Raw genomic sequence first — 54988 nt, 5'->3', positions numbered from 1 at the left:
GGGACGAGCGCGTGACCGGACCGGCGGACGTGCTCGACGAGGTCCGGCTCACGGCGCAACGAATGGTCGCGGTGGAACTCGAACGCCTCGCCAGGCGCAGCGACCTGTCGCAGGTCCAGATCGAGACGGTCGCCGCCGCCCTCGAACGCGTGTCGACCGTCCTCGTCTTCGATCGGGTGGCGTCGTGGCAGGGTGACCCCTGGGTCGTAGCGGAACTGTTCGGCCACCGAGTCCCGACCGTGAGTGAGGAGGACCGTCGATGCCCAAGCTGACGGGAGGTGCGACCCTTGCGGAGCACAAGGCGGCGACCCGTGAGGCGATGCTCGACGCCTTCGCGGTCGAACTGCACGAAAGACCGTGGCAGGACCTCAAACTCCAGACGATCGCCGAACGGGCGGGAGTCGCTCGCACCGCGGTGTACAACTATTTTCCCGACCGGACGACACTGCTGCTGGCATGGTCCGAACGGGAGATGACGCGATTCATGGCCTTGGCCGGGCGCGAACTCGCGGACCGCACCGACCCCGTCGATCGCTTGCAGGTCCTCGTCAAGCTCGTCCTGATCGAATTCTCGCTGCAGCGCGGTGTCGCCGCCTCCGTCGCCGCCATGCTCGCGCCGGAGGACCGCGACGCCTTCTTCACCCACCTGGAACCGCTCGCCGCACTGGTCGAAGACCTGCTGCGGGACGGCATCGAGCGGGGCGTGTTCACGGACACCGATCCCGCCGCGACGCGCCAGCTGATCATGGCGTGCCTGGAATCGCAGCGTCCCGAACTCGTCGCGGGTGGCCGTACGGACACGGCCGTCGCACGCACGGTGCCGTTCATTCTGCGGGCCCTCGGAGTACGAGAACCCCAGGTGCAGGGCTAGTAGGCCCGCGTCGACAGGGCGTTGCGGAGTGCGGCCCGATCGTCGAAGGCGATCGACACGCCGTTGTCGACGAGCGTCGGGTCGTGCCCGCGCCCCGCCAGGAGCACGGTGTCCCCCTCCCCGGCGAGATCCACGGCGACCGCGATCGCCTCGCCGCGATCGGGGATCACGATCACGTCCGCCGCCCCGGCCCGGCGCGCCCCCGCGGCGACGTCGTTGCGGAGATCGGCAGCGTCGTCGAAGAAGGCGCTCTCGTCGGTGACGACGACCACTTCCGCATACTGCGCGGCCGTGAACCCGAGCGGAGCACGCTTACCGGGGTCGCGTTCGCCGGTGGCCCCCAACACGACGACGATCCTCCCGGCCGTCACCGAACGCAGGAACGGGAACAGGCGATGCTGACCGGCGGTGTTGTGCACGTAGTCCACCAAGGCGAGGAACGGTTGCCCGACGTCGATGCGCTCGAGCCGCCCGGGGATCGCGTCCAGCGCCTCGATGCCCGCCACGGCCGCGGGGATGTCGATACCCCGAAGGCACAGCGCGGCGAGGGCGGCGACGGCGTTGTCCACCTGATGCCCACCCAGGAGCTGCAGCCGGACCGGAACCCGCTCGCCCCCGTGGTGGAGTGTGAAGGTGCTCCCCCACCGGCCCGCGCGCACCGCGGTGGCGTACACGTCGGCAGCAGGATCGTGCGCCGAGAACGTCAGATGCGGAACCGCGACATCGCCCGCGAGCCGACGGCCGTAGTCGTCGTCGATGCAGATCGCAGCGCGCTCGCAGAGATCGCGCGCGAACAGGCGGGCCTTCGCCGCGTAATAGCTCTCCAGGCTCGCGTGATAGTCCAGGTGATCACGGGCGAGGTTGGTGAACACCGCGACGTCGAAACGGGATCCGTCGATCCGGTGCTCGGCCAGCCCGTGACTCGATACCTCCATCGCGACGGCGTCGACCCGCTCCTCGACGAACTCGACGAAACTCTGCTGCAGCTCGCATGCTTCCGGCGTGGTCCGCGTGGCAGGCCGGACCGTGCCGGGCCCGCGCACGGTGATCCCCGTGAGGGCCCCCGTGCGCAGCCCCGCGGACACGAGGGCAGCCTCGAGCATGTACACGGTGCTGGTCTTACCGTTCGTGCCCGTGACCCCGTACAGGTCGAACGCGGTCGACGGATTGCCGTACGCCCACGCCGCGAGAGGTCCGAGCGCCGCGCGTGGGTCGTCGACGACGACCGTCGGCAACTCGTCCGACGGCCGATCGCTCAGCATCGCGACGGCACCGCGGCCGGCCGCTTCCGCGGCGAACGCGGCACCGTGATGCCGACGGCCCGGCAGTGCCGCATACAGGTCGCCCGGGCGGGCCCGCCGGGAGTCCTGACAGAGACCGGTGATCACGGGCCGGTCGCCCACGTCCGCCTCGGCGACCACGTGGCCCGCTCGGCGCAGGTGGACGACGATCTCGCACAGCGAGCGGGGAGAGACCGGCGACCACAGGTCCTCGACGTCCATGCAACAAGTTGACCACCCGCGGACCGGTCGCCGCTGGTGAACGGCACGCGGTGGGCGATTCCCGTCCCCGAGGCGCCTCACTCCCCCTGTTCCTCCGCGGCAGGCTCGCCGGTCTCGGCCGGATCGTCCGCGCCCTCCGCCTGGTTGGGTTGGGGTCGTAGACGATTCGGCTGGATCATCTCGGGGTCGGCGTCCGGGTCCTCCGCCGCGTCGTAGGCACCGCGCTCGTTGTCACCTTTGTCCACGTCCATCCGGGTGGTCCTCCTCCGGTATCGGGGCCGGTAGTGCTACTGACGATCGGGGGATTCCCGATCCGAGCGCATTCGACACCTCACCGGCGAAAAAGCCCCCGGCCACGATCACCCGCCGCCGTGGTCCCGAACGAACGCGATGAGGGCCGCTGTCAGCTCCGCGGGCGTGTCCTCCTGGACGAGGTGGCCCGCGCCGGGGATGGTCTCGAAGCGGGCCGCGGGTATCCGTGCCGCGAGCTCGCGCCCCTTGGCCGCAGGGATCCAGTCGTCGTCGCCGCCCCAGCACACCAACGTCGGGACCTGGATTTCGCCGTACCGGTCCTGCACCTGGTCGGTGTAGACCTGATCGGCCTGTGCGATCTGCCGGTAGAACGCCGCCTGGCCGACAGGGTCCTGCCATGGCTGCACCAGCCGATCGAGAACCGCCGGATGGAGCCCTGGGCTGCTCGCCGAACTCACGTACTCGCGCACCAGGGCGCGATGCAGCGCGGGCGGTAACCGCTCGAAGACCTCCGCGTGCTCGCCCACGAGCCGGAAGAACGGTGACCCCCACGGCGCCAGCGCCACCACGTCGACCAGAGCGAGCGCGCGATAGCGGGCTCCGTGGAGGAGGTGGGCGCGCAACGCGACGGCACCGCCGAAGTCGTGACAGATCACCGTCGGCTCCGCCAGTGCCCAGTGCGCGAGTAGTTCGGTGAAGACCCGGCTCTGCGCGGCCAGGGAGACGTCCTGGCCCGCGTGCTTCTCCGACAGCCCGTAGCCCGGCATGTCCCAGACGAACACCTGATGCCGCCGCGCGAGCGCACGCGCCACGCCGCGCCAGACGTACGACGAGAACGGGGTGCCGTGAAGGAGCACGACGGGGTCCCGGCCGGGTGGACCGAGACTGCCCCAACGAACTTCTCCGGAGGCGCTGCGAAACGTCTCGGCGAGCGGCCATTCACTCATACGCGGTTCCTTTCGGTTGCGGCTACGCTCCGTCGGCGGCGTGGGCCGGGCGGTCGCGGAGACGGACCATCCCCGACGGAATGGTTGTCGTGCTGACGAGATCGAGCATGACGGGGCCGATCTCGTCGAAGATACGGGGGCCGGTCGCCCACAGGTAGGGGCTGACGGTGAACCAGAACTTGTCGACGACGCCATCGGCGACGAGTGCGCGCGTCATCTCGCCGGCGCAGGGAACGACCAAGTGGCGGTGGCGCATCGACGCAGCAGGCGTACGTACGCGCCGAGCGGACGCAGATCGCGGCGCGCCGGAATTGTCGAGACCCCCTCGGCGCAGTCGAGCGCGTCCTCGATCAGGGCATCGTGGAGAGGCCGCCAGATCAGAGGCCAGGTGAGGCGGGCCCATCCCCGAGTTGCCATCTCCAGCCGGTGCGTCAGCCGCGTCCGACCCTCCCCCGCCTCCTCCACGACGAATCCGTGCGTACCCACGAACCCGTTGGGGCGACGGAAGCAGAAGGTCACCTCCCGGCCCGGGCTATAACTCTCGCAGGTATAGCGCACCGGCCCGTGCCCGCCCTCGGCGTCGACGCCGAGCGGTCGGTCGAAGCGGATCGCCGGCCATCTGTGGTGCGGCCACAGATGGTCGTGGTCACTCGCCAGGGTGTCGAGCACCCTGCCCACCCTGTGCACATCGGCCCCGATGACGCGCTGATGAACGTTGCGGACCATCTCTACTCCTCGTTTTAGAGAGTGCACTCTATTATGAAATTAGAGGCTACTCTCTAGAACATGCCGAGAAAAGCAGTTCACACCGCCGACTCACTGCTCGACGCAGCAGCGTCCATCGCGGCGATCGACGGTGCGGCAGCAGTGACCATGAGCGCCGTCGCCGCCGCGGTCGAGGCCCCCAGCGGCTCGGTCTACTACCGGTTCCCGGACCGCGCCGCGCTCCTGTCGGCGTTATGGCTCCGCACGATCGATCGCTTCCAGCACGGCTTCCTCGAGTCCCTGGCGGGCACTCCGGCCCGCGACGCTTCGGTACGGGCGGCCCGCTACGTTCTCGAATGGTCTCGTGACAACCCCGTCGATGCGTCGGTCCTCCTTGCGGGCCCGTCCTCGTTCGGAAGTGCGCAATGGTCCGGCGAGGCCCGGAAGGCATCCGCTGTGCGGCAGAGCCGCCTCGAGGAGGCGCTGGACGCGCTGGCCGAGCGCCTCGGCTTCCGGACCAGGATCGACCGCGAACGGCTGGCCCTGGCGCTCGTGGACTTGCCCTATGCGGCGGTTCGCCGACAGTCCCACGGTGCGGGCACTGTTTCCGATGCCACCATCGATGCAGTCGAGGACATCGTGCGTCGCGTGGTCACGTAGGAGCCGGACGGATCGATTCGTCCGATGCGGTGGGCTCCCCATTCGGTGAATTGAGCATCACCGTTGTCCGCGGCGCTGATGGGATGCGGCTGCGCTACCGGATCGGGGTGCAGCGCTCACCGGGAGACGATGCAGCTCCACCCCCTGCAGCGCCCCGCCCTCGACAGTCGCGGTCATGTAGGTGCAATGCGGTTGCCGGCGGCGATCGGTGGGCGAGCCCGGATTGAGCAGACGCAGACCGCCCGGGGTGGTCGTGTCCCACGGGATATGGGAGTGCCCGAACACGAGCACGTCGGTGTCGGGGTATGCCGCCGCCATCCGACTCTCCCTCCCGGTCGCCGCTCCGGTCTCGTGAACCACCGCGAGCCGCACTCCGTCGAGGGTCGCCCGCGCGATCTCCGGAAGCCGTTCCCGCAACGCCGGGCCGTCGTTGTTGCCCCAGCACGCGATCAGCCGTCGAGCCCGTTCCTCGAGAGCCTCGAGCAGTGCCACCTCGACCCAGTCACCCGCATGGACGACGATGTCGGCGCGATCCACCTCCTCCCACACGACCGCCGGCAGCGTGCGTGCCCGCGCGGGGACGTGGGTGTCGGCCAGCAGCAGCAACCTCATCCCTTCAGTGTGGCGCTCCCGCCCGTGGGGTACACGACGACCATGACCGCCACGACTCACGACCGGCTCGCCGTCGTCACAGGTGCGGACTCCGGCATAGGCAGAGCCACCGCCGAACTCCTTGCGTCCGAAGGCTACGACGTCGGCATCACGTTCCACACGGACGGGGAGGGCGCCGAGCACACCCGAGTCGCCGTCGAACAGCGCGGGCAACGCTGCCGCGTCGCCCACCAGGACTTGGCGAGACCGGACACCGCCGACACGATCGACCACCTGGCGCAGCAACTCGGCGGACTCGGGGTGCTGGTGAACAATGCGGGCACCGGACATCGGGACCGCGCACTCGACCTGACGTACGACCAGTGGCGCGAGGTACTCGCCACCGACCTCGACGGCCCCTTCCTGTGCGCACAACGAGCCGCCCGGCTGATGATCGACGCCGGCCGGGGCGGACGGATCGTCAATGTCACCAGCGTCCACGAGCACGTGCCGCGCCTGGGGGCGTCCGCGTACTGCTCGGCGAAGGCCGGGTTGGGAATGCTGACACAGTGCCTCGCACTCGAACTCGCTCGGTACGGCATCACCGTCAACGCCGTCGCACCCGGGGAGATCGCCACCCCGATGACCGGCATGAACGAGCCCGACGCCTTCCACGAGACCCGTCCGGGCAACCCGATCGGACGCCCCGGCCACGTCGACGAGATCGCGTCCGTCATTGCCTTCCTCGCCTCCCCGCGCGCGTCGTACCTGACCGGCCGTTCGATCCCCGTCGACGGTGGCCTGATGCTCATGGCCGCCCACGGACACGACATGGCCGACGAAGGCTGGCGCACGTTCTGACGGCGAATTCAGAACGTGCTGAACGCTTTTCCGCGATCGCGGGCGGCCGCGGCGAGGTGGAGCCCGGCATAGGTCCGCCACGGTCGCCAGCGCTCGGCGTCGACCGCGGCGACGCCGAGCCGGGACATTCCCGCTCGGATGGCGCCGTCCTCGGTCGACAGAACGTCGGGGTCGCCGAGACTCCGCATCCGAATGTAGGCAGCGGCGTGGGGCCCGAGTCCGGGAACAGCGCGCAGAGCCTTCTCCGCGGCGGCCCGGTCGACACCGGCGTCGAGCGCGAGGTCACCGTCGGCCAGTCGGCGGGCGAGCGCACGGAGCGTCCGCCGGACAGGAGGCGCCAGTTCGTCGAACGAGCCGTCGGCCAGGTCCTCGACACGGGGAAACAGGTGCGTCAGGCCACCACGCGCAGTCGCCAGCGGCTGCCCGTAGCGCCGCGCCACGAGGCCCGCGGCCCCGGCCGCGACCACTCGGACCGCGAACTCGTGCGGGTCGACGGTCCCCGGAGCACGCAGACCGGGCCGGGCCACCACGACCTGGGCCAGGGCGGGGTCCAGGCCCAACTGCTCGGCGATCGTGCACGGATCTGCGTCGAGGTCGAACAGCCGTCGTAGCCGTTGGGTAGCTGTCGTGAGGTCGCGCAGATCCTGCAAGCACAGGTGACAGACCAGCCAGCCGTCACCGCCGTCCTCACGGACCTCGGCGATCCCGACGCCGTGGGGAAGGCGCAACGTGCGCCGGTAGCGGCGGCCGGAACGGAGGCCGGTCATCTCCTCGACACCCGACACCAGGTCCGCGGCAAGGACGTCGAACGTCTCCTCCACCGCGTACGGGCCACGGAAAGGAAGCCGCAGCGGGATTCCGGCCGCGGCTCCGGCGGCACCGACGTCACCGAACCGGGTGGGTGTCCGAGGACGAGCGGCACGCAGCCCGGTCGGAGTGGCCGCGTAGATCTCGCGGACGGTGTCGTTGAACTGCCGCACACTGGCGAATCCCGCCGCGAACGCGACATCGGTCACCGGCATGGGCGTCGTCTGCAACAGGATTCGCGCCGTGTGTGCTCGCTGTGCCCGGGCCAGCGCCGTCGGCCCCGCCCCGACCTCGGCGTTGAGCTGGCGCTGGACCTGCCGTGCGCTGTATCCGAGCCGGGCGGCGAGCCCTGACACGCCTTCGCGGTCGACGACGCCGTCGGCGATCAGGCGCATCGCCCGACCGACCACGTCGGCCCGGGTGTCCCACGCCGCCGACCCGGGCACCGCGTCGGGCCGGCAACGTCGACAGGCGCGGAACCCGGACCCCTGGGCCGCGGCCGCGGTGGGAAAGAAGCGTACGTTCGCACGCTTCGGGGTGGTCGCCGGGCAGCTCGGCCGACAGTAGATACCGGTGGTCGCGACGGCGAAGAAGAATTCGCCGTCGAACCGCGCATCGCGACTGCACACCGCCTCGTACCTGCCGTCGTCGCCGATCATCTCACCAGCATCGGTCACCACGTCCGCTCGGGCCAGCGGAAATCGGACGTCGTCTTCTCGACGGTCGAAGTCCGAGGCGGTCCTCGGGGGCTATCGCAACAGTGAATCGGCCGGGTAGTAGCTGAGCGACGCGACGAACGCGATGGCACCCACTGCGAGCCCGACAAGTCCGCTCGCCGATCCCCCGAGTCCGATCGCGGCGAGCGCGGCGACACCGATCATCGCGACGGCGAGCGCCGTGGCCCCCGCGAAGGCGAATCGCCAGGTGAGAGGAGCCGACGCGGCCGCACTCCGCTTCGCCACCGCGAGAACACCGTTCCCCACCAGGACCGCGACCGTACCCAACAACGCTCCGGCAGGAAGAGAGCACAGTGAACCGAGGAGGACGGCCATCAGTGCCGAACCGGACGGTCCAGGATTCACCGAACCGAAGCGACAGGTAGCTACCGAAGGCAGCACCGATGAAGATGGGCCAGCCCATCGCCCGCGTTTGCCACGAAGTGCGTGAGCCCGCCATGCCCCGACAGTACGCACAGGAATGACCACAGCCGCGCCGGATGACGACATGTCCGCCGCGCAATCACCCTCCGCGCGTTGCTATTGCGCCCGGATGTCGAAGCCCGCGACGTCCGCGAAGGCCTCGAGCTGCTCCAGGTAGTGCGCGAGTGAATCGTGCCGCACCGTGAGGTTGATCTGAGTGGCGCCCGCCTTCTCCGCGGTGTCGATCACCTCGGCCACCTGTCCGGGCTCACCGACAGGGTCCAGGCGGTGGCCCGGCGAGAAGACGACGTCGAAATCGTCGGGCAACTCGTGCCGGTCGAGCATCTGCCGCATCAGCTCGGGGCTGGGACCGCGGAACGCCTGCGGCGCCGGTGCCCAGCCGTCGGCGAGGGTGACCGCCCGGCGCAGGGCACGCTCGCTGTGCCCACCGATCCACATCGGTACCCGAGCCTGCGCGGCGTGCGGGTCCACCACCATGTCCCGGAACGAGTAGTACGGCCCCTCGTACGACACCGTGCGACCGGACAGTGCCGAGCGGAGCGCCCGCAGGGCGTCGTCGGCGCGCGGCCCGCGGTCCTCGAAAGGAGCGCCCAGCATGTCGAACTCCTCCTTCAGGTTCCCCACACCGAACGCAAGGATCAGTCGTCCCCCGCTGAGATGGTCGAGTGTCCCGTACCGCTTGGCGATCTCCAGCGGGTGGTAGAAGGGCAGAACCAGCACGTACGGCAGGAACCGGAGCCGAGCGGTCTGTCCCGCCAGGAACGAGAAGGTCGCCAGCGGATCGTAGAAACGTTCTCCGCGTGGCAATCCCGGCGGGACGGCCACGTGGTCGCCGCACGTCATGAATTCGTACCCGAGACGGTCGGCTGTCCGAGCCACTCGCACGAGTTCGGCGGGGCCCGCCGCGGCCTCCCAGTCGGGACGCTTACCCGCCAGCGCGACGATCGGCGAACTGATCCCTACCTTCATGCCCCTGCCCCCGTTCCGTTCAGCTTCCGCTGCAGCCGGATCAGTGGGTCGTCGCCGTCCCTGCTGCCGGACGGTCCTGCGCCCTCCTTGGGCATCAGGCGTCCCGCGTCCGATCGGGTCCACTCGCGCGTGGCCCACCGCTCCGCGATCGCCCACCGGCCGTCCCGCCACTCCATGTGGTCGATGAACCGCACGCCGCTGGTGAAGTTCACCCGGGGGTCGTCGGCGGGTTCCCCCCAGTGGACCGACGTCCCGTACGTCTCGCTGATCGCGGTGTCGCCGAGCAGTTCGACCAGATGATTGCCGACGATGTGCATCGTCCCCCCACGCCGGGCACGCAACTTGGGTTCGACCCAGGCGATGTACTCGTCCAGGGTGCCCTCGAAACCGGTGTGATGGTCGACGCCGTCCGGGTGGTACGCCGACCGAACGAGATCGAAGTCCAGCCGGTCGATTCCGCGGCAGTACCGCAGGACGACGTCGTGGATCTGCTGGCGATCGGACCACTCGCTGCGTTGAACGTTCATACCGAGGGAACGTAGAGAATCCGGCACCGCCCGTCGGCCCGTATCCTGCTCTGCGAGAAATGTGCCGTCACCGAATCGGCTTCTCCAGCTTCGGGGCCACACGAACACGCGGTAACGCTTCCCTCACGTCTCGGGTGCCGACACGTCCCAGAACAGGTGCCCATCGGCCGCCTTGCGTGCCCCTGCCGACGGCAGGTGCGGCGACAGCCGGCCGTCAGAGAGCGCCGGGCCTCACGTCGGGCATTCCGCGTGGAGAGCCGAGAGCATGACCGCGGACACGGAAACCGGTGGGTGATCCGTGATGCGGGCGACCCCGGCGAGCCCGACGGCGAGCATGAGCAGTCGGCCCGCGGCCTCCCGCGCCCCCGCCACACCGTCGGCCCGGCGAACGAGGACGGACGCGAGCACGTCCGTCAGTCGGGCGAGCGACTCGATGTAGCTGTCCGCGACCGGCGTGCGCAGTTGCGCGTGGGCCGCGGCCTCGGCCCAACGGGCCATCGCGTGACCGTCCGTGTCACCGAGCAGATCTCGAAAGAACTCTGTCAACGCCTCGAGCGGTTCGAGATCGACGACCGCCGACTCGTAGGCGTCGATCTCCCTCGCCGCGTATCGGCGCCACGCCTCGGCGGCAAGTTCGTCCGTCGACGTGAAGTGGTGATGGATCTGGCCCGGTGATCCGCCGAGTTCGTCCGCGACGGTGCGCGCCGTCACGGCGCTGAGACCGTCCCGCGCCACGACCGTCGCCGCCGCCTCGACGATGGAGCGTCGGCGCTCAGCCCGTGCCAGATACGCCATCATTCACTCCGTCGCGCTGTTCGATCGAGCTCCGCCACCGACCGCAGGAACGTCACCGTCCGCTCCCGTAGCCCCTGCCGGCGCCGTTCGATCGTCTCCTCGGCCGGCGGGTCGAGCGGTCCGACGATCGGCTTGCTGTGGACATTCACGCTGCAGTCGAGGTCGGTGCAGACGTGCAGCCCAAGCGTACTCAGCCGCTGACGCTTGTCCCTGGACGGGCGCGGCGCGGCGAAGAGCGACACCTCGTTGAACCGCCGCGCGAATCGGCACAGGTCGCACATGACCGCGCGCGATCCGAGGGCGGCTCGATTCGGGTTCTGCCGGAGCACGACCCCGAAAGCCCTGTCGTCGACGTCCGCGACCAGATAGACCCGCATCGGCGCCCGCAGATCCCGCCAGCCGAGGTAGTCGATCCGATTCCAGCGAACCTCGTCGAATCTCGTGGGCAGATGAACCCGCTTGTGCGCCGGATCGAGATTCACGATCGAGGCACGTACTTCCGCCCGGGTCATGGGCCGCATGACAGCTCCTCACAGATTTGTACATTGATACAAGTTGTATCAGGATACAAGTTTGCGGGTCGGCGCCGGCGCGTGATCGGACCTCGTGCGGCTATCGTGCGCAAGTACCGGCGACGACGGGAGAGGCACGTGTGCGGACGCTATGCCAGCACCACGACCGACAAGGAGCTGCGATCGTTGTTCGACGCGATCGACTACGTGGGCGCAGAACCTCCGCCGTCGTACAACGTCGCGCCCACCCAGGATGTCCGCATCGTGCTCGAACGCTCCCCGCGCGACCGGCCGACGGCCGACCCCGAACGGCGACTGCGGACAGCGAAATGGGGCCTGGTCCCGGCGTGGGCGAAGGATCCGAAGATCGGCTCACGTCTGATCAACGCGCGGTCCGAGTCCGTCACCGAGAAACCCTCGTTCCGGTCGGCGGCGTCGAAGCGGCGCTGCATCCTGCCGGCGGACGGCTACTTCGAGTGGCAGAAGGACGACAACGGTCGCAAGATCCCCTACTTCCTGCACGGTGACGACAGGGTCCTCGCGATGGCGGGACTGTACGAACTGTGGCCGGATCCGTCGAAGGCGGCGGACGACCCGGGAAGGTGGCTGTGGACCGCCACCGTGCTCACCACCCGGGCCACCGACGCCGCCGGACACATCCACGACCGCTCCCCCGTGATCCTCCCCGAATCCTTCTGGGCACACTGGCTCGATCCGTCGATCACCGACGCCGACGACGTCCGGGCAATGGTCGCCTCGATCCCCGAACCCCACCTGCACCCGTACGAGGTCAGCACGGACGTCAACAACGTCGAGAACAACCGTCCCGACCTGATCGAGCCCGTACGCCCCGGGCGATGAACAATCAGCCGGCCGGCCGATCGTCGGCCTCGGTGAGCTTCCGCGCGATCTCGTACAGCGGCACGTTGCGCTCCTGCGACAGCTTCCGGAGCAGCCCGAAAGCGTGGTCGGCATTTACCGAGAACCTTTCCATCAGAATGCCTTTGGCCTGCCCGATGGTGTCGCGCGACTCCAGGGCCTCGCGGAACTGCTCCTCGCGTTGCGCGGCGATCACCGCGATCGCGGCGTGCGTCGCCAACGTGCCGCCGACACTCACCGACCTCGCGTCGAAAGCGTGAGCAGCGGAGCTCAGCAGGTTCAGTGCGCCGAGGTTCGATTCGGTGGTGTACAGCTGGAACGCCAGCATCGAACCGATGCCCGCGTCGGCCGCTCGAGGAGCGAATCGAGGCCACCGATCCTCGCTGCGCATGTCGTCCACGAGCACCGTCTCGTGCTCCCAGATCGCCTGTAGGCACGGTCCGTCCTCGACCTCCTGCTGCAGGTCGTCGATCCGACCGGGCAGCTCGGACGTTCCGGCACGCGACTCGAGGCGACCGCCCCGTACCGCGAGGGTGATGTCCGCGTGCTCGGCGCCGGGAACGAGGTCGACGGCGGCACGGGTGATCACCTCGAGCGTGCCGTTCAGACTGGCGTGCTCGTCGCGCATGTCGCGGGCCATCGCCTCGATTGCCGCCCGCACGTGCCGCTCCACTTTCGTCGACTTCGCCGCGGCCGGCGAAAGTTCGCCGCCCTCGCTGCCCTCGCTGTCGGCCATGCACCCATGCTTCCACCACCACGGCACCCGCGCAGGGACAATTCACTCGTCATCTCGGGCGAGTAGCGTGGCGGTCAGCCGGGCGGCTTCGCATGCCGTCGGTCAGGCGTTATCGGTTCAGCAGCGCAGCTGGTGGCGTCGTCCATCAACGGACGCCGACAACCTCCTGAGCGATCGCCGCGAGGCGCGTCTGCGCGGCCGAGACGACGCCGTTCCGAGCCTTGTTGGCCTCCTCGTACGCCACGATCGTGCGGACGTCGGCCGGATCCGTCAGCTCCTTGATTGCAGACACGGCGCGCGAGACGTTCATGTCGTCGTAGTCGGCGATGGGAAGCTCCGCGGGCTGCAGCGCTCCCGTGGACCCGCGAACTCCGTGCAGAGCGTCGGCGACCGCGGCGGCACCCTCCTCGCGCGTGATCACCTCCGCGCGTTCGAGGGCCGCGTCGCGGCTCGCCGCGATCGTTCGCGCCGCAACGTCACCGGCGTGCGCACCGCGGCTCAGAAGCTGGTTCATCCGGGGACCTGCGGAACGCACGGCGTCCATCACCTGATCGATACTCCTGGCGGACCAGGAGACCGGCGCGTTCATCCAGCGCACCGCCGCCCCGGTTGCTGCCTGCGCCGGGCTGCGCCGCAGCGCGGCGGGGCCGCCGAGGGCCTCCTCCGCCAGTACGGTCGTCAACCACTCCACTGTCGCCGAATGAGCGGTGACCAGACGATCCGCCAATTCCACGAGGTCCCGATGATGCTCCGCGGTGGCCAACGCCTTGAGGTACCGCGACCGGTCGAGAAGCTGGTGTTCGAGAACGAGGTCACCGAGGAGCGCCTCGTCGAACGGCTGCGCCTGCTCGGTCATCGTCTTCACCGCCGCCGCCGCCCGCCCGAGCCACGGCCCGACGAGCGCGGGCAGCCCGCCCAGTTCGCGTAGGGCCCGCTCGATCGCGTCGGCGCGTCCCCGCGCGTTCTCCGCATTGCGGGCAAGTTCGGTCGCCACAGCCTCGGTGCGCGCCTGCGCTCTGCGGGCGTCGGCCACCTGGATCTCGGTGTTCGTGAGCGCCAGCAGCGTACGCAGCTGCGCGATGAGAGTCGACGTGTCGGTCACAGCCTGCTCCGTTCCGGCAGAGAACTGCCTCGATGGGATTCGTCCGAGCAGGAGCTACCCACACGCGGCCACTCCTAACCATCGCCTCCGAGTACCTGGCGGGCGAACTCCCGCGCGCGCACGAGTCTTCGGTCGGACCCGTCGATGCCACGATGGGCGACCGCGCCCTCCAGGAGCAGGTAGATGTGCTCGGCCGCATCCTGCGGGTCGTCGACGAGGCGATCGTCTGAAATCAACTCGGTAAGCCGTTCGCGGACCCTGGCCTTGTGCTCGCGAATCACCCCGAATGCCGGATGCGTGCGGGGAAGTTCGGCGGCCGCGTTGATGAATGCACAGCCCCTCTCACCGTCGTCTACGTCGGCGAGGTAGGAGTCGAAGACGGCCAGGGCTCGCGGATGCTCCGCCGTCGCGAGCCGCTGCTCCAACCGCGCCCACCACTGCCGGTTCCGTTCCGCCAGGTACGCGACCACCAGTGCGTCCTTCGAGCCGAACCGGTCGTACAGGGTGCGTTTGGTGACGCCGGACTCCGCCGCGATTGCATCGACCCCCACCGCGTGGATACCACTGCGATAGAACAACTTCGACGCTGCGTCCAATATCTTCCGCGCCGCGCCGGTCAGCGGCTTGTCCCCTTCGACCACGACAGCACCTCCTTGACTTCACAGATCAGTGTACCTAGCGTGGCACCCACCTACTTCACAGATCGGTATACCCCCGCGGCGACGTGCCCCACAGACGATCGAAGGGAGTCCCGGAATGTCTCACACCGATCACGCGAGTGCGACCGGCGCGCGAGCGCAGCCGTTGTCCGCGCGCCGGACGATCGGATTGGCCGGTGCCGGGCTGTCGCTGATCGCCGTTTCCTACGGATTGGCGCGCTTCGCCTACGGACTGTTCATGCCCGCGTTCCGCGAGTCGTTCGACCTGACGGCCGGACAGGCGGGCACGATCGCCGCGACGAGCTACCTCGCGTACTGTCTCGGCACGGTCGCCGCCACCGTTGCCACACCACGATTCGGCGCGCGGGCCGTGGCAGTGTCCGCAGGCGCCCTGGCGACTACGGGGACTGCACTCATCGCCCTGTCGCCCACCAGTCTCGTGCTGACCGCGGGCGTGACGGTGGCCGGGTCCAGCACGGGGTTGGCCTCGCCGCCGCTCGCGCACGCGATCGCGGTCAGAGTCGCACCGGGATACCGCGACCGGGTGCAGACCATCGTCAACGCCGGCACCGGCCTCGGCGTCGCGGTCTCCGGCCCGGTCGCACTGCTTGCCGACGATCGTTGGCGGGCAGCATGGCTCACGTTCGCGGTCATCTCCGTGGCCGCGACGGTCTGGGTCCGGTTCCGCGTTCCCGGACCTGCCGCACCGTCTTCCACCTCACCGCGGCGGGCGAAAGACGACGACGCACCGCACGTCGCGTTTCCGTCGGACGCCCGCCGCCTGTTCGCGGCCGCCGCCGTCGTCGGCGCGGCCACGGCGGCGACCTGGACCTTCGGCCAGGAGCTACTCGAGACCGCCGGGGGCCACAGTCCTACGCTGGCAACCATCGCGTGGATCGTCCTGGGCGCGTGCGGCCTACTCGGGGCCGCCTCCGGCGAACTGGTCAGCCGAGCGGGACTACGGCGCGCGTGGACGGTATCGATGCTGGCGCTGTGCGGCGCCACCGCGGTACTCGCTGCGGTTCCCCAGCAGGCCACCGCCGCCGTCGGAGCGTCGGCAGTCTTCGGCGCGGTCTACATCGCCCTGACCGGCATCCTGCTGATCTGGAGCACGCGGGTCTATCCGGCGCGGCCCGCGACCGGCGTCGGTCTCACCTTCCTGATGATCGCCGTCGGGCAGTCCGCCGGCGCTCCCCTGCTCGGTGTCGTCGCCGACCGAGCGGGTCTGGCCACCTCGTTCTGGATCTCGGCAGGCCTGGCACTGGCTGCTGCAGCGCTGGCGCCGCCCGGGCGAATCCGGACCGCCTGATCACCTCGCCGGGAGCGCCGCGCGGTCAGGCCTCGGCGGAGAGCAACACGTCCGTGTCGAAGCACGTATGGGTACCCGTGTGGCACGCCGCGCCCTCCTGGTCGACGATGAGCAGCACGCTGTCGCCGTCGCAGTCCAGGCGCACCTCGTGCACGAACTGGGTGTGGCCGGACGTCTCGCCCTTGACCCAGTACTGCTGACGCGAGCGCGAGTAGTAGGTGCCCTTGCGCGTCTCGAGGGTGCGCGCGAGGGCCTCGTCGTCCATCCACGCGACCATGAGGACGTCGCCGGTCGCCTTCTCCTGCGCGACGGCACTGAACAGCCCGGCTTCGTTGCGCTTGAGGCGGGCGGCGATCGACGGATCGAGGCTCATCGGACGGTGATCCCTTCTGCACGCATGGACGCCTTGACGTCCCCGATCGTCATGTCCCCGAAGTGGAAGACACTGGCCGCGAGGACGGCGTCGGCACCGGCCTCGACGGCGGGCGCGAAGTGCTCGACGGCGCCCGCGCCGCCACTGGCGATGACCGGGACGTGGACCGCGGCGCGGACCGCCCGGATCATCTTCAGGTCGAAGCCGGCCTTGGTGCCGTCGGCGTCCATCGAGTTCAGCAGGATCTCCCCCACGCCCAGTTCGGCGCCGCGGATCGCCCACTCGACCGCGTCGATGCCGGTGCCGCGCTTGCCACCGTGCGTGGTGACCTCCCAGCCCGACGGCGTCGGCTCCTGACCCGCGGGGACGGTGCGGGCGTCGACCGACAGCACGATGCACTGCGAACCGAACCGCTCCGACATCTCGCGCAGCACCTCGGGACGGGCGATCGCGGCGGTGTTGACACTCACCTTGTCGGCACCGGCGCGCAGCAGACGGTCGACATCCTCGACGGTCCGCACGCCGCCGCCGACGGTGAGCGGGATGAAGACCTGCTCGGCGGTGCGGGTGACGACGTCGAGCATCGTGCCGCGGTCGCCGCTGGAGGCGGTGACGTCCAGGAAGGTCAGCTCGTCGGCGCCCTGCGCGTCGTAGGTGGCGGCGAGTTCGACGGGATCACCCGCATCCCGCAGGTTCTCGAAGTTGACGCCCTTGACGACGCGTCCCGCGTCGACGTCGAGGCACGGAATCACGCGAACAGCCAAAGTCATTGTGGTGGCCCTCCTTCAGGCCTGCCCTCCGGGTCGCCCAGAGAGTGGAGAATGTCGAGCAGTTCGCCGTGCACGCCGGGGGCGGCGGCGAGGACCGAGCGCGAGCCTACGTGCCAGTCGTCGCCGCGAAGATCCGTGACCACGCCGCCGGCCGCCCGAACCAGGGCGACACCGGCCGCGTTGTCCCACACATGGTGTCCGAACACCACGGCACCGCCGAGGATTCCGGCAGCGGCGTAGGCGAGATCGGCACCGGTCGATCCGTGCATCCTGATCCGGGACGAGACACGACTCAGCTGCCCGAGCAGTTCGAAACGGTAGGAGCCCGGGATGCGGCCGCGGCTGTCGATGTTGAACGCACCGAAGCCGATCATCGCCTCGGACAGCGAACTCGCCGCGAGCCTCGGCAGGGCGACGCCGTTACGGAGGAGCGGCCCACCCTGGGCGGCCGCGAACCGCTCCCCGGTCAGCGGCAGCCACGTCAAGCCGAGCACCGGGACACCGTCACGCAGCAGCGCGAGCAGCATGCCCGCGGTGGGCAGGCCCGCCGAATAGTTGAACGTGCCGTCGATCGGGTCGAGGATCCACACATCACCGCTCGCGAGTTCGGGACCGCCGAACTCCTCGCCGTGGACCTCGATGCCGGTGCGCCTTTCGAGTTCGGCCGACACCGACTTCTCGAGTTCGAGGTCGACGGCGGTCGCGAAATCCTTGGGGCCCTTGCGAACCGCGCTGGGCGCGCCGAGCCCCGCGACGAACCGGTCCCGGGCACCGTCGAGGACCTCGCTCGCGATCGCGAGCAGATCGAGCGGTTTCCGGGGCTGGCTCATCGCGGCGACCGTTCCTAGCGCGAGACCGCGGCCAGCGCCTCGGGAAGCGTGAATCGTCCTGCGTAGAGCGCCTTTCCGACGATCGATCCCTCGACACCTTCGCCCACGAGACCCGCGATGGCCTCGAGGTCGGCGATGGTCGAGACGCCGCCGGAGGCGACGACCGGCGCATCGGTGGCCGCGCACACGGCGCTGAGCAGTTCGAGGTTGGGGCCGGTGAGAGTGCCGTCCTTGCTGACGTCGGTGACGACGTAGCGCGAGCAGCCGTCGCGGTTGAGGCGCTCGAGGACCTCCCACAGGTCGCCGCCGTCGGAGACCCAGCCGCGGCCGCGCAGACGGTAGTCGCCGTCGATCAGCTTCACGTCGAGGCCGACGGCGATCCGCTCGCCGTGCTTGGCGATGGCGCGGGCGCACCAGTCCGGGTTCTCGACGGCAGCGGTACCGAGGTTGACGCGGGCGCAGCCGGTCGCGAGGGCGGCCTCGAGGGACTCGTCGTCGCGGATACCACCGGACAGCTCGACCTTGACATCGAGTTCGCCGACGACGGCGGCCAGCAGTTCACGGTTGGATCCGCGGCCGAACGCGGCGTCGAGATCGACCAGATGCACCCACTCTGCACCGTCGTTCTGCCACGCGAGGGCAGCGTCGCGGGGCGCACCGTAATTGGTCTCGCTTCCCGCCTCTCCCTGAACGAGGCGAACAGCTTCACCGTTGGCGACATCTACAGCAGGCAAAAGGACCAGGCTCACTGCGCCGATCCTAGTGGGTCACCGCCCGCGACCGGGCTTCGGGTCGTTCCCGGGCTCGTCGTGGCGGCGCCCCCGGCCGCCGTACGCGCGGCTGGTCATGCGTTTCGACACCGTACCCATCGCCGCAATGGCCGCGACAACCCCGACGAGGGCGATCACGAGCCCGACGACCGGACCGGGCTGCGCGAGCACGATGACGAGCGCGACCACCACCAGCACCGTGGCGGCCGTACCCATCGTCGCGAGCGCGAGCCGAGCGATCGACAGATCGCCCGTCCGATCGCCGCGGTCGCGGGTCACAGGCTGCGGACCCAGTTCTCCAGCAGGTGTGCACCGGCGTCGCCGGACTTCTCCGGGTGGAACTGGGTGGCCGAGAGTGCGCCGTTCTCGACGGCGGCGAGGAACCGGTCGCCGTGCTCGGCCCACGTGAGCTTCGGCGGCGCGATGATGTCCGACGGGGGCAGTTCCCACTTGCGCACACCGTACGAGTGCACGAAGTAGAAGCGGGTTTCATCGTCCATCCCGGCGAACAGGACGCTGTCCTCGGGGGCGTCGACGGTGTTCCAGCCCATGTGCGGCAGCACGTCGGCCTCGAGACGCTCGACGGTGCCCGGCCACTCGCCACAGCCGTCGGCTTCGACGCCGAACTCGACGCCGCGTTCGAAGAGGATCTGCATCCCGACGCAGATGCCCAGGACCGGTCGCCCGCCCGCGAGACGCTGCCCGATGATCCGCTCACCCCGGACCGCGAGCAGCCCCTCCATGCACGCCGCGAACGCGCCGACGCCGGGCACCACCAGGCCGTCGGCTGCGAGCGCCACCTGCGGGTCGGAGGTCACCTCGATCTGTGCACCGGTGCGGGCGAGGGCGCGCTGCGCCGAGTGGAGATTTCCGGAGCCGTAATCGAGCAGGGCAACCTTGCGTGCGGTCATGACGAAATTCTATCGGTGCGCCGGACCCGCCCCGCGCACCGCCAGGGCGACCGGGGCGACCACCAGCGCCACGACGGACGACAGCGCGAACACGGCCGGATAGCCGGCCGCGCCGGCCACGACACCGAGAACGAGCGCACCGATACCGGTGCCGCCGTCGTACGCGATGTTCCAGGCCGCGCTGGCCGCCCCGACCCGGTCGGGTCCGGCCGACGCGAGCAGCGTCAGCAGCGCCTCGTTCTGGACGGCACCGAATCCCGCACCGAACGCCATCGCCCCGACGACGAGCGCGGCGTCACCGCCGATCCCCGCCACCGACAGCGCCAGCAGTCCCATGCCCGCCGCCGCCAGGACCAGCGCGGGAACCAGTGTCCGCCCGGCGCCGATACGGTCCGCGATCACACCTGCCCCGTAGCGACCCACGAGCATCGCGCCCGCCGATGCGGACAGCGCGAACCCGGCGATCGCGGCCCGGCTCTCGGTGGCGATCGGAAGCAGCGACGACATGCCGCCGTACGCCGCGGAGACGACGAGCATCGCCAGGCACGGGATCAGCAGCACGCTGACCGGCAAGCCCTTGCGGCCGGCCGGGATCCCAGGATTGGGCACCACGGGCAGCCGGGAGATGGACAGGAGCGACAGCGTCGGGATCAGTGCGCCCAGCACGAACACCACCGAGGCGGAGCCGGATTCGTACAGGGCGAGACCCAGCGGCAGGACGATCATCTGGGCGGACGCGATGGCGACGCCGTTGGCACCGGTGACACGTCCCAACAGGTTTCGGGGCGCCAACTCGGCCAACAACCCGATGCCCGCGACGGTGACCATGCCGAAACCGACACCACGGACCGCCGAGATGGCGAGCGCGGGACCCGTTGCGGTGCTCCACAGGAAGGCGAGGGACGGCGGCCCCAGCAGCACACAGCCCACCGCCAGCACCGCCCGGTAGCCGTGGCTGCGCAGCAGCGCCGGCACCTTCAGCTGGGTCGCGACGGTGGTGGCCATGAAGACCGCCGTCGACGCGCCCGCCGCGGCGTCGGAGCCGCCGCCGTCCGCAATTGCGAGGGGAACGACAGGGAGCAGCAGCGACCAGCCACCGAACGTGGTGGCGCCCATGAGCAGTGCAACCAGGATCCCGCGCGTACGCAGGAGTTCACGCATCAGATCAGCCGCAGAATTCCCGACACCGCCGCGAGGACGGCCAGGGCCACGAGCACGCCCGAGGCCAGCTTGTTCACCTTCCACATCGCATACGCGCCGCCGATGGCGAAGCCCGCCGCGAGGAACAGGATGTAGATGAAGACCGTATCCATGGCTCTACAGCGCACCCTTGGTCGACGGGACACCCGAGACCCGCGGATCGGGCTCGACGGCCTCGCGCAGCGCGCGGGCGACGGCCTTGAACTCGGCCTCGGTGATGTGGTGCTGGTCGCGGCCGTACAGCACCCGCACGTGCAAGGCGATCCGCGCATTGAGCGCGATCGACTCGAACACGTGGCGGTTGATCACGGTCGAGTACGGCACGCCCGGGTAGCCGCCGATCACGCTGTGCAGCATGTGTTCCGGCTCACCGGTGTGGACGCAGTAGGGACGCCCGGAGACGTCGACCGACGCGTGCGCGAGGGTCTCGTCCATCGGGATGAACGCGTCCCCGAAGCGGCGGATGCCACGCTTGTCGCCGAGCGCCTGACCGAGCGCCTGGCCGAGCACGATCGCGGTGTCCTCGACAGTGTGGTGGGCGTCGATCTCGACGTCACCCTTCGCCTCGACGGTCAGGTCGAAGCTGGCGTGTGCGCCGAGGGCGGTCAGCATGTGGTCGAAGAACGGAACTCCTGTCGACACGGACACGTTCCCGGTGCCGTCGAGGTTGAGCTCGACGACGATGCTCGACTCCCTGGTGGTCCGCTCGACGCGTGCGATCCGATCGCTCATCGGGATCCCTTCGTTTCCGTGGCCGCCAGCTCCGTGGAGGCAAGTTTTCTGCTGACGCACAGCAGTTCGTCGTTCTCGGCAGCCAGACCGATCGTGGCCCGCAGGTGTCCGGGGATGCCGACGTCGCGGATCAGTACGCCCTCGTCGAGGTAGTGCTGCCACGTGCGGGCCGCGTCCTCGAAGCGTCCGAACAGGACGAAGTTGGCGTCACTGGGGACGACGGTGTACCCCATTCGGTCGAGCTCGGCACTCACCCGGTCACGTTCGGACGCCAGTTCGGCGACGCTGCCGAGCGTTTCGTCCGCGTGGCGTAGCGCGGCCCGCGCTGCGGCCTGGGTGACGACCGACAGGTGATAGGGCAAGCGCACCAACAGCATCGCGTCGATGAACGCCGGCGCCGCGACCAGGTAGCCGAGCCGGCCACCGGCGAACGCGAACGCCTTGCTCATCGTGCGGCTCACCACCAGCGTGGTGGGGAACTCGTCGATCAGGCTCACCGCGCTCGGGACCGACGAGAATTCGGCGTACGCCTCGTCCACGATCACGATGCCCGGCGCGGCCGCGAGGATCTGCTTCAGGTCCTCGAGTCCGATGCTGTGCCCGGTGGGGTTGTTGGGGCTGGTGACGAAGACGACGTCGGGACGGCGCTCCTCGATGACGCGCACCGCGGTCGCGGTGTCGAGCGAGAAGTCGTCGTGGCGCGGCGCCGCGATCCACTCGGTCTGGGTGCCGGCGACGAGAAGCGGGTGCATCGAGTACGACGGCACGAAACCGATCGCGCTGCGGCCGGGCCCACCGAACGCCTGCAGCAACTGCTGCAGCACCTCGTTGGAACCGTTGGCCGCCCACACGTTCGACACGTCGAGGGCGACACCGGTCTGCCGGGTCATGTACTCGGCCAGATCGGTACGCAGCGCCACCGCGTCACGATCCGGGTAGCGGTGCAGATCCGCGGCCGCGGCGCGCACGGCTTCGGCGACGTCGTCGACGAGCGCCTGCGACGGTGGGTGCGGGTTCTCGTTGGTGTTGAGCTGCACCGGCACCGTCAACTGCGGTGCGCCGTACGGGGACTGCCCACGCAGGCTCTCCCGGATGGGTAGGTCGTCGATGCCGACGGCCGATCCGGGGACGTTCCCCGCGCTCACTGGAGAGCCTCGAACCGCAGACGCACGGCCTCGCCGTGGGCCGGGAGGTCCTCGGCGTTGGCGAGCGTGATGACGTGCCCGGCAACGTCCTTCAGTGCCGCTTCGGAGTAGTCGACCACGTGGATGCCGCGCAGGAACGTCTGGACGCTCAGGCCCGACGAGTGGCGCGCGCACCCTGCGGTGGGCAGCACGTGATTGGATCCGGCGCAGTAGTCGCCGAGGCTCACCGGCGCCCACGGGCCGACGAAGATCGCGCCGGCGGACCGCACGCGGGCGGCGACGGCGGACGCGGCCTCGGTCTGGATCTCGAGGTGCTCGGCGGCGTACGCGTTCACGACCCGCAATCCCGCCTCGATGTCGTCGACGAGGACCGTGCCGGACTGGCTTCCGCGCAGCGCGGTCTCGACCCGCTCGCGGTGCTTGGTCAGCTCGAGCTGCGCGGCGAGCGCGGCGTCCACGGCGTCGGCCAACTCGGTCGACGTGGTCACCAGCACGCTCGCAGCCATCACGTCGTGCTCGGCCTGGCTGATCATGTCGGCGGCCACGTGTACCGGGTCCGCGGTGTGGTCGGCGAGAATCGCGATCTCGGTCGGGCCTGCCTCGGCGTCGATGCCGACCAGTCCACGGCACAGGCGCTTGGCGGCGGTGACGTAGATGTTGCCCGGGCCGGTGATGAGGTCGACGGGCGCGAGTTCGTCACCATCGGTGTCGGTGCCGCCGTAGGTGAGCAGCGCGACGGCCTGGGCACCGCCGACGGCCCACACCTCCTCGACACCGAGCAGCGCGGCCGCGGCGAGGATCGTCGGGTGCGGCAGGCCGCCGAACGCGGCCTGCGGCGGCGATGCGACGACGAGCGAGTCGACGCCCGCCGCCTGCGCCGGGACGACGTTCATCACGACCGACGACGGGTACACGGCGTTGCCACCGGGCACGTACAGGCCGACGCGCTCGACCGGCACCCACCGCTCGGTGACGGTGCCGCCGGGGACGACCTCGGTGACCGTGTCGGTGCGGCGCTGATCGGCGTGGACCTTGCGGGTCCGCTCGATCGCGACCTCGAGGGCGACGCGGACGTCGGCGTCGAGTTCGACGAGAGCGCGCTCCAACTCGACCTGCGGGACGCGCACCGTCGCGGGGCGGACGCCGTCGAACTTCTGGCCGTACTCGAGGGCCGCCTCGGCACCGCGATCGCGGATGTCCTCGACGACGGGGCGGACCTGATGCAGCACCGCGTCCACGTCCACTCCGCCACGGGGCAGCGCGCCCCGGAGCTCAGCGGTGGAAGGGGTACGACCACGAAGGTCGGTGCGGGCGAGCATGAGAGGTCCTCTCTGGCGAACGGGGGTTCACACCGATTATCCGCGATGCACGCAAGTTACTTACGTTCCGGCCCCGCACGCGCGTCGAGCGGGGCCGCCGACGCGGCGAGCGGTGGCCCTGAGCTGCGTTTTGTCCGAAAGACACCCCACTGGACACGTGTCCACCCTAGAGTCCCGACCTGCGAGAGCCCGTTGCCCCACCCGCACCCGCACCCGCATCCGGAACAGTTACGCAAGGGAGCCGAAGTGACCCTGGAATCCAGTTCCACCACTCCCCGCGTGTCGCGGCGCACGTTCCTCGGCGCCGCCGCGACGATCGCGACCACCGCGTCTGCGGCCGTCGTGGCACCTGCCCCCGCCGTCGCGCGACCGCCGGACGTCACCGAGCGCCGCCGCGCCGTGGTGATCGGCAGCGGTTTCGGCGGCGCGATCGCGGCGATGCACCTCGGTCGCGCCGGCGTCGACACCCTCGTGCTCGAGCGCGGCATCCGGTGGCCGACCGGTCCGAACGCCGAGACGTTTCCCCGCATGCTCTCCCCCGACCAGCGCTCGGCGTGGCTGCAGCCGCACCCGGTGATGACGGGCGCTCCCCCGGCAGTGTTCCCACCGTTCACCGGCTTGATGGAACGCATTCCCGGCAACGGCATGGACATCCTCTGCGGCGCCGGGGTGGGCGGCGGATCGCTGGTTTACCACGGCATGACCATGCAACCGAACGGCGAGAACTTCACGAAGTGCGTCTCGTCGCGCATCGACTACGAGCAGATGGAGTCCGTCTACTACCCGCGGGTCGCGCGCATGCTGCGGATCGCCACCATCCCGGACGACCTGCTGAACCACCCCCGGTACAGCTCGTCGCGCCGGTTCGTGGAGATGGCGGACGCGCAGGGTCTGCGCACGTTCCGGGTGCCGATGCCCATCGACTGGGAGTTCGCCCGACGCGAGCTCCGCGGCGAGATGCGGCCGTCGTACACGACCGGCGACGTGATCTACGGAGTCAACAACGGCGGCAAGTTCTCCGTCGACGTCACCTACCTCGCGGAGGCCGAGGCGACCGGGAAGGTGGAAGTCGCGCCGCTGCACCGCGTGAACGACGTCGAACGCGCCCCTGACGGCACCTGGATCGTGCACTGCGACCGGATCGGCCGCGACGGCACCGTGCTCGAGCGCAAGCGCATCGTCTCCGACGCGCTGTTCCTCGGCGCCGGCTCCCCCGGCACCACCCGGCTGCTGGTCAAGGCGCGTGCGAAGAACCTGATCCCCGATCTGCCGGACGGCGTCGGCACCGGGTGGGGTAACAACGGCGACCGCATCTTCATGGTGACCCGCGCCACCGACAGCCCCGGCGACTGGCAGGGCGGACCGGCGTGCGTGGGGGTGAAGGACTGGGACAACCCGGCCGGTGCCCTGACGATCGTCCTCGGCCCGGTGCCGTTCCCACTCGACCTGCACACGACGTCGGTGATCGGATACGGCGTCGTGCAGGGCCTCGGCGCCTGGCACTACGACGGTTTCCGTGACGACGCGGTCCTCAACTGGAATCAGGCCTACGACCGCGGACTCACCGAGGCGATCCGCATGCGGATCGAACAGATCGTCGGGGCCGGTTTCGGAGTGTCGGCAATCGACGTGAATGCGTTCGACACCAACACCTTCCATCCCCTCGGTGGCGCACCGTTCGAGTCCGTCTGCGACACCGCCGGACGCGTGCACGGGCAGCGCGGCCTCTACGTCCTCGACGGCGCCCGGATCCCCGGCTCGACCGGAGCGTGCAACCCGTCGATGACCATCGCGGCCCTCGCCGAGCACAGCATGGACACTCTCGTCGCCCACGACGTCGGCACCGTCTTCTGAAGGAGCACCCGTGAAAATCGCTCTCGGAGCCGCGATCGTGGCCCTCACCGCAACCCTGCTCGTTGCGCCTACCGCACAGGCCGCACCGCTCGGTGACGACTTCCTCTGGGGCGTGGCCACATCCGGCTTCCAGTCGGAGGGCTCGTCACCGGACAGCAATTGGGCGCGGTACTCGGCGTCCGGGCAGACCCACGACGAGATCGGCGACGCCGTCGACTTCCGGCATCGGTACGCCGAGGACATCGACAATGCGGCGGCACTCGGCGTCGACGTGTTCCGGTTCGGCATCGAGTGGGCTCGGGTGCAGCCGGGCCCGGGACAGTGGGACGAGGAAGAATTCACGTACTACGACGACGTCGTGCAACGGATCCGCAGCCACGGGATGACGCCGATGATCACGCTCGACCACTGGGTGTACCCGGGCTGGGTCGCGGACCGCGGCGGCTGGGCCGATCCGCGAACCGTCGACGAATGGCTGACCAACGCCGAGCGGGTCGTCGACCGCTACAAGGATGCCGGGGCTATCTGGATCACGTTCAACGAACCGACGACGTACGCGCAGCGCGAACTGACATTCGGCGGAATCTCGCTGCTCGACGTCCACAAGATGTTCGACGGCATGACCCGGGCGCACCGCGCGATCTACGACCGCATCCACCAACTCGACCCCACCGCACGCGTCGGCAGCAATCTGGCCTTCATTCCGGCGGTCTTCGGGATGCTCGACACCCTCTTCGTCGACCGGGTGACCGACAAGCTCGACTTCCTCGGCATCGACTACTACTACGGAGTCTCGCTCGACAACGTCTCCGCGATCGCCGCGGCGACGGATCGCTTCTACGACGTCGACCCGCAACCGGACGGGATCTACCACGCGCTCATGGCGTATCACCGCAAGTTGCCGACCATGCCGCTCTACGTCGTCGAGAACGGCATGCCCACCGACGACGGGCAGCCCCGCCCGGACGGGTACACCCGGTCGGACCACCTCCGTGACCACGTCTACTGGATCGAGCGCGCCCGCGAGGACGGCGCCGACGTGATCGGCTACAACTACTGGTCCATCACCGACAACTACGAGTGGGGGTCGTACCGGCCGCGGTTCGGCCTGTACACCGTCGACGCCCTCACCGACCCGGCGCTCGTCAGACGTCCCACCGATGCCGTCGCGGCGTATCGAGACCTCGTCGCGGCCGGTGGCGTGCCCGAGGGCTACCGCCCCGTGAAGCCGGCGGCGTTCTGCTCGCTGGTCGACCCCCCGCGTAGCTGCGTCGACTCCGGTTCCGGCGGCTCCTGACCGACCCACCGCAACCGCACGCCCGGCCCGGGAGTACATTTCTCGCCCGTGTCGTGGCAAGTCTGGTTGGCGTTCTTCGGCGCCGGCTGGGTGATCAGTCTGTCACCGGGAGCCGGCGCCATCGCGTCGATGTCGACGGGCCTCGCACACGGGTTCCTCCGCGGATACTGGAACATCCTCGGCCTGCAGCTGGCGCTACTGCTGCAGATTGCGATCGTCGCCGCCGGGGTCGGCGCGCTGCTGGCAGGATCGACCACGGCGTTCCTGATCGTCAAATGGTTCGGCGTGGCGTACCTCGCGTATCTCGGTGTACGACAGTGGCGTTCGGCGCCGACCCCGGTGGTCGCCGAGGTCGGCGCCGACCGCGCGACGGCCGCCGGACTCGTACTGCGCGCGTTCCTCGTCAACTCCAGTAACCCGAAGGCGATCGTCTTCATGCTCGCGGTGCTGCCACAGTTCCTGGACCCGACGGCCCCGCTGTGGCCGCAGTACGCGCTCATGGCCGCGACCATGGTCGCGGTCGACACCGTGGTGATGACCGGTTACACCGGGCTGGCCTCGCGGGTCCTCCGTCTGCTCCGCTCGCCCCGGCAGGTGCACCTGACCAGCCGTGTGTTCGCGGCGCTGTTCTTCACCGCGGCTGCCGCACTCGCGACGGCGGTGTGAGGACGTCCGGGTGCGCGGCGCCCGCCTTCCTCCGCGCCGCCATTCGAGTGGCCTCGAGTGAATTGTGAGTGAGCGCGAACGCCGCGCCGTGCAGCGCGGCCGCCGCCAGCATGATGCGCCCCGGTTCGGTGGCGGGGGCGTGCGCACCTCCCGGATCGATCCGCGAGAGCCGTCGCGCCACCACGGCCGAGCCCGCTCCCCCGACCACACTCACCGCGAACAAGGCCAACCGCCGACCGGTCGTCATCTGCACTGGTGGATTCCCTTTCCTCACGTCTGTCGGTCGCCGGTCTCGCGGCCGCTCCCTACGCGCCCTCACGCTTCTCGATACCCACCGCCGCCCGGAGCTCTGCCAGATCCACCCGCAGACCCGGGTGCTCCGCACTGAGATCGTCCATGAGATCCGCCAGCCCGTCGGCGATGGCGTTGAGCTTCTGCTGCACCGCGTCGTCGGAGCGCTTCTGCGTGTTCTGTAGCAGCGCCACCAGCAGGAATGTCACGATGGTGGTGATCGTGTTGATGATGAGCTGCCAGGTATCGATGTTCTGCAGGGCGAGGAACGACGGCGCCCAGAGGACCACGATGATCACACAGGCGACGAAGAAAACCGCGCGTGAAGTGAAATTGCTTGTCGCCGTAGCGAACCTGTCGAACACCGACAGCTTGCCGTCGACGTTCGACGGCATGGTGACAGACTGCTGCATGGTACCTCCCGAGGATCTGGTGGATCACTACCCCGAAACGGTTTCGGCGAAACCGGACAAGGCACTCAGGACCGCAGCGAGCTCCGACCGCGCGACCAGCAGTCGGTGATGTGACCGCCCAACAGGTCGTCCAGCGCCAGGCACGCCGCCGACCCGACGAGGACGTCGTCGAGCAGCTCCGGACGGTCGTCGACCAAACCGCCCGCGAGATCCCGCACGGCGATCTGCTCGTGGACGGAATCGGCCTCGATGTGCTCGTCGAAGAACAATGTCGCGGCGCTGCCGTAGCCGAGTCGACGGAGACCCGCGGAGTACTTCCGACTGGGCAGGGCCGACGTGGTCTCGATGGCGCACAGATGACCCACGAGCGCACCGAGATTGCGGCGGTGCAGGCCGAAGTAGGACAGTGCATTCAGCGACGCCAACGTCACCGCGGGAACCGCGTCGAGGTACCGCGCGTACCGGTCGGACAAACCCAACTCGCGCATCGTGGTGGCGAACAATCGCGAATGCATGCGATCGAGCCGGCCCTGACCGTACTCGTCGATCTGGATCTCGAGCAGCGCGGACTTCGGGGCCCCGGACATGCGTGGAATGCCGAACGTGTAGACGTCCGCTTCCCGCAGCTGGTTGAGCGAGCGATGGATGAGCAGCTCCCGGAACTGCTCGAGCCCCGCATCCGACGCCATGAAATCCGAAAGCCCCGGTTCCCGCGTCGGCGCGGTCATGTCCCACAACGCACCCACGACATCCTCGCCGAACCCGCTGCGCGCCTGCGACACCCGGTCCGCCGCAACGGCTCGAACAGCGGTGTCGAACGGTTGTTCCAGCGCGGCCCGGGCCGCGACGAGACTCGGATCCCATCCCCAGCGGTCGTCGACTCCGTCGATGCCCTGCAGATGCAGTTCGTACAGCAGGGTCAGGCACAGCTGGGCGTCGTCGTCGTACAGGACGTCGACGGGGTTCGACTCGTAGCGCGCACCCAGAGCGGCGGCTGCGGCGCGGAAGCCGTCCGGCGTCCCCCCGCCCAGCAGGACGTCCACGAGAAGGGCGCTGGCATCCCCTCGTGCAGCCGGAACGACCATCCGGCCGGTGGTGGATTCGTCGGTGGTGGCCACGCGGAGCGGCGGCATCACGGTTCTCCTCCCTCGTCCTTCCCCCGCGCGGACTGCTCCGCGCGTCGAGACTTCCGCTTCTTGTGGGTCGAATCGCAGAACGGCGGCCGTCTGGTACCGCCGCACCTGCACAGTGCGATGACGTTGCGCTGGACATCCATCGGTTCGCCGTCGGCACCCACCAACTCGACTGCTCCCCGAACCAGGAGTGGTCCGTCGGGACACACGGTGATCGTGACTTCCTCACCCATTTCGATCGTCATGTGATCAGGTCCTCCCCTGCGTTGCGCGCATCAACGGTCTCACGTCCCCGGCGACTGCCGGCGTAGGCGAGCCGACGGATCCCGGCCAGCCACGAGGGCCACATCTCGATACCCGCCGGACAGTTCAGCACCGGGTCGAAGGAGGGCTGGGCACTGTCCTTGCGGGGCACTCGCTGCGTGAGCCGAAAGGTCCCCACTCGCAGCGGATCCCCTCGGGCGGAGGCCAGATGCACGGCGAAGGACAGCGGCGCCGACAGGTCGTCGATCGAGGGCGGGCCGTTGGGTTGCCCGCCCTCGGGTGTCGCGACGATCCACCGCGGCGACGCGTGTCCGAGCCCGCGGTAGGCCGCCAGAGTGCTGTAGTTCGCACTGGACCACGAACGTGCCGGCGCGAGGGCGATTCGCGCCGGCACGTACGCGGTGGCGAGCAGCAAGTCCCATGGCCCCTCGGGGAGGCGGAGGCGCACCGCGAGCCCGAGGATGTCGGGCAGCGGGCCGGGGGTCCCGATCCCGCGCGACATTCGAGCGCGGATCGGGACCGTGTCCCCGGACGGGAGCGGCCACCACGCCGGTCCTGCGCGCGGGGTGTCGAAATCCGCGGTCCCGTCGAACAGTGCACCGCGCGGATGGAAGATCCGGGCACCTCGGACCGCCGAGCCCATTTCGAAGGGCGCGGAGACCGCCTTGCTCAACAGATCCATGCGCATCGGGTTACCCAGCAGCCCCGGATTCGAACCGCACGGCCCCCGCCTCCGCTGCTACCGCTGCCAGACCCGGTGGGACCGGAGCAACTCGACGACGCGACCGGCGACCTCACGCACATCGTCGTCCACGTGCACACCCGGCTTCTCACGGTCGGCCGGCGACAGGCTCGCCGCTCCGGCCTGGTCCGCCCCGATGGCCTTACCGTGCCGGAAGGCCTCGTCGAGGAGGCGGGCCACCCGGGCGTCGGACTCGGTGGTCAGCGCGACGACTGCGTCGAACTCGATGGACCGGGCGGTGTCGTACGTCCTGGAAACCGTGACGGTGCTGTCACCGAGCGCCAGCTTGCCGCCGTGCGGGGCTGTCACCAACGGGACGATGCCGTGGCCGCCGAGCGCCTCGAGAGCGGCGTCGAGAGAGTCCGCGGAAGTGCCCTCGTCCACGACGACCGCCACGTTACGTCCCTCGACCGGCCACTCCTGGCCGATCTGTGAAAGTGCCGCGCTCGGCGCCGGACGATCCGACTCGGCGTCGTCGACCGATGGAACCGGCAGCCCCAGCGATGCGGCGACCTGCTCGCACAGGGTGGCGTCGACGCGGGCGAGCACCTCGAGTGCGCGCTCCTTGATCGGCTGCTCGTAGCACTTGCCGAGCTCGAACGAGTAGGCCGCAGCGAGATGCTGCTGCTCCACCTCGGACAGGCTCGCGTAGAACAGGCGCGCCTGGCTGAAGTGGTCGTCGAACGAACTCGGCTTGGTCCGCTGCTTGGTGGTCGACTCGATCGGCACCGGCACGTCGACGAAACCGGCTCCCGGGGCGGCCGTGAACGGGCACCCGCCGTCGAGACTGTTCGGCTTGTAGGGCGCGACACCGTCGTGGACCGCCGTCTGATGCATACCGTCACGCAGCATGTCGTTGACCGGCGCGTGCGGGCGGTTGATCGGAAGCTGCCCGAAGTTGGGCCCCCCGAGCCGACTGAGCTGCGTGTCGAGGTACGAGAAGAGCCGACCCTGCAGCAGCGGGTCGTCGGTGACGTCGATGCCCGGCACAAGGTGGCCGGGATGGAACGCGACCTGCTCGGTCTCGGCGAAGAAGTTGGTGGGGTTGGAGGTCAGCGTCATGACGCCGATCGGCTGCACCGGGGCCAGCTCCTCCGGAACGAACTTCGTCGGATCCAGCAGGTCGATCCCCTCGAACTCCTGCTCCGGCGTGTCCGGGAACACCTGGACGCCGAGCGTCCACTCCGGGTACGCGCCGCTCTCGATCGCGTCGGCGAGATCCCGCCGATGGAAGTCCGGATCCACGCCGGCGGCGATCTGAGCCTCCTCCCACACCAGGGAATGGACACCGAGGCGCGGCTTCCAGTGGAACTTCACCAGATTGGTCTTGCCATCACCGTCGACCAGTCGGAAGGTGTGGACACCGAAGCCTTCCATCATCCGGTAGGACCGCGGGATGCCCCTGTCCGACATGTTCCACATCGTGTGAGCGGTGGCCTCGGTATGCAGGGTGACGAAATCCCAGAACGTGTCGTGCGCGCTCTGCGCCTGCGGGATCTCGCGATCGGGGTGCGGCTTCCCGGCGTGGATGATGTCCGGGAACTTGATCGCATCCTGGATGAAGAACACCGGGATGTTGTTGCCGACGAGATCGAACGTCCCCTCGTCGGTGTAGAACTTCGTCGCGAAGCCACGAGTGTCGCGGACGGTGTCCGCCGATCCACGGGAGCCGAGCACCGTCGAGAAGCGCACGAACACCGGCGTTTCGACATCCTTGCGAAGGAAGGCTGCGGACGTGATGTTCTCCGCGGCTCCGTTTGCGCGAAACACACCGTGCGCTGCGGCACCGCGCGCGTGGACCACCCGCTCGGGGATGCGCTCGTGGTCGAAATGGGTGATCTTCTCGCGGAAGTGGTGGTCCTGCAGTAGGACCGGACCCCGCGGGCCCGCCTTGAGGGAATGATCGGTATCGCCGAGTCGAGCGCCTTGCGCGGTCGTCAGGGTCTCGCCCTGCTGACGGCGATCGCCATCGGCGCCGCCGGTCGGCGAGATCCGGTCCGGGCCCGACTGGTCCTCCTTCGTGAGTCGGGGAACCGGCCCCGTCGTCGGCTCGGACTTCTCGGGGGTGAGGGCGCTGGGTGCGCCCGGAACGTCGAATTCGTTCGTGGACAACGAATCATTCCTTCCTGTTCGTCGGAGACAATCGAGGTCTGGTGACTCGTCGGTGGCGGTTGCGGACTCCACGACGACGAGCGAATCGGACATGCGGGGCAGCCGCGGCAATCATCCGGAACGCACCGCGCCGGAGAAGCGGTGCCGATTCCGGTGGAGTTTCTACATTTTCGAGGGCGCCGTCATCGGCTGGGCCCGTTCGGGGACGGAAGATTCAGCGACGGGGCGGGCGGGGGGCAACCACACGCGCCCACCACCCGTCGAGCGGACTCGGATCGGGATACCTGACGACGTCGGGACCCGCCGGCGACTCCCGCCGGTCCGTTCCACGACCACTCCTGTCGGCACTACTCACGGTATGCATCCCTTCCCATCGAACTGATCGGGTACGTCACCTCTGCAGCGAACGGCGGACGTTCTCTCGCTCTCGCGGAAATCCGCCCACCATGGCCGCTGCCGCAGCGAGCGCACCGCAGGTGACAGCGGACACCACGAGGACGTCTGCGACGGCCAGGCCCACGCCGAGCGCGACCAGGCCCGGCAGCGCCGCAAGGGTGCCGAGAACCAAGGCCCATGCCGCTACGGATCCGGTCGAGGCCTCGTGCGACACGCTGCCCCGAACCGACCGGCCTGCGGCGATGACGACGCGATCGGACATTGGTTCCTCCTTCTCGAATGCTCCGATACGAGGTTGCCCAACACATAGAGAATCTATACCCAATGCATCAAATTTTCTCCGGAAGACATCTCGCAGCTTCGCGACGTGCCCATCTGCCGCCGAACCGACCGCCGATTCGGCCGCATGGCCGCGCCCGAGCATCGACACAGGACACGGCACCGAACGCCGACTCCTTCCGACGATGCTGACCAGCCGAGTCGTACCAGCGTCCAACTCGTCGGATACTTCGCTGCTCGGCGCCCGATCGCCCCGAAACCGGCCGGGTCGAATTGCCCGGAGCCCGCCGGGAAGCCCACGGGACCACCCACTCCGCTTTTCCGAACCGCGCTGCAAATCTCTCTGAGCGGGTATAGATTTTGTCCTACAGCCGACCGACTAATCCTCCACCACCGAGGGGTCCGGAAGAGCACCCCGATCCCCCACACGCCCGACCTGCCCCTCACCGAGAACAGGATGTGCGATGAGCTCCCTCCTCAACCACCACGAAGACTCCCGCGACGAGTGTGACGAGCAGCTGCGCCGGTGTGTCCGCGAACTTCGTACAGCCCTCTCGTCGGCCGAGACCGCGGATGCGGAACGCGAACGCCTCGTCGAGCAACTATGTGTCGCGGCCCTTCCGATGGCCTACCGCGTGGCCGCCCGTTACCGGAACCGAGGCGTTCCGACCGGGGAACTCCGTCAGGTCGCGGCGCTCGCTCTCGTTGGCGCCGCCCGCCGGTACGACCCCTGCCGCGGTACCGACTTCGTGCCCTACGCCGTCACCTCGGTACGCGGCGAGATCCGAAAGTACTTCCGCGACTTCACCTGGTCCACCCACGTGCCCCGCCGACTCCAGGAACGCCACCTGGCGGTACGCAACAGGACGGAATCCCTCACCACCGAACTCGGGCGGAAAGTCGGACTCGAGGAAGTCGCGGCATCGTTGGGGATGACGCTGGAGGAAGCGACCGAAGCCGAGCAGATCGGCGAGCTCTATTCGTGCGAGTCCCTCGACAGCTCCCCCTCCGACAGCACGGTCGCGCGAATCGACGCCCTCGGAGAATGCGATGCGGGTCTTTCGCGGGTCGAACACCGGCACGAGCTCAGCCGGCTGATGGTTACGCTCGACGAGCGCCAGCGCACCTTGCTGTGGCTGCGCTACTTTCACCAGATGTCCCAGTCCGAGATCGCCGAGCAGGTCGGCCTGTCTCAGATGCACGTTTCCCGGCTGTTGCGACAGTCCCTCGAGCATCTGCGCAAACAGGCTTCCGTACCCGTTCCCGCGGCAGCCTGACCCGAACCCGGCCGACATCCGCGATCGTCAGAGCAGCCCTCGGCGCATCGCTTCGTCCACCGCCTCGGCGCGGCTGCTCGCCTCCAGCTTCCGGTACAGGTTGCGGGTGTGGGTCCGAACGGTGTTGAGGGACACGTGCAGTCCGCGCGCGATCTCTCGCAACTGCTTGCCGGTCGCGAGTTCCGCGAGCACGACCTTCTCGGTGCGGGTGAGCCCCGGGTTGCGTCCGGCATTCGCGTCGAGCAGCTTCGCCCTGACGTGCAGGACGAACTCGTGGGTGTGCTCTCCGCCGGGCGGAATCGCCACCAGCATCTCGGCCGCGTCGCCGGCGCAGTCGAGGAACGGGGACACGATCCGATTCGGCTCGGCCAGTTCGAGTGCGCGCGTCAGTGATACGGCGGCGTCGGCCGAGCGGCGTTCACGGTTCGCCACCACCGCGTCCAGCAGCCAGGCGCGGACAGCGAGCGCCGGGTGCAGCGTCAGGTCGCGAACCGACCCGAGCAGTTCTCCCGCGGTGCCGGTCCGGCCGACGTGCAACTCCACCATCGCGCGCGCCACCACCACGTCGGGGATTTCTCCGAAAACGGCGCTCGTCTTCTCGATCAGTTGAGCGGCCGTGTTCGTACGCCCCGCATCCAGCAGCACTGCCATCGCCAGCGTCACGAACGCATTGCTCAACCCCGCCTGTGGTCCGCGACCGAGCAGTCCGATCATCGCGTGCCCGACGGTGTCGGCTTCCGCGATCGTGGGGCGCGGGTAGCGCCTGGCCTGCAGGAGCGCGAACGCCACCTCTGCGTGTCCACCCGAGACCGGCACGCTCGTGCCGTCGGGCCGGGCACGTCGGGGCGACGCGAGCGACAGCGCGTGGACCGGGCTGTCGTCGGCCAACTGCTCGGCCCGGACGTACGTGTCCATGCACACCGCCGCCGCGCTCTGGAAGGCGTCGATCCGATCGGTGAGCTCCTGCGCCACAGCGTATTCCAGAGCGCGCACCGCCCGCACATTCATCGTTGCGAGGTCACCTCGCACCCCCGACAGCACCGAAAGCCTCGAGAGACTGCGTAAGACGAGCCGGGGGTGGGCCCCGAGCTCACCGAGGGTGAGCGCTCGCCGGAGCAGTCGCTCACTCGCGCCCAGATCGCCGAGGAACATCCGCGCCGCCGAATGCTGTAGGGCGACGTAGCAATCCAGATCGACACTGCCGGTTCCGCCGGACGCCTCGAACTCCGGGAGCACCTCCTTCGGCATCTTTGCTCCGCTGATCACCGCGATCTCGACGGCCAGAGCCGCCGCGAACACGGTGGTAGCAGGGGCAAGCCTGTCGGCACCCCGCCTCGAATCCCGGGTTCCCAGGTACGCCCGAGCGGCGTCCGGGTAGTTCTGTTCGACCGCGGCGAGCGCCCGCAGGTGCCGCACTCCCGGCAGATCTCCGTACCGGGTGCCGAGGAGGTCCCACAGCGCCTCCGAGTTGCCGTCGAAGACCACAGTGGGGCCGTGGTGGAGAACGAACTCCTCGATCGCCTGTTCGTCACCGACTGCGATCAGATGTTCGAGCGCGACAAGTGGTGCGCGCGCGTCGAGGAACCAGCGAGCGGCGATGCGGTGCAACCGGACCACTCTTTCCGGGTCGCGACGTCGAACGACGGCGCCGGCGTGCGCCCGGATCAGCGGATGCCACCCGTAGCGAACCGCGGTGGTGTCCGACGAGCACCGGACGACAGGCACACCGAAGCGCTCCCGATCGCGCACCACCCGGTCCACGTTGGCCTCGTCGAGTTGCTCCGCGAGATCGGTGTCGAAGAACTCGACGATGCTCGTCGACTCGATGAACCGGACGAGATACTCGGGGAGCTCTCCCAGGGTCGCCTCGACGACGTACTCGGAGACCTGCTGCGGATAGCAGGTCATGTCCGCGATGGCGGCGCGCGGCTCCTCGTAGGCACCGAGTCGGATCGCGGCGAGGCGCACCGGCGCCGCCCACCCACGGGTGAAGGCGAGAAGCGCGGCGAGATCGGAATCGTCGAGCGAGTGCCCGTACTCCGCGACGATCGCGGCGACCGCAACACCGTCGAGCGCGAGTTCTTCCCAGCCGATCCAGGTGAGAGTGCCCTCGAGCGCGTAGCGGGCGAACTGCAGTTCCGGAGTGCTCCGGCACGCGACGACGACCGTCGAGTTCACCGGTGCGGACTCCACGAACTCCGAGAGCACCCCGAGCGCGATGTCGTCGCGGATCTCGTGGGCGTCGTCGAGGACCACGACGACCGGACCAGCGATGGTGTTCGAGCGCTCCCACACACCGGTGAGCGTCCGCTGCAACCGATCCGCATCGTTGTCGTCGGGCCCGAGTGCCACCCAGGCGACTTCCGGGTCAGCGGCGGTCCGCCCGAGCCAGTCGGCGACCAGGACGGTCTTCCCGGTGCCCGCCGCCGCACTGATCAAGACCCTGCCCGGAACATTCCTCGCCACCACCGAGTCGAGCACCGCGTACAGATCGTCGCGCGGCTGGACCGTCACGGACAACCGCGGCGGTGGCATCGCCGCGAAACCTAGCCGACCGGACGACGGCCCCGTCGGGGAACCGTCGCCGGACACGGCCCCCGCCGAACTTTGCTGCGCCACATGACTCCTCCGCCGATTCCTCCATGGACTCCCCGACACACTGAGTCTTATCAGACATTTCGCCCGGCTAAGGATGGTTCAAGATCAACTGTGAGGCAGGACGCACGACACGGTGACGATCAACGGCGGATGCCGGTGACGTGTCAGTTCTGGAAGATCGTGCTCGTCAGATGCCCGATCTCGTCGAGCCACGCACTCCGCTCGACCGGCGTCGCATCGGTCACGGGCCGCAGAACACGCCGGACGAAGGACGGCTCACCGAGATACGGAGCGACGCACCGTCCCCAGATCGCCTCGAGAGGGTCACCGAACACCGACTGCTCACGTTCGGCAGTGGTGTCGGACGTGTTGACCACGAGCATCCGTTCGATCGCGAGGAGACTCTCGGGTTCACCGGTCGCGTCGGGAAGCCGGTATGCCACCCCGGGCACCACCACACGGTCCATCCATCCGGCCAGGATGGCCGGCGGCTTACCCCACCAATTGGGGTGGACGACGACGAGCCCGCGAGCGTCCCGCAGTTCGGTGCGATGCCGACCGACGACGGAATCGGATTCACGGGCCAGGTAGGACTCGACCGACTCCCCTGTCGTGTAAGCCTCCTCGGCGGAGACGATGGGATCGAAGGCCTCTGCGTACAGGTCGTGGAAACGAACGTCGTGGCCGGATCCGGTCAGCACCGACCGGATCCGGTCCGCGATCGCGTGGCAGTAGCTGTCCGGGCGGGGGTGCGCCAGCAGCAGCATCACGTGCGACACGGCGCGCTACATGTCCAGGCCGAGGTCGAGCACGGTGACCGAGTGCGTCAACGCGCCGACCGCCAGATAGTCGACGCCGGTCGCGGCGTAGTCCGCAGCGACGTCGATGGTGAGCCCGCCGGACGACTCCAGCTTCGTCGTGGGCGAGACCGTGTCGCGACGCTGCACCGCGATCTGCGTCTGCCACAGCGGGAAGTTGTCCAGCAGAACGAGTTCGACGCCCTCGGCGAGCACCTCGTCGAGCTGGGTGAGATCGTCGACCTCCACCTCGCACTCGATGTCGGGTGCGACGGCCCGCACCGCGCGCAGCGCGGCGACGACGGAACCCGCTGCGGCGACGTGATTGTCCTTGATGAGCGCGGCATCACCGAGACCCAGCCGATGGTTCACACCGCCGCCGACCCGCACCGCGTACTTCTGCAGGCCGCGGAGACCGGGAAGGGTCTTGCGACTGTCCCGGATCTTGCAGTCCGTGCCGTCCACGGCATCGACCCACGCCGACGTCGCGGTGGCGATGCCCGACAGGTGGCACATCAGGTTGAGCATCGTCCGCTCGGCGGTGAGCAGTCCGCGCGTGGGTGCGTTCACGGTGAGCACCGCGTCGCCGGGCTGCACCCGTGCACCGTCGGCGACGCGGCCGAGTACCTCGTAGTTGCCGGCGCCGATCACCTCGTCGAGCACAGCCAGACCCACGTCGATCCCGGCGACGGTGCCGACCGAACGCGTCACGACGGCCGCCTTCGCCACGGCGCCCTCGGGCACCGTCGCGACCGACGTGATGTCGGGGCCGTAGCGCAGGTCCTCGTCGAGGGCGGTGCGCACCAGCGCGAGCGTCTCCTGCGGATCGAGTCGGTCCAGCGTGCTCATCGTGCTCCTGTCGATTCCAGTTCGGGTACTTCGAGTTCACCGTCGCGGCCGATCCGCACCTCGATGCTGCGGCGGAACGCGTCGGACGTGTCCGGGTAGTCGGTACGGGTGTGGCAGCCGCGGCTCTCCCGGCGGACGGACGCCGCCATGACGAGTGCCGACGCGGCGACCGTGAGTGCGGTGTCCTCCAGCGCCACCCCGTTGCCCGCGACGGCGACGCCGCTGCGGCCCAGTTCGGCAGCCGCGGAAGCAAGTCCGTCGCCGTCGCGGACGACGGAGGCGTGCGCCGTCATGAGTGCCTGCACCGTCTCGCGGGGCTCCCGCCGCCGGAACGGCAGCAGCAGGTCGGTGGCCTCGACCGTCAGGGCGGCGCGCTCGGTGACCGCGTGGCCGACCCGCTCCCCCACCACGAGCCCCTCGAGAAGGCTGTTCGAGGCGAGGCGGTTGGCACCGTGCAAACCGGTGCGAGCGACCTCACCGGCCGCGAACAGGCCGGACACCGCGGTACGCCCGTGCACGTCTGTGACGACACCGCCGCACGAGTAGTGCGCCGCGGGCGCCACCGGGATGAGCTGTTCGGACGGGTCGATTCCGGCCGCGAGGCATGACGCGGTCACGGTGGGGAACCGCGACGCGAAGCCCGTCAGGTGCCGGGCATCGAGATAGACGTGGTCGGTGCCGCTGTCGCGCAGGCGCCGCGCGATCGCGCGCGACACGACGTCACGCGGCGCGAGATCGCCCTGCGCGTGCACGCCGTCGGTGACCGAGCGTCCCTCCGCGTCGACGAGCCGGGCGCCCTCACCGCGCACGGCCTCGCTGATGAGGGGGCGCCGACCCACACCTCCGGGTGCAAACAGCACGGTGGGGTGGAACTGGACGAACTCGAGATCGGCCACAGCGGCTCCCGCCTCGAGAGCGAGGGCGATGCCGTCGCCCGTAGCGCCGGACGGATTGGTGCTGCACGAGTACAGCTGACCCAACCCGCCGGTCGCGAGCACGACGGAGGGCGTATGGACGACACCGAGCCCCCTGTCCGACAACACGATCAGTCCGGTCACGCCGTCCGGGCCGGTGGTGACCCGCGCGGCCGACGCGCCGAAGAGCACCGGCATCCCGGCCGCATTCAGTGCCCGCTGCACCTCGGCGCCCGTCGCGTCGCCGCCCGCGTGGACGATGCGCCGAGTGCTGTGGCCACCCTCGCGGGTGCGGGCGACGGCGCCGTCGGCGCCGACGTCGAACACCGCCCCCAACGCGGTCAGCGCCGCGAACGCCTCCCGACCGGCCGACACGATGGAGCGGACCGCGGCCTCGTCGCACAGGCCCACACCCGCGACACAGGTGTCTCCGGTGTGCGAGTCGACCGAATCGGTCCGCGGGTCGCCCACCACCGCGATGCCGCCCTGCGCGTACTGCGTCGCCGTGTCGGTGGGCCCGCCCTTGCTCACCACGAGGACCTGCAGGCCACGCTCCGCTGCCACTCGCGCGGCCGTCAGACCCGCGACCCCGCCCCCGACGATCACGACGTCGGCGCGTGCCTCCCACACGACGCCGTCACCCCCGGGTCCGGCGACCATTACTCGCCGCCGCCAGGGTTTCCGATCTCGATCATGCGCTGCACGGACTTTCGAGCACGCTCGGCGACGTCCGGAGCGACATGGACCTCGTCCTTGCCCTCGACGAGGCAGCGCAGCAGCGCGGCCGGCGTGATCATCTTCATGTACGGGCACGACGCACGATCGTTGACGGCCTGGAAGTCGACGCCCGGCGCAGCCTTGCGCAGCTGATGGAGCATGCCCACCTCGGTGGCGACGAGGACCTGCTTGGCGCCCGTCTCACGGGCCGCGTCGAGCATGCCGCCGGTCGAGAGGATCTTCACCTTGTCCTCGGGAACGAAACCCTCGCCCGCGAGGTACAGCGCCGACGTGGCACAACCGCACTCGGGGTGGACGAACAGTTCGGCGTCCGGGTGGCTCTTCGACTTCGCCGTCAGCTCGTCACCGTTGATGCCGGCGTGCACGTGGCATTCGCCGGCCCAGATGTGCATGTTCTCGCGTCCGGTCACGCGCTTGACGTGTGCACCGAGGAACTGGTCGGGCAGGAACAGCACCTCACGGTCCGGGTCGATCGACGCGACGACGTCGACCGCGTTGGACGACGTGCAGCAGATGTCGGTCAGGCCCTTCACCTCGGCGGTGGTGTTGACGTACGACACCACCAGCGCGTCGGGGTGCTCGGCCTTCCACTCGCGGAGCTGATCGGCGGTGATCGAGTCGGCGAGCGAGCAGCCGGCTCGCTCGTCCGGGATCAGCACGGTCTTCTCGGGGCTGAGGATCTTGGCGGTCTCGGCCATGAAGTGGACGCCGCAGAACACGATCGTGCCCTCTTCCGCCTCGGCGGCGATGCGCGAGAGCGCCAGCGAGTCACCGACGTGGTCGGCCACGTCCTGGATCTCGGGCAGCTGATAGTTGTGCGCCAGGATCGTGGCGTTGCGTTCCTTCGCCAGGCGGCGCACTTCCGCAGCCCACTCGGGCCCACCCTCGACGCCGGTGTACCCACCGGGGCCGTCCACGATCTGTCCTGCACCCGCCCACAACGTGGAGGTCATGGCCACTCCTTCTTTCGAAGCCTCTTCGACGGCTCCGTCACTACAACCCGGGCGGGCTGGCCCGAATTTCCGAAATCGAGGTTTTCGACTTAGGATCGAAAACATGCCACATGGTAGCACCGTCCACGAAGTGCTCACCGCGGTGTTCCAGGTTCGCCCGGCGGCGCGAACCATCGCCGCAGGTGACGGCCATCACGGACCCCACGCGTGTCGCACCGACGAGCTGATGGTGCTGCTGTGGCAGCGCGCGCTCGATCCCCAGAAGGGAACGTGGTCACTGCCCGGCGGCACCCTCGGCGACGACGAGGACCTCGAGACGTCCGCGCGGCGCCAGCTCGCCGAGAAGGTCGACGTCCGCGAGGTGGCCCACCTCGAACAGCTGTCGGTGTTCAGCGATCCGCAGCGCGTGCCGGGCGATCGCCGCATCGCGTCGACCTATCTGGGGCTGGTCCCCCTCCCCGCCGATCCGCAGATCCCGGCCGACACCGCATGGCATCCGGTCTCCGCACTGCCGCAGATGTCGTTCGACCACGGAACGGTCGTCGAACACGCCCGCACCCGACTGGCCGCGAAGCTCTCCTACACCAACATCGCGTTCGCCCTCGCCCCCGACGAGTTCACGATGTCCACACTTCGCGAAATCTACTGCGCCGCTCTCGGCTACCAGGTCGACACCACCAATCTGCAGCGAGTGCTCACCCGGCGCGGCGTCATCACCGCCACCGGGAACACCGCGCGTTCGGGGCGGACCGGCGGAAGGCCGGCCGCGCTGTACCGCTTCACCGACTCGGAGCTCCGGGTGACGGACGAGTTCGCAGCGCTGCGCCCGCCGGTCTGACCGGAATCACCGGGGCGCCAGACTGTTTCGCACAACGATCGCGATCAGCTGCCGCCGGTCGACTCCCCCGGCGGCGAGTTCGAGTGAGCCCGTGGCTGCCAGCACCGCGATGCCGTGCACGCCGACCCACAGCGCCGCCGCGGCCTCCCGCGCGTCCCCATTCGACATCTCCCGTTCGACCATGTCGACGAGCCACCCGAACAGCGGCTGCGACACGGTCCGCAGCTCGGCGCCGGAGCCCTCGAGCAGATCGTGCCGGAACACCAGCGTGAACATCGCCGGCCTCGACACGGCGAACTCGACGTAGGCCTCGGCCACCGCCGCCAGATCGCTCCCCGCCCGATCGGCGGCCTCGGCGAGCGTGGCCGCGAGATCAGCCAACCCCACCTCGGCAATGGCCGCGAGCAGGCTTCGATGCGTCGGGAACCAGCGTCGTGGAGCGCCGTGCGAGACGCCGGCACGGCGCGCGATCGCGCGCAGACCCACGTCGGAGTCGCCCGTTTCCTCGAGCAGTTCGACCCCTGCCCGAACCAGGGCTTCGCGCGTTCCTTCGATCGTCACGTAGACAGTGTCTCCCATGTCGATGTAGACAGTGTCTGTGCCCGTCTCTCATCGCCTCGCATACCTGGCGTGCCGATACCTCCTGATCGGACCCGCGCTACTGCTCCTGGGACGACCGAGGATCTCCGGCCGCGAACATGTGCCTCGTCGAGGCCCTGTCATCCTCGCGGCGAATCATCTGGCGGTCCTCGACTCGTTCTATCTGACGCTGGCGGCCCGCCGCCCGACTTCGTTCCTCGCGAAGGCCGAGTACTTCGACCGCCCCGGCGTGATCGGAGCCCTCCAACGGTGCTTCTTCTCGGCACTGGGCCAGATACCGGTCGATCGCAGAGGCGGCGCGTCGGCAGCGCCGGCTATCGACGCGGCGGCTCGGATCATCGCGGCAGGCGGGGTGTGGGGAATCCACCCGGAAGGGACCCGGTCCCCGGACGGCCGCCTCTACCGCGGCCGAACCGGCGCGGTGCGCGTTGCGATGGAGACGGGCGCACCGGTCCTCCCGGTCGCGATCACAGGGACCGCCGACAGGGATTCCTCCACACGGTGGCGACGCCGCGTGACGGTGCAGATCCTCCCACCGCTGGACCTGACTCCCTTCCGGACCGCAGGCCCGCAGGGTATTCGCGCAGCGACGGACACCTTCATGCAGACGATCGGCAGTAGTACCGGGCAGGAGATCGTCGATGCCTACGCGAAGTCGTTTCCGCTGCAGTCGCAACAACAGGTGACTGATCGCAGCACGTGAATCCCCGACCGGGGCGATCTTCGGCGCGCACCGCCCCGATCCGACGGGCGCGTTGCCGCCCCAAACAAACCTACCGACGGTATGTTTAGTGGTGCGCCCTCGATGGCGCACGTGAGGCCCCGCGCTACCCCCTGGTGCGGGGTCTTCGCGCGTCACGGATCACTCGATCGGCCGCCCGGCCGGAAGTCGGCACCCGGGTACACATACCCAGGTATGCGAACGGGTAATAGTGCGGTCGTGTCACCGCCACCGCCGTACGAGGCTGGTACCTGATCGACAAGGACTCGACTCGCCAGCAAGGGAGGAAACCATGAGCAGTCAACCCGCCAGGGTCCTCACTCTCACCCTCTTCCGGTTCCGACTCGCCTTCATGGGAAGCAGGGAGCGCTCGTACTGGATGTCGCTCTCGCGGCCGCAGGACGAGCGATTGTTCGAGTACGACAGCCTCAGCCCGTAGTCCGCGCGGGCGCCGTCTCCACCACGAGCAGCATCGGCGCCCGCGACACGCCCCACACTTGACGGCCGACTTCACTTCGTCATCCGGCAGAATGCGCCGTGCACCGACGATCACTTGAAGGAGTCAACTATGGGTTCGTTATCCGAGTTCACACTGGTCGAGAACATTGCCGGCTTTGCCAGCTGGGCTTTCGGGAGTCTCGTCCTCCTCGGCCTCGCCGGCGCGCTGAACTCCGCGAGCTGACCGGCACGCGAGGCCGTCCGGCCGTCGCGCCGGTCCACGATCCCGCATCCCCGCCGCCGCTGGGACTCACGCGTCTGCATCCCCCGTGGCGGCGAAGCGCTCGATGTCACATGTAGCGCGACGGGGGTGCTCCGAACGCTCGCGTGAACGCCGCGGTGAACGCTGCCGGGGACGCATAACCAACTCGGGACGAGACGTCGGTGACGGTGTGACCGGGTAGCAGTCGAAGACTCGCCAGGAGCCTGGCGCGAGCCCTCCAGGCTGCGGGGCTGGCGGCGGTCTGCGCGCGGAACTTGCGGTCGAACGTCCGGGCGCTGTGATTCACCGCCCGCGCCCAGGTTTCATTGGTCACGGCGAGGTCCGGGGCCGCGAGGTAGTCACGACACAACGACCGGAGGGGTTCGTCGCGCGGCAGCGTGATGGACAGTGCCATCGGTGTCAGGCGTCGCAGTTCGTGCAGCACGAGGTCGATCACCGCGCCGTCGCGCCCGGTGACGGCGTAATCGACAGCAAAGCCGTTCGCCGTGCGCAGGAGCTCGCGCAACAGAGAGCCGATTTCGGCGACCATGCAGTTCGCCGGCCACCACGGCGCTGCATCCGGTTCGATGTAGAGGCTCCAGGTCGTGACGTCGTCCATCAGTACCTGGTGCACGACACCCGGCGGGATGAGGACGGCGCGATCAGGCGGGACCGTCCATGCCCCCGCGTCGGTCTCGACCTGCATCACCCCCTTCGCGCCGTACAGCAGCTGTGCCCGGCGATGCGCGTGGCGGGGCAGCCGATGATCCGGCGGATAGTCCGTCCCGATCGGGAGCACATCGACCGGGAGGTGGTCGACGTCGTCGAGGCGGATGTTGTGCATGGCACCACCCTAGTGGCGAGAATGCGAAAGAAAGTGCGCAAAGATCGATTGCCCGCCCCCGTCGGCACGCGGTGGGATGGAACGTGTCCCTGCTGGTTCTCTTCTTCGTGGGTTGCGCTGTCGGCGTGACGACGGTCCTGTTCGGCTTCGGCGGAGGCTTCGTCACCGTCCCGATCATCCTGCTGGTCGACGCTGAGCGAGGGTCTGATGCACTGCGCATCGCGATCGCAACGTCAGCGCTTGTCATGGTTCTGAATGCAGTTGTCGCGACCGCGGCGACCCGGCGGGCCATCCTGTCCCGACTCCGCGGTCGGCTACCGTTGTTCGTTCTGCTCGCCGTCGGGGGCACGGCCGGCGCGGTCGGGGCGTTGTTCGTGCCCGATGTCGTGCCGCGCTGGGGCTTCGTAATCTATTGCGGCATCACGGTTGTCGACCTGCTGCTCCGGCCCGGTTTCCTACCCGGACGCGGGGCCGTGCGACGACCGACGAGGACGAAGGAACGCCCGCTTCCGGACGGCTGGGGAATCCCGATAGGTTGGATCGCCGCCTTCCTCGGAGTGGGCGGCAGTGTGATGACCGTGCCGATGATGCGGCGTTCCGGGCTGGAGATGGGCGTGGCGACCTCGTTGGCCAACCCGCTGACCATCGCGATCGCGACTCCGGCGATGGTGGTGGCGTTCGCATTCGGCAGTCGCGTCGACTCGGCACCCGGCCTCGTCGGAACAGTCGATGTCGCGTCGGCGCTCGCGCTTCTGGCCGGCGCGATTCCGGTCGTCATCCAGCTTCGACGACGGCCTCCGAAGATCCCCGACATCGTGCACAGCTGGGCTTATCTGTCGCTGCTCGTCGTCGCAGCGACCGTCGTCGCCGTACAGAGTCGCTGACGTTTTCACATCTGGGCCGGGTCGCTGCGGACGTGTCAACACAGGCAGCGCGGTGACGGGGTTGCGGAATGCGCGGGACGCCGAGCCGGACGTGTGGCGTAGCAACTGAACTCGAATCACCGCTCCAGCAGTGGGTTGACTCCGGCAGTCAGGTAGTGCCGGGCGGCTTCGGAAAAGGCGCGGATCCGGTTCGTGGTGACGGCCGCTCGCCAGATCAACCGCCATTCGAAGGGCAGGCCGTCCCGGATGGGCAGGTAGACGACGTCCGGTCGGGAGTCGTACCGCGCGGCGTGTGCGGGGACCGGGAAGACCCCCTGCCCCGCACCGACGAGAGCCAGCATCTCCTGCACCGTGCCGAAGTCGGGGCCGCGCTCGATCACCACGCCGCCCGGAGTGGCCGCCGGCACCGCCACCTCATCGACCTCGTCGGGTAAACCGCGAGGGCACAACACCTTTGCCCGAGCAAGATCGTCGAGGGTGACTGATTCGCGACGAGCGAGCGGATGTCGAGCGGAGACCGCGAGGACGGATGGCTCGCGCAGCAACACCGGGCTCTGGTCCAAGTCACGGATGTGGCGGGTATCGGCTGCGGCGACGAGGACGTCGACCTCGTCGGCCGCCAGCAAACCGACCCCGTCGCTGTAGTGGCTCTCCCGGATCTGCACACGGCACCGGGGGTGGCGCGCATGGAAGACATTCGCGATCTCGAGTACCAGCTGACCGATGGCCGTGCCGACGAAACCCACCCGCAGTACACCGTCGAGTCCGCGCCCGGCCGCGACCGCCCGAGCGATTCCGTCGTGGATCTGCTGATACGCCGGCCGCAGATCCTCCTCGAGCCGACGACCGATCGGAGTCAGTACCACCCGCCGGCTGGTCCGCTCGAACAGCAAGGTTCCGATGCGGCGCTCGAGCGTCTTGACGGTCTGACTGACCCGCGCCGTGGACACGTGCAAGCGCTCGGCGGTGCGGCCGAAATGCAGTTCCTCTGCCAGCGTCAGGAAGATCTCGATGTCACGCCGCTCCATGCACCGCCTCCGTTCGTCTACCCCCAGGTTAACGATCCTTGCCGGAACAGCCGTTGTTCGCTCGGCGACCCCGACAGATCGTGGACGGGACGACGAACTCCGATCAGCAAGGGGCGTCACATGACCGAGCACAATCCGACCTCACCGACGCTCGTCCTCGGCGGCACCGGAAAGACGGGTCGACGCGTCGCACAACGACTGACCGGGTTGGACCTGCCCGTGCGCATCGGGACTCGCGCCGGCGGAGTTCCGTTCGACTGGGAAGACCCACAGACCTGGGAGCCCGCCCTCGACGGCATGAAAGCCGTCTACGTCTCCTACTACCCGGACCTGGCCGCCCCCGGCGCGGCCGCGGCGATAGCCTCGTTCGCCGAACTCGCAGTGGATCGGGGCGCGCAGCGTCTGGTGATGCTCTCCGGCCGAGGCGAGATGAAGGCCCGCACCTGCGAGAAGGCGCTGACAGCTTCGGGTGCCGATGCGACCATTCTGCGCTCGAGCTGGTTCAGCCAGAACTTCAGCGAGAGTTACCTCCTGGCCCCGGTACTCGACGGCCGGGTGTTCCTTCCCGCAGGCACCACTCCCGAGCCGTTCGTCGACGCGGACGACATCGCCGACGTCGCCGTCGCGGCGCTCACCCGACCGGGACACGTCGGCGAGGTCTACGAACTGACCGGCCCACGGGCGCTCACCTTCGCCGAGGCTGTCGCCGCCGTCGGCGACGCCGCGGGACGCGAGATCGACTACGTCGAGGTATCCGCCGCGGACTACGCGGACGCACTCGCCGCCGAGCAGGTCCCGGGCGACGTGATCGAGCTGTTGATGTACCTGTTCACCATTGTGCTCGACGGACGCAACGCGGCGCCGAGCGACGGCGTCCACCGTGCCCTCGGTCGAGCTCCGGTCGACTTCACCGAATTCGCCACGCACACCGCCGCGACCGGCATCTGGAACGTGGGGTGACCGGCATGAACATCAAGCTTCTCCAGGCGCTTGCGCTGTTCGGTGCGTGCCTCACGAGTGGGCTCGTGGCAGGACTGTTCGCGGGCTTCGCCTACGCGGTCATGCCGGGGCTCAGCCGCTCCGACGATCACACCTTCGTCGAGGCGATGCAGAAGATCAACGTGGCGATACTCAACGGCTGGTTCATGTTCTGCTTTGTCGGTGGGCTCCTGCTCACTGCGGCGGCACTGCTGTTGCACCTGCGATCCGGCAATGGCGTGCTTCCCTGGATCATCGCCGCACTCGTGCTCTATCTGGCCATGTTCGTGATCACCGGCATCGTCAACGTGCCCCTCAACGACGAACTCGCCCGGGCCGGCGAACACCTCACGGATCCCTCCGTCGCGCGTGCGCACTTCGAATCCCGTTGGGTCACCTGGAACATCGTGCGCGCGATCGTCACCACCATGGCATTCACCGCTCTCGTGTACGCGCTCGTGCTGCACGGACGCGCAGCCGCGACGCCGACACAGCCCTTGGGTAGCGACCACTCCACGAGTCCCCACACGGTCCAGGACGGTGGGACGCAGCAGAACGAGGGCCCAGCTCGGGTAGCGGGTGAGAGCCGGGGGCTGCCCAAAAAGTCGAGGTTGCCGAGGACGTCACGATGATCTTTACCGATCGCGTTCCCTGAGGCCGTTCAGCTTTCCGCAATTACCGCTCGCACAAACGGGATTGGATGCGCGAGTAGTTCCCACCCGACGGGATGTCGTATTCGTCACAACATTCTCGGTGTTCATGCTGGGGAAGCCGCCCCGACGTCTGGCACACGACGTCTAGGCGGTCCCTCATCCATGACGATCTGGAGGTTCCATGTCTCGCCGACTCCGACTTCACACCGCCGTGGCCGCTGTAGGCGCCGTTCTCGTTTCGCTCCCACTCGCCTCCGGTTCGGTAGCGGCTGCTCAGCCGGGCAACAACTCGAGTGTCTCGTGGCCTATCGGCACGGGTTCTGCATCAGTCGACCCCGCGGCCGGGTATGACGTGCTATTCGTGCGCCACGGCCACAGCACGTATCCACAACCGGAGGAGGAACTGTCCCCGCTGGGCATCGAACAGGCCGCCGCGTTGGCCGAGAGCCTCGAGGGGGCGCCCGTCAATGCCGTGCACACCTCGATGATGCTGCGCGCATTCCAGACCGGCGACGACGTAGCATCCGACCACGACGTACCGGTGCTCGCGGACGAAAACCTTCGCGAAATTGCGTTCAAGGCTCCCGCCGATCTCCCGCCGGCCGAGCAGGCCGCCTATTACAGCAACATCGTGAAGCTGTGGATCAGCGGCGAGGAACGCGACAACGATTTCGGGGGCGAAGGCTATCGTGCGGTCGAGGCACGCTGGAACACATGGTGGGAGGGCTTCCTCCGGCAGCACCGCAACGACCACGGCACCGCCGTCGTGGTTGCTCACGGCGGCATCTACGGCGTGATGCTTCCCGCGACCTGCAGCAACGAGATCACCGCCGATTTCGCGGTTTCCCACCCTCTCGACAACACCGGCATCGTCAAGGCCCGACTGCATCCGGACGGCACGCTCACGTGCAGCGAGTGGAATGGCGTGCCGGTGCCCAGCGCGTCCTGACCCGGTTGATCCCGCCGCATCTTCGGAAACGACAGTGCGGCACCGGCCGCGGCGCGAACCACGCCTGACGTCTCACGGTCCCGCGCCCCGTGATCGGACCGACAGATCGCCGGATCATGTCCCCGAGCGTCGAAGTTCTCGCCGGTGGGATCGTTCGCCTTCACAGTGGCGTTCGTCGGCGCGGCTCACCAGCCCGAGCACGATGGTCGGGACGAGAGTGAGTGCGACGATGGCGGTCCCGACAGTCGCCGGCCCTGCGAGACCCAGCGGCGTGGCGAGGGCGGTACCGGCAATCGCCGTGCCGATGGCCGTACCGGCATTGAACGCGGCGACGCTGAGACCGGACCCGAGCGTCGCGGCCCGTCCCGCGAAACCGACGGCGAGATGGATCAGGACCATGTTGGCGCTGAGGCCGAACAGACCCAGCACGACGACCAGTGCGACGGTGATCCATGCCGAGCCGGTCGACAGCGCCATCGCGAGCAGGACCACCGTGGTCACCGCCGGAGTCACGATGGTCACCACGTGGGGATGGGAGTCGCCCAGGCGGCCACCGGTCAGGGTGCCGACGAAGGAGCCGATACCGAATCCGGTCAGTACCAGCGGCACCAGTGACGACGGCACCCCGGCCTGGTCGGTGAGGACGGGCGCGATGAACGAGTAGGTCGCGAGAACGCCGCCGCACGTGGTCAGGCACGCAGCCAGCACGAGCCAGAGGCGGCCCGACCGTAGGTCCGCGAGCTCGGACAGCACGGAGGACGACGACTTCCGCCGCGGAGCGTCGGCCGGGACCAGCCGGGCGATGAAGAACACCGCGACGGTGGCGGCGCCGCCGAGCGCCCAGAACGTGCCGCGCCACCCGATGTGCTGGGCCAGCAAGGCACCGATCGGCACGCCGAGGACCGTGGCGAGGGATCCGCCGGCCCCGACGATGCCCACTGCCCGCGCTCCCATGGAGGGACCGGCTGCCTGCGCCGCGACCACCGTGGACACCGCCCAGAACGCCCCGGTCGCCAGTGCCGTGACGAACCGGGCGGTCTTCGCCGTCGCCAGGTCCGTGCCGAGCGCGACGAAGACGTGTCCGGCGACGAACACGAGAAGCGCGAGGACCAGCGTCAGCTTCTTCGACATCCGCATCGTCAACAGCGTCATCAGAGGCGCGCCGACGACCATGCCGATGGCGAACACCGTGATCAACGAGCCTGCTCGGCCCAACGAGACACCCAGATCGACGGCGATCTCCGGCAGGATTCCGGCGACGACGAACTCGGTGGTGAGCATCAGGAACGTGCCCACGGCGAGGACGTAGACGACCAGCGGCAGGCGGGGTCGGGACGAATGGAGGGAGACGGGCGGCGCGGACGGGCCGGGAGATGTCGTCGAGGTTGCGGGAGACATGCGTGGGACCTCTGTCGTCGAAGGGATGGCATGGGTGCGTCCTCCACTCCAGGCCTCCCCGCGGAAGACGGGAAGGTCGGGTTCACAGGGGGTACACGATCGACCCCCATCACGCGGAGGATCGCTTCTACGCTTTCGACATGGACAACCGCGCCGACATCCGCGGCTTCCTCGCCAGCCGGCGCGCGAAGCTCACACCCGACATGGTCGGACTGCCCACCAGTGCACGACGCCGCGTCCCAGGCCTGCGTCGCGAGGAGGTCGCCGTCCTCGCCGGGGTCAGCACCGAGTGGTACACCCGCTTGGAGAAGGGCCACATCGGCGGGGTCTCCGAAGAGGTACTCGATGCTGTTGCCGTCGCCCTACGCCTCGACGACGACGAGCGGACCTACCTCCACGACCTCGGCCGCGCCGCCAAGCCGCAGCACCGTAAGGCCGTCCGTCGCCGCGAGATCCCACTCGCGCCGCAGGTGCAGTGGATGCTCGACTCGATCACCATGTCTGCCGCGTTCGTGCGCAACGGGCGCCTCGACGTGATCGGCTCCAACGCCCTCGGACGCGCGCTGCACGCCCCCATGTTCGCCAGCCCGACCACGTTGGACGGGACGGCGAACTTCGCGCGGTTCCACTTCCTCGACGAGGCGGCCAAGGACTTCTTCGTCGACTGGGAGTCCGGGGCCGCCGCCACCGTCGCCCTGCTGCGCGCCGAGGCCGGCCGCGAACCCTATGACAGGGCGTTGCGCGAACTCGTCGGCGAGCTTTCCACGGCCAGCGCAGAGTTCAGTGCGTACTGGGCCTCCCACGACATTCGCATCCGCCACGAGGGCACCAAACGCCTGCAGCATCCCGAGGCAGGCGAGATCGAGCTGACCTACCAGTCGCTCGACCTGCCCACCGGCAAGCGGGCCTGGCACGACCTGTCGATCTACACGGCCGAGCCGGGCAGTGTGGACGAGGAACGTCTGAAGCTGCTGTCCAGCTGGGCCGCCCCCGTGCGCGGTACGGTCGATTCGGGTAGCTGACTTCCACAGGCCCATCCTCGGCAGCCGAAACTTGAGCCACACCACGCAGGCCCGTGGAATGGTCGGGTCCGCCGGACCGGCAACCTCAGTGCCTCGGCCGACCGGAGCGGCCATGCCACACGGGGGCACCGATGTGCCCTGTATTGTCGCTGTGCACGCAGTTATGTCCGGGGTCGTTTCCGACCCCTAAGCATTGGGTCCGGGTGTTGACGAGGATTGGTGGGTCGTCAGCACAATCGCTTCGGCGACCCCATGTAACGGAAGATCTGTGTCGATTCGAGTCTCACCAAATACCACTGTGCGGGGCGTACCCAACCCCTTCGTTCAACTCGGCGCTGCAGCCGGATGGTCGTTCGTTCCGATCGGACTACTCGCGAGGCTGCCCTTCGCGATGCTGACGCTGGGAATCAGCAGTTATGTTGCGCTGGTTCGTGATTCCTACTCTCAGGGTGGCGTGGCCGCGGGGTGTTACGCCACCGGTGCCGCGTTGGGGACAGCCGTGGCGGGTGCGTGCGCCGACCGATTCGGCCAGCGGCGCCTCGTGCTCGCATTGGCGGCGGTGAATACCCTTCTCGTGGGCGCGACGCTGGTGACTGCCCACGGGCAGAGCCTGGCGTTGCTGTTGACAGCGGCGACACTGTGCGGGTTCACCATCCCGCCGGTCGGGCCCCTCTCGCGTGTTCGTTGGTCTGCCCTGATCGTCCGCAAGGTGACGGAAGATCGTTCGCGGGTGCAGGGCGCCGCCTTCAGTTACGAAACCCTCGCCGACGAATTGACGTTCGTTTTCGGTCCCGTCCTGATCGGCGTGCTCGCGGTTCTCGCTCCAGCGGCACCGCTCGTCGTCTGTGCGGCACTGACATTGGTATTCGGGACCCTGTTCGCGGTGCACCCGAGCGCCCGGGTGGCGGCCGCCGCGGCCCGCACACCCCACACCGAGGTTGCGTCCGTACGCGAGTTCCTCCGCGCGAACCAGGTCCTTCTCGTGCTGGGCATGGTGACGATCGGATCACTGCTCGGCGCATTGTCGACCTCGGTGGTGGCCTTCGCGGGTGAACAAGGTTCCACGCAGGGTGCAGGATTCATCTATGCGGGGTTCGGCATCGGGTCGGGGGCGGCGTCGCTGGGTATGGTCGCCGTCTCGCAGCGGATCGGTTTGCACGCCCGGTGGATCGCGGGGGCCGTGTGGTCGGTGGCGTTGTCGGCGATGCTGCCGCTCGTCGAGTCCGGTGCCGTACTCGCCTGTCTTCTCTGCCTACTCGGTGTGGGTATAGGTCCGGTGATCGTGTCCATCTATCGCATCGCCGCCGATTCCACCCCGACCGGCCGCAGCACGGTGCAGATGACGATCCTGTCGGGCTCGCTGATCGGAGGAAACGCGGTCGGGGCCCCGATGGCCGGCATGGTCGCCGACCGTTCCGGATCGTCGACTGCCTTTGCCGTGGTGGTCGCCGGATGTGTGACACTGGCGTGCATCGGATTCGCCTCGGCGTGGACAGCCGGGAGACGCGATCGTCAGGCGTGACACGAGCGCGACGGCGCCCACGGACCCGCGAGCCGTGGGGGCCCGCGCCCTTGTACTGTCGGTCCGCGGCGCTAGATTCCTCGCATGACAACGCTCCGGGAGTTGGCCCTGATGCGCGTGGTTGCCCAGCGAATCGCCGGTCCGGGATTCGCTTCGGCGGCCGACACCGTGCGCTGGCTCACCGCCGCGCAGGCGCAGGACTTCCCCGGTGCGCTCACGTCGATCGTCCTGCGGTCCGGCGCCGGAGGCCGCGCATCGATGCTCGACGCGCTGAACACCGGCGAGGTGGTGCGGTCGTGGCCGATGCGGGGCACCCTGCACTTCGTCGCCGCCGAGGACCTCTCGTGGATGCTCGCGCTCACAGGCCCCCGGACACTGTCGAGCGCCCGGGCCCGGCACCGGGCGCTCGACATCGACGACGCCGCGATCGACAACGCGCGCAACATCGCTCGCGAGGCACTTGCCGGCGGTGGCCTGAGTCGTGCGGAATTGATGCAGGCCTGGGAGGAGGCCGGAATCGCAACGGCCGATCAGCGTGGTCAGCATCTGCTGTGGACGCTGGCATTGACCCGACAGGTGTGCCTGGGTCCCGTCGAGGGTAAGGGCCAACGGGTGGTGTCGTTCGACGACTGGATCCGTAATTCGAGGGAACTCGACGGCGAGGACGCGCTCGGTGAGTGGGCGCTGCGCTACTTCCGCAGTCACGGCCCCGCGACACTCGACGACTTCGTGTGGTGGACGAAACTGACCGTCCGACAGGCCCGAACGGGTCTTGCGCGGGCGGCCGAGCACCTCGAACGGATACAGGTCGACGGTGTCGACTACTTCCTCGCGCCCGAGACACCCGAGCTGCTCGCGGCGCATCGCCGGCAGGCGCGGGGGGTGTTTCTCCTGCCCGGCTTCGACGAGTTCATACTCGGATACCGGGACCGAGGCGCCGCCGTCGATCGAGAGTTCCAGCCGCGACTGCAGCCCGGGAACAACGGCATGTTCAGCCCCACCGTCGTCGAGAACGGCCGTGTGGTCGGCACCTGGAAACGAAGCCGCGCCGCGGCCGGCGGTGTCGACGCCACCCCCTTCGCAGCCTTCGACGCGCGCACCGAAAAGGCTATTCCCCGGGCGTACTCGGCGCTGGGATGACGCCCGACGCAGTTACTACAACCCCTCCGCCGGTTCCGGTTCGGCGACGACGGGCGGGTCTTCCCGGTCGCCGACACCGAGGTCGTCGTCGGGGCTGAGCGACACGAGCAGCAAGTAGACGAGAGCGGCCGCGAGAGGCTGCACGACGAGCACCAGCGGCGTCGACAGGCCCGGGGCCGCCGCGATGACAGTGTCGACGGCGGGACCGGTGACGTCGGGATAGCGCAGCCGCGCCACACCCAAC

General features: G+C 68.9%; 63 protein-coding genes (1 of these 63 running past the window's edge). 20 read left to right on the top strand and 43 right to left on the bottom strand.

The annotated features are described in order from the left end of the window. Positions 1–11 precede the first annotated feature (11 nt). Entirely contained in the window at positions 12–272 is a 261-nt protein-coding gene (locus ABEU20_RS03515) for an XRE family transcriptional regulator (protein WP_420162978.1), read from the top strand. Continuing rightward, positions 260–871: a TetR/AcrR family transcriptional regulator gene (locus ABEU20_RS03510; protein WP_420162977.1), complete on the top strand. Its 612-nt coding sequence runs from the start codon at positions 260–262 to the stop codon at positions 869–871. Before ABEU20_RS03515 ends, ABEU20_RS03510 begins: the two co-directional genes overlap by 13 nt. Here the strand turns inward: ABEU20_RS03510 and ABEU20_RS03505 are convergent. From ABEU20_RS03505 to ABEU20_RS03485, 5 genes are all read right to left on the bottom strand, one after another. Continuing rightward, positions 868–2373, bottom strand: a complete 1506-nt coding sequence (locus ABEU20_RS03505; protein WP_420162976.1) for a Mur ligase family protein — start codon at positions 2371–2373, stop codon at positions 868–870. The two genes, ABEU20_RS03510 and ABEU20_RS03505, sit on opposite strands and share 4 nt — an antisense overlap. Before the next feature lie 77 nt (positions 2374–2450). Further along, complete coding sequence (locus tag ABEU20_RS03500) at positions 2451–2624, bottom strand: hypothetical protein (protein ID WP_420162975.1); 174 nt, start codon at positions 2622–2624, stop codon at positions 2451–2453. 108 nt (positions 2625–2732) lie between these two features. Beyond that, the gene (locus ABEU20_RS03495; protein ID WP_420162974.1) at positions 2733–3572 is read right to left on the bottom strand and encodes an alpha/beta fold hydrolase; all 840 of its coding nucleotides are present in this window, start codon (positions 3570–3572) and stop codon (positions 2733–2735) included. 22 nt (positions 3573–3594) lie between these two features. Next, positions 3595–3789, bottom strand: coding sequence for a hypothetical protein (locus ABEU20_RS03490; RefSeq protein WP_420162973.1), 195 nt, complete (start codon positions 3787–3789; stop codon positions 3595–3597). Further along, positions 3786–4298, bottom strand: a complete 513-nt coding sequence (locus ABEU20_RS03485; protein WP_420162972.1) for an SRPBCC family protein — start codon at positions 4296–4298, stop codon at positions 3786–3788. Before ABEU20_RS03485 ends, ABEU20_RS03490 begins: the two co-directional genes overlap by 4 nt. A gap of 60 nt (positions 4299–4358) precedes the next feature. On the opposite strand from ABEU20_RS03485, the gene ABEU20_RS03480 reads away from it, so the two are divergent. Then, positions 4359–4937 carry a TetR/AcrR family transcriptional regulator gene (locus ABEU20_RS03480; protein ID WP_420162971.1) on the top strand — a complete coding sequence of 193 codons (579 nt, stop codon included), beginning with the start codon at positions 4359–4361 and terminating at the stop codon, positions 4935–4937. 57 nt (positions 4938–4994) lie between these two features. On the opposite strand, the gene ABEU20_RS03475 is transcribed toward ABEU20_RS03480, so the two are convergent. After that, positions 4995–5549 carry a metallophosphoesterase family protein gene (locus ABEU20_RS03475; RefSeq protein ID WP_420162970.1) on the bottom strand — a complete coding sequence of 185 codons (555 nt, stop codon included), beginning with the start codon at positions 5547–5549 and terminating at the stop codon, positions 4995–4997. A 42-nt stretch (positions 5550–5591) separates the two neighbouring features. On the opposite strand from ABEU20_RS03475, the gene ABEU20_RS03470 reads away from it, so the two are divergent. Then, complete coding sequence (locus ABEU20_RS03470) at positions 5592–6389, top strand: SDR family oxidoreductase (protein ID WP_420162969.1); 798 nt, start codon at positions 5592–5594, stop codon at positions 6387–6389. Positions 6390–6397: 8 nt separating this feature from the next. Here ABEU20_RS03470 and ABEU20_RS03465 read toward each other — a convergent pair whose 3' ends face one another. The 6 genes from ABEU20_RS03465 to ABEU20_RS03440 form a co-directional block, all read right to left on the bottom strand. After that, on the bottom strand, positions 6398–7855 hold the full coding sequence (locus ABEU20_RS03465) for a DNA-3-methyladenine glycosylase 2 family protein (protein ID WP_456300328.1): 1458 nt from the start codon (positions 7853–7855) through the stop codon (positions 6398–6400). A 90-nt stretch (positions 7856–7945) separates the two neighbouring features. Beyond that, positions 7946–8278, bottom strand: coding sequence for a hypothetical protein (locus ABEU20_RS03460; RefSeq protein WP_420162967.1), 333 nt, complete (start codon positions 8276–8278; stop codon positions 7946–7948). A 174-nt stretch (positions 8279–8452) separates the two neighbouring features. After that, entirely contained in the window at positions 8453–9325 is an 873-nt protein-coding gene (locus tag ABEU20_RS03455; RefSeq protein ID WP_420162966.1) for a TIGR03619 family F420-dependent LLM class oxidoreductase, read from the bottom strand. After that, positions 9322–9852 (bottom strand): nuclear transport factor 2 family protein, encoded by a 531-nt coding sequence (locus ABEU20_RS03450; RefSeq protein ID WP_420162965.1) that lies wholly within the window; start codon positions 9850–9852, stop codon positions 9322–9324. Before ABEU20_RS03450 ends, ABEU20_RS03455 begins: the two co-directional genes overlap by 4 nt. Positions 9853–10083: 231 nt before the next feature. Next, a complete protein-coding gene (locus ABEU20_RS03445; RefSeq protein ID WP_420162964.1) occupies positions 10084–10647 on the bottom strand; it encodes a TetR/AcrR family transcriptional regulator in 564 nt (187 codons plus the stop codon). Continuing rightward, positions 10647–11168: an FBP domain-containing protein gene (locus tag ABEU20_RS03440; RefSeq protein WP_420162963.1), complete on the bottom strand. Its 522-nt coding sequence runs from the start codon at positions 11166–11168 to the stop codon at positions 10647–10649. Before ABEU20_RS03440 ends, ABEU20_RS03445 begins: the two co-directional genes overlap by 1 nt. A 129-nt stretch (positions 11169–11297) precedes the next feature. On the opposite strand from ABEU20_RS03440, the gene ABEU20_RS03435 reads away from it, so the two are divergent. Next, on the top strand, positions 11298–12020 hold the full coding sequence (locus ABEU20_RS03435) for an SOS response-associated peptidase (protein WP_420162962.1): 723 nt from the start codon (positions 11298–11300) through the stop codon (positions 12018–12020). A gap of 4 nt (positions 12021–12024) precedes the next feature. On the opposite strand, the gene ABEU20_RS03430 is transcribed toward ABEU20_RS03435, so the two are convergent. The 3 genes from ABEU20_RS03430 to ABEU20_RS03420 form a co-directional block, all read right to left on the bottom strand. Continuing rightward, a complete protein-coding gene (locus ABEU20_RS03430) occupies positions 12025–12666 on the bottom strand; it encodes a GAF and ANTAR domain-containing protein (RefSeq protein ID WP_420163140.1) in 642 nt (213 codons plus the stop codon). Between the two features lie 253 nt (positions 12667–12919). Then, complete coding sequence (locus ABEU20_RS03425) at positions 12920–13876, bottom strand: ferritin-like domain-containing protein (protein WP_420162961.1); 957 nt, start codon at positions 13874–13876, stop codon at positions 12920–12922. A 74-nt stretch (positions 13877–13950) separates the two neighbouring features. Further along, the gene (locus ABEU20_RS03420) at positions 13951–14517 is read right to left on the bottom strand and encodes a TetR/AcrR family transcriptional regulator (RefSeq protein ID WP_420162960.1); all 567 of its coding nucleotides are present in this window, start codon (positions 14515–14517) and stop codon (positions 13951–13953) included. A gap of 115 nt (positions 14518–14632) precedes the next feature. Between ABEU20_RS03420 and ABEU20_RS03415 the strand changes: the two genes are divergently transcribed. Further along, positions 14633–15844, top strand: a complete 1212-nt coding sequence (locus ABEU20_RS03415) for an MFS transporter (RefSeq protein WP_420162959.1) — start codon at positions 14633–14635, stop codon at positions 15842–15844. Between the two features lie 25 nt (positions 15845–15869). Here the strand turns inward: ABEU20_RS03415 and hisI are convergent, their stop codons facing one another. Genes hisI through hisD form a run of 11 tightly spaced genes read right to left on the bottom strand, consistent with a single transcriptional unit; the run spans position 15870 to position 23894 of the window. Next, positions 15870–16217, bottom strand: a complete 348-nt coding sequence (gene hisI / locus ABEU20_RS03410; RefSeq protein WP_420162958.1) for a phosphoribosyl-AMP cyclohydrolase — start codon at positions 16215–16217, stop codon at positions 15870–15872. Further along, complete coding sequence (hisF, locus tag ABEU20_RS03405) at positions 16214–16987, bottom strand: imidazole glycerol phosphate synthase subunit HisF (RefSeq protein ID WP_420162957.1); 774 nt, start codon at positions 16985–16987, stop codon at positions 16214–16216. The genes hisI and hisF overlap by 4 nt, the downstream gene beginning before the upstream one ends. Continuing rightward, positions 16984–17817 (bottom strand): inositol monophosphatase family protein, encoded by an 834-nt coding sequence (locus ABEU20_RS03400; RefSeq protein WP_420162956.1) that lies wholly within the window; start codon positions 17815–17817, stop codon positions 16984–16986. The genes hisF and ABEU20_RS03400 overlap by 4 nt, the downstream gene beginning before the upstream one ends. 14 nt (positions 17818–17831) lie before the next feature. After that, a complete protein-coding gene (gene priA / locus ABEU20_RS03395) occupies positions 17832–18566 on the bottom strand; it encodes a bifunctional 1-(5-phosphoribosyl)-5-((5-phosphoribosylamino)methylideneamino)imidazole-4-carboxamide isomerase/phosphoribosylanthranilate isomerase PriA (protein ID WP_420162955.1) in 735 nt (244 codons plus the stop codon). An 18-nt stretch (positions 18567–18584) separates the two neighbouring features. Then, positions 18585–18866: a hypothetical protein gene (locus ABEU20_RS03390; RefSeq protein WP_420162954.1), complete on the bottom strand. Its 282-nt coding sequence runs from the start codon at positions 18864–18866 to the stop codon at positions 18585–18587. Then, positions 18863–19498, bottom strand: a complete 636-nt coding sequence (gene hisH / locus ABEU20_RS03385; RefSeq protein ID WP_420162953.1) for an imidazole glycerol phosphate synthase subunit HisH — start codon at positions 19496–19498, stop codon at positions 18863–18865. Before hisH ends, ABEU20_RS03390 begins: the two co-directional genes overlap by 4 nt. Before the next feature lie 9 nt (positions 19499–19507). Next, positions 19508–20659 (bottom strand): MFS transporter, encoded by a 1152-nt coding sequence (locus ABEU20_RS03380; RefSeq protein WP_420162952.1) that lies wholly within the window; start codon positions 20657–20659, stop codon positions 19508–19510. Further along, positions 20659–20811 carry a hypothetical protein gene (locus ABEU20_RS03375; RefSeq protein WP_420162951.1) on the bottom strand — a complete coding sequence of 51 codons (153 nt, stop codon included), beginning with the start codon at positions 20809–20811 and terminating at the stop codon, positions 20659–20661. The genes ABEU20_RS03380 and ABEU20_RS03375 overlap by 1 nt, the downstream gene beginning before the upstream one ends. A gap of 4 nt (positions 20812–20815) precedes the next feature. Next, on the bottom strand, positions 20816–21430 hold the full coding sequence (hisB, locus tag ABEU20_RS03370; protein ID WP_420162950.1) for an imidazoleglycerol-phosphate dehydratase HisB: 615 nt from the start codon (positions 21428–21430) through the stop codon (positions 20816–20818). Next, the gene (locus ABEU20_RS03365) at positions 21427–22575 is read right to left on the bottom strand and encodes a histidinol-phosphate transaminase (RefSeq protein WP_420162949.1); all 1149 of its coding nucleotides are present in this window, start codon (positions 22573–22575) and stop codon (positions 21427–21429) included. The genes hisB and ABEU20_RS03365 overlap by 4 nt, the downstream gene beginning before the upstream one ends. Next, positions 22572–23894 carry a histidinol dehydrogenase gene (gene hisD, locus ABEU20_RS03360; RefSeq protein WP_420162948.1) on the bottom strand — a complete coding sequence of 441 codons (1323 nt, stop codon included), beginning with the start codon at positions 23892–23894 and terminating at the stop codon, positions 22572–22574. The genes ABEU20_RS03365 and hisD overlap by 4 nt, the downstream gene beginning before the upstream one ends. 246 nt (positions 23895–24140) lie before the next feature. Here hisD and ABEU20_RS03355 point away from each other — a divergent pair, with 246 nt between their 5' ends. The 3 genes from ABEU20_RS03355 to ABEU20_RS03345 are packed head-to-tail and all read left to right on the top strand — an operon-like array spanning position 24141 to position 27711. Beyond that, positions 24141–25748, top strand: coding sequence for a GMC oxidoreductase (locus tag ABEU20_RS03355; protein WP_420162947.1), 1608 nt, complete (start codon positions 24141–24143; stop codon positions 25746–25748). 10 nt (positions 25749–25758) lie between these two features. Next, positions 25759–27045, top strand: a complete 1287-nt coding sequence (locus ABEU20_RS03350) for a glycoside hydrolase family 1 protein (protein ID WP_420162946.1) — start codon at positions 25759–25761, stop codon at positions 27043–27045. Between the two features lie 48 nt (positions 27046–27093). Then, positions 27094–27711 carry a LysE family transporter gene (locus ABEU20_RS03345; RefSeq protein ID WP_420162945.1) on the top strand — a complete coding sequence of 206 codons (618 nt, stop codon included), beginning with the start codon at positions 27094–27096 and terminating at the stop codon, positions 27709–27711. Here the strand turns inward: ABEU20_RS03345 and ABEU20_RS03340 are convergent. The 7 genes from ABEU20_RS03340 to ABEU20_RS03310 all read right to left on the bottom strand — a co-directional run bounded on the left by ABEU20_RS03340 (position 27677) and on the right by ABEU20_RS03310 (position 33324). Further along, the gene (locus tag ABEU20_RS03340; RefSeq protein WP_420162944.1) at positions 27677–27964 is read right to left on the bottom strand and encodes a hypothetical protein; all 288 of its coding nucleotides are present in this window, start codon (positions 27962–27964) and stop codon (positions 27677–27679) included. The genes ABEU20_RS03345 and ABEU20_RS03340 overlap by 35 nt on opposite strands. 52 nt (positions 27965–28016) lie before the next feature. Continuing rightward, positions 28017–28415 carry a low affinity iron permease family protein gene (locus ABEU20_RS03335; protein ID WP_420162943.1) on the bottom strand — a complete coding sequence of 133 codons (399 nt, stop codon included), beginning with the start codon at positions 28413–28415 and terminating at the stop codon, positions 28017–28019. A gap of 65 nt (positions 28416–28480) precedes the next feature. Further along, positions 28481–29548: an iron-containing redox enzyme family protein gene (locus ABEU20_RS03330; protein ID WP_420162942.1), complete on the bottom strand. Its 1068-nt coding sequence runs from the start codon at positions 29546–29548 to the stop codon at positions 28481–28483. Further along, a complete protein-coding gene (locus ABEU20_RS03325) occupies positions 29548–29691 on the bottom strand; it encodes a CDGSH iron-sulfur domain-containing protein (RefSeq protein ID WP_420163139.1) in 144 nt (47 codons plus the stop codon). The genes ABEU20_RS03330 and ABEU20_RS03325 overlap by 1 nt, the downstream gene beginning before the upstream one ends. A 98-nt stretch (positions 29692–29789) precedes the next feature. After that, positions 29790–30494 (bottom strand): phosphodiesterase, encoded by a 705-nt coding sequence (locus tag ABEU20_RS03320; protein ID WP_420162941.1) that lies wholly within the window; start codon positions 30492–30494, stop codon positions 29790–29792. A 57-nt stretch (positions 30495–30551) separates the two neighbouring features. Then, positions 30552–32666: a catalase gene (locus ABEU20_RS03315; RefSeq protein ID WP_420162940.1), complete on the bottom strand. Its 2115-nt coding sequence runs from the start codon at positions 32664–32666 to the stop codon at positions 30552–30554. Positions 32667–33057: 391 nt separating this feature from the next. After that, entirely contained in the window at positions 33058–33324 is a 267-nt protein-coding gene (locus ABEU20_RS03310; RefSeq protein ID WP_420162939.1) for a hypothetical protein, read from the bottom strand. 481 nt (positions 33325–33805) lie between these two features. Between ABEU20_RS03310 and ABEU20_RS03305 the strand changes: the two genes are divergently transcribed. Further along, positions 33806–34618, top strand: coding sequence for a sigma-70 family RNA polymerase sigma factor (locus ABEU20_RS03305; protein ID WP_420162938.1), 813 nt, complete (start codon positions 33806–33808; stop codon positions 34616–34618). 27 nt (positions 34619–34645) lie between these two features. Here ABEU20_RS03305 and ABEU20_RS03300 read toward each other — a convergent pair whose 3' ends face one another. The 5 genes from ABEU20_RS03300 to nadA all read right to left on the bottom strand — a co-directional run bounded on the left by ABEU20_RS03300 (position 34646) and on the right by nadA (position 41467). After that, positions 34646–37153 carry a LuxR C-terminal-related transcriptional regulator gene (locus tag ABEU20_RS03300; protein WP_420162937.1) on the bottom strand — a complete coding sequence of 836 codons (2508 nt, stop codon included), beginning with the start codon at positions 37151–37153 and terminating at the stop codon, positions 34646–34648. Between the two features lie 227 nt (positions 37154–37380). Further along, entirely contained in the window at positions 37381–37995 is a 615-nt protein-coding gene (locus ABEU20_RS03295; RefSeq protein WP_420162936.1) for an NAD(P)H-dependent oxidoreductase, read from the bottom strand. Positions 37996–38001: 6 nt separating this feature from the next. Then, complete coding sequence (gene nadC, locus ABEU20_RS03290) at positions 38002–38862, bottom strand: carboxylating nicotinate-nucleotide diphosphorylase (RefSeq protein WP_420162935.1); 861 nt, start codon at positions 38860–38862, stop codon at positions 38002–38004. Beyond that, complete coding sequence (locus ABEU20_RS03285) at positions 38859–40436, bottom strand: L-aspartate oxidase (protein WP_420162934.1); 1578 nt, start codon at positions 40434–40436, stop codon at positions 38859–38861. The genes nadC and ABEU20_RS03285 overlap by 4 nt, the downstream gene beginning before the upstream one ends. Next, a complete protein-coding gene (gene nadA, locus ABEU20_RS03280) occupies positions 40436–41467 on the bottom strand; it encodes a quinolinate synthase NadA (protein WP_420162933.1) in 1032 nt (343 codons plus the stop codon). The genes ABEU20_RS03285 and nadA overlap by 1 nt, the downstream gene beginning before the upstream one ends. Before the next feature lie 103 nt (positions 41468–41570). On the opposite strand from nadA, the gene ABEU20_RS03275 reads away from it, so the two are divergent. Then, positions 41571–42305: an NUDIX hydrolase gene (locus tag ABEU20_RS03275; RefSeq protein ID WP_420162932.1), complete on the top strand. Its 735-nt coding sequence runs from the start codon at positions 41571–41573 to the stop codon at positions 42303–42305. Between the two features lie 6 nt (positions 42306–42311). On the opposite strand, the gene ABEU20_RS03270 is transcribed toward ABEU20_RS03275, so the two are convergent. After that, on the bottom strand, positions 42312–42866 hold the full coding sequence (locus tag ABEU20_RS03270) for a TetR/AcrR family transcriptional regulator (RefSeq protein WP_420162931.1): 555 nt from the start codon (positions 42864–42866) through the stop codon (positions 42312–42314). A 37-nt stretch (positions 42867–42903) separates the two neighbouring features. On the opposite strand from ABEU20_RS03270, the gene ABEU20_RS03265 reads away from it, so the two are divergent. Together ABEU20_RS03265 and ABEU20_RS03260 are read left to right on the top strand one after the other, a co-directional pair. Continuing rightward, on the top strand, positions 42904–43608 hold the full coding sequence (locus ABEU20_RS03265) for a lysophospholipid acyltransferase family protein (protein WP_420162930.1): 705 nt from the start codon (positions 42904–42906) through the stop codon (positions 43606–43608). Positions 43609–43918: 310 nt separating this feature from the next. Continuing rightward, complete coding sequence (locus ABEU20_RS03260; protein ID WP_420162929.1) at positions 43919–44065, top strand: hypothetical protein; 147 nt, start codon at positions 43919–43921, stop codon at positions 44063–44065. 349 nt (positions 44066–44414) lie between these two features. On the opposite strand, the gene ABEU20_RS03255 is transcribed toward ABEU20_RS03260, so the two are convergent. Then, positions 44415–45170 carry a helix-turn-helix domain-containing protein gene (locus ABEU20_RS03255; protein ID WP_420162928.1) on the bottom strand — a complete coding sequence of 252 codons (756 nt, stop codon included), beginning with the start codon at positions 45168–45170 and terminating at the stop codon, positions 44415–44417. Between the two features lie 89 nt (positions 45171–45259). On the opposite strand from ABEU20_RS03255, the gene ABEU20_RS03250 reads away from it, so the two are divergent. Next, positions 45260–46054, top strand: coding sequence for a sulfite exporter TauE/SafE family protein (locus ABEU20_RS03250; protein ID WP_420163138.1), 795 nt, complete (start codon positions 45260–45262; stop codon positions 46052–46054). Positions 46055–46170: 116 nt separating this feature from the next. Here the strand turns inward: ABEU20_RS03250 and ABEU20_RS03245 are convergent, their stop codons facing one another. Next, positions 46171–47082 (bottom strand): LysR family transcriptional regulator, encoded by a 912-nt coding sequence (locus ABEU20_RS03245; RefSeq protein ID WP_420162927.1) that lies wholly within the window; start codon positions 47080–47082, stop codon positions 46171–46173. 120 nt (positions 47083–47202) lie between these two features. On the opposite strand from ABEU20_RS03245, the gene ABEU20_RS03240 reads away from it, so the two are divergent. From ABEU20_RS03240 to ABEU20_RS03230, 3 genes are all read left to right on the top strand, one after another. After that, complete coding sequence (locus ABEU20_RS03240) at positions 47203–48042, top strand: SDR family oxidoreductase (RefSeq protein ID WP_420162926.1); 840 nt, start codon at positions 47203–47205, stop codon at positions 48040–48042. A 5-nt stretch (positions 48043–48047) separates the two neighbouring features. Beyond that, positions 48048–48692: an anthrone oxygenase family protein gene (locus ABEU20_RS03235; protein WP_420162925.1), complete on the top strand. Its 645-nt coding sequence runs from the start codon at positions 48048–48050 to the stop codon at positions 48690–48692. Positions 48693–48894: 202 nt separating this feature from the next. Then, positions 48895–49662 carry a histidine phosphatase family protein gene (locus tag ABEU20_RS03230; protein ID WP_420162924.1) on the top strand — a complete coding sequence of 256 codons (768 nt, stop codon included), beginning with the start codon at positions 48895–48897 and terminating at the stop codon, positions 49660–49662. 114 nt (positions 49663–49776) lie between these two features. Here the strand turns inward: ABEU20_RS03230 and ABEU20_RS03225 are convergent, their stop codons facing one another. After that, on the bottom strand, positions 49777–51060 hold the full coding sequence (locus ABEU20_RS03225; protein WP_420162923.1) for an MFS transporter: 1284 nt from the start codon (positions 51058–51060) through the stop codon (positions 49777–49779). Between the two features lie 140 nt (positions 51061–51200). On the opposite strand from ABEU20_RS03225, the gene ABEU20_RS03220 reads away from it, so the two are divergent. The 3 genes from ABEU20_RS03220 to ABEU20_RS03210 all read left to right on the top strand — a co-directional run bounded on the left by ABEU20_RS03220 (position 51201) and on the right by ABEU20_RS03210 (position 54744). Continuing rightward, positions 51201–52082, top strand: a complete 882-nt coding sequence (locus tag ABEU20_RS03220; protein ID WP_420162922.1) for a helix-turn-helix transcriptional regulator — start codon at positions 51201–51203, stop codon at positions 52080–52082. A gap of 268 nt (positions 52083–52350) precedes the next feature. Continuing rightward, a complete protein-coding gene (locus ABEU20_RS03215; RefSeq protein WP_420162921.1) occupies positions 52351–53604 on the top strand; it encodes an MFS transporter in 1254 nt (417 codons plus the stop codon). Between the two features lie 84 nt (positions 53605–53688). Continuing rightward, positions 53689–54744, top strand: coding sequence for a winged helix DNA-binding domain-containing protein (locus tag ABEU20_RS03210; RefSeq protein WP_420162920.1), 1056 nt, complete (start codon positions 53689–53691; stop codon positions 54742–54744). Between the two features lie 15 nt (positions 54745–54759). Here ABEU20_RS03210 and ABEU20_RS03205 read toward each other — a convergent pair whose 3' ends face one another. Beyond that, a protein-coding gene (locus tag ABEU20_RS03205; protein WP_420162919.1) for a DUF2567 domain-containing protein crosses the window boundary here: on the bottom strand, positions 54760–54988 show its 3' portion. 326 nt of this gene lie beyond the right edge of the window; only the last 229 of its 555 coding nucleotides appear in the window; the start codon falls outside the window, past its right edge — the gene reads right to left on this strand; it ends in the stop codon at positions 54760–54762.

Origin of the sequence: Rhodococcus parequi (assembly GCF_046042785.1) — a bacterium.
GTDB lineage: Bacteria > Actinomycetota > Actinomycetes > Mycobacteriales > Mycobacteriaceae > Prescottella > Prescottella parequi.
The sequence above is the reverse complement of the archived record's forward strand: the minus strand, read 5'-3'. Positions and strand labels throughout refer to the sequence as shown.

What these genes read in the sequence shown, in the direction of transcription:
- ABEU20_RS03510 (WP_420162977.1), top strand. Translation starts at nt 260, where the DNA reads ATGCCCAAGCTGACGGGAGGTGCGACCCTTGCGGAGCACAAGGCGGCG.
- ABEU20_RS03505 (WP_420162976.1), bottom strand. Translation starts at nt 2,373, where the DNA reads ATGGACGTCGAGGACCTGTGGTCGCCGGTCTCTCCCCGCTCGCTGTGC.
- ABEU20_RS03500 (WP_420162975.1), bottom strand. Translation starts at nt 2,624, where the DNA reads ATGGACGTGGACAAAGGTGACAACGAGCGCGGTGCCTACGACGCGGCG.
- ABEU20_RS03495 (WP_420162974.1), bottom strand. Translation starts at nt 3,572, where the DNA reads ATGAGTGAATGGCCGCTCGCCGAGACGTTTCGCAGCGCCTCCGGAGAA.
- ABEU20_RS03490 (WP_420162973.1), bottom strand. Translation starts at nt 3,789, where the DNA reads ATGACGCGCGCACTCGTCGCCGATGGCGTCGTCGACAAGTTCTGGTTC.
- ABEU20_RS03485 (WP_420162972.1), bottom strand. Translation starts at nt 4,298, where the DNA reads ATGGTCCGCAACGTTCATCAGCGCGTCATCGGGGCCGATGTGCACAGG.
- ABEU20_RS03480 (WP_420162971.1), top strand. Translation starts at nt 4,359, where the DNA reads ATGCCGAGAAAAGCAGTTCACACCGCCGACTCACTGCTCGACGCAGCA.
- ABEU20_RS03475 (WP_420162970.1), bottom strand. Translation starts at nt 5,549, where the DNA reads ATGAGGTTGCTGCTGCTGGCCGACACCCACGTCCCCGCGCGGGCACGC.
- ABEU20_RS03470 (WP_420162969.1), top strand. Translation starts at nt 5,592, where the DNA reads ATGACCGCCACGACTCACGACCGGCTCGCCGTCGTCACAGGTGCGGAC.
- ABEU20_RS03465 (WP_456300328.1), bottom strand. Translation starts at nt 7,855, where the DNA reads ATGATCGGCGACGACGGCAGGTACGAGGCGGTGTGCAGTCGCGATGCG.
- ABEU20_RS03455 (WP_420162966.1), bottom strand. Translation starts at nt 9,325, where the DNA reads ATGAAGGTAGGGATCAGTTCGCCGATCGTCGCGCTGGCGGGTAAGCGT.
- ABEU20_RS03450 (WP_420162965.1), bottom strand. Translation starts at nt 9,852, where the DNA reads ATGAACGTTCAACGCAGCGAGTGGTCCGATCGCCAGCAGATCCACGAC.
- ABEU20_RS03445 (WP_420162964.1), bottom strand. Translation starts at nt 10,647, where the DNA reads ATGGCGTATCTGGCACGGGCTGAGCGCCGACGCTCCATCGTCGAGGCG.
- ABEU20_RS03440 (WP_420162963.1), bottom strand. Translation starts at nt 11,168, where the DNA reads ATGCGGCCCATGACCCGGGCGGAAGTACGTGCCTCGATCGTGAATCTC.
- ABEU20_RS03430 (WP_420163140.1), bottom strand. Translation starts at nt 12,666, where the DNA reads ATGCGCGACGAGCACGCCAGTCTGAACGGCACGCTCGAGGTGATCACC.
- ABEU20_RS03415 (WP_420162959.1), top strand. Translation starts at nt 14,633, where the DNA reads ATGTCTCACACCGATCACGCGAGTGCGACCGGCGCGCGAGCGCAGCCG.
- hisI (WP_420162958.1), bottom strand. Translation starts at nt 16,217, where the DNA reads ATGAGCCTCGATCCGTCGATCGCCGCCCGCCTCAAGCGCAACGAAGCC.
- hisF (WP_420162957.1), bottom strand. Translation starts at nt 16,987, where the DNA reads ATGACTTTGGCTGTTCGCGTGATTCCGTGCCTCGACGTCGACGCGGGA.
- ABEU20_RS03400 (WP_420162956.1), bottom strand. Translation starts at nt 17,817, where the DNA reads ATGAGCCAGCCCCGGAAACCGCTCGATCTGCTCGCGATCGCGAGCGAG.
- hisH (WP_420162953.1), bottom strand. Translation starts at nt 19,498, where the DNA reads ATGACCGCACGCAAGGTTGCCCTGCTCGATTACGGCTCCGGAAATCTC.
- ABEU20_RS03380 (WP_420162952.1), bottom strand. Translation starts at nt 20,659, where the DNA reads ATGCGTGAACTCCTGCGTACGCGCGGGATCCTGGTTGCACTGCTCATG.
- ABEU20_RS03375 (WP_420162951.1), bottom strand. Translation starts at nt 20,811, where the DNA reads ATGGATACGGTCTTCATCTACATCCTGTTCCTCGCGGCGGGCTTCGCC.
- hisB (WP_420162950.1), bottom strand. Translation starts at nt 21,430, where the DNA reads ATGAGCGATCGGATCGCACGCGTCGAGCGGACCACCAGGGAGTCGAGC.
- hisD (WP_420162948.1), bottom strand. Translation starts at nt 23,894, where the DNA reads ATGCTCGCCCGCACCGACCTTCGTGGTCGTACCCCTTCCACCGCTGAG.
- ABEU20_RS03335 (WP_420162943.1), bottom strand. Translation starts at nt 28,415, where the DNA reads ATGCAGCAGTCTGTCACCATGCCGTCGAACGTCGACGGCAAGCTGTCG.
- ABEU20_RS03330 (WP_420162942.1), bottom strand. Translation starts at nt 29,548, where the DNA reads ATGCCGCCGCTCCGCGTGGCCACCACCGACGAATCCACCACCGGCCGG.
- ABEU20_RS03325 (WP_420163139.1), bottom strand. Translation starts at nt 29,691, where the DNA reads ATGGATGTCCAGCGCAACGTCATCGCACTGTGCAGGTGCGGCGGTACC.
- ABEU20_RS03320 (WP_420162941.1), bottom strand. Translation starts at nt 30,494, where the DNA reads ATGGATCTGTTGAGCAAGGCGGTCTCCGCGCCCTTCGAAATGGGCTCG.
- ABEU20_RS03310 (WP_420162939.1), bottom strand. Translation starts at nt 33,324, where the DNA reads ATGTCCGATCGCGTCGTCATCGCCGCAGGCCGGTCGGTTCGGGGCAGC.
- ABEU20_RS03305 (WP_420162938.1), top strand. Translation starts at nt 33,806, where the DNA reads ATGAGCTCCCTCCTCAACCACCACGAAGACTCCCGCGACGAGTGTGAC.
- ABEU20_RS03300 (WP_420162937.1), bottom strand. Translation starts at nt 37,153, where the DNA reads ATGCCACCGCCGCGGTTGTCCGTGACGGTCCAGCCGCGCGACGATCTG.
- nadC (WP_420162935.1), bottom strand. Translation starts at nt 38,862, where the DNA reads ATGAGCACGCTGGACCGACTCGATCCGCAGGAGACGCTCGCGCTGGTG.
- ABEU20_RS03285 (WP_420162934.1), bottom strand. Translation starts at nt 40,436, where the DNA reads ATGGTCGCCGGACCCGGGGGTGACGGCGTCGTGTGGGAGGCACGCGCC.
- nadA (WP_420162933.1), bottom strand. Translation starts at nt 41,467, where the DNA reads ATGACCTCCACGTTGTGGGCGGGTGCAGGACAGATCGTGGACGGCCCC.
- ABEU20_RS03275 (WP_420162932.1), top strand. Translation starts at nt 41,571, where the DNA reads ATGCCACATGGTAGCACCGTCCACGAAGTGCTCACCGCGGTGTTCCAG.
- ABEU20_RS03260 (WP_420162929.1), top strand. Translation starts at nt 43,919, where the DNA reads ATGAGCAGTCAACCCGCCAGGGTCCTCACTCTCACCCTCTTCCGGTTC.
- ABEU20_RS03255 (WP_420162928.1), bottom strand. Translation starts at nt 45,170, where the DNA reads ATGCACAACATCCGCCTCGACGACGTCGACCACCTCCCGGTCGATGTG.
- ABEU20_RS03245 (WP_420162927.1), bottom strand. Translation starts at nt 47,082, where the DNA reads ATGGAGCGGCGTGACATCGAGATCTTCCTGACGCTGGCAGAGGAACTG.
- ABEU20_RS03240 (WP_420162926.1), top strand. Translation starts at nt 47,203, where the DNA reads ATGACCGAGCACAATCCGACCTCACCGACGCTCGTCCTCGGCGGCACC.
- ABEU20_RS03235 (WP_420162925.1), top strand. Translation starts at nt 48,048, where the DNA reads ATGAACATCAAGCTTCTCCAGGCGCTTGCGCTGTTCGGTGCGTGCCTC.
- ABEU20_RS03230 (WP_420162924.1), top strand. Translation starts at nt 48,895, where the DNA reads ATGTCTCGCCGACTCCGACTTCACACCGCCGTGGCCGCTGTAGGCGCC.
- ABEU20_RS03225 (WP_420162923.1), bottom strand. Translation starts at nt 51,060, where the DNA reads ATGTCTCCCGCAACCTCGACGACATCTCCCGGCCCGTCCGCGCCGCCC.
- ABEU20_RS03220 (WP_420162922.1), top strand. Translation starts at nt 51,201, where the DNA reads ATGGACAACCGCGCCGACATCCGCGGCTTCCTCGCCAGCCGGCGCGCG.
- ABEU20_RS03210 (WP_420162920.1), top strand. Translation starts at nt 53,689, where the DNA reads ATGACAACGCTCCGGGAGTTGGCCCTGATGCGCGTGGTTGCCCAGCGA.